The organism is Streptomyces sp. NPDC005931, assembly GCF_042871235.1.
In the GTDB taxonomy this organism is placed as follows: domain Bacteria; phylum Actinomycetota; class Actinomycetes; order Streptomycetales; family Streptomycetaceae; genus Streptomyces.
The window spans coordinates 1-54,456 of sequence record NZ_JBIAIG010000024.1; the positions used below are offsets into that span (position 1 = coordinate 1).

Annotated in this window: 42 protein-coding genes and 1 pseudogene; 19 read left to right on the top strand and 24 right to left on the bottom strand. The window is 73.7% G+C overall.

The annotated features are described in order from the left end of the window. Nucleotides 1–112: 112 nt before the first annotated feature. On the bottom strand, nucleotides 113–625 hold the full coding sequence (msrA, locus tag ACFYOV_RS32130) for a peptide-methionine (S)-S-oxide reductase MsrA (protein WP_389093891.1): 513 nt from the start codon (nucleotides 623–625) through the stop codon (nucleotides 113–115). Nucleotides 626–826: 201 nt separating this feature from the next. On the opposite strand from msrA, the gene ACFYOV_RS32135 reads away from it, so the two are divergent. After that, nucleotides 827–1,945: a DNA alkylation repair protein gene (locus tag ACFYOV_RS32135; protein ID WP_389093894.1), complete on the top strand. Its 1,119-nt coding sequence runs from the start codon at nucleotides 827–829 to the stop codon at nucleotides 1,943–1,945. A gap of 297 nt (nucleotides 1,946–2,242) precedes the next feature. Here the strand turns inward: ACFYOV_RS32135 and ACFYOV_RS32140 are convergent, their stop codons facing one another. Beyond that, nucleotides 2,243–2,701 (bottom strand): ATP-binding protein, encoded by a 459-nt coding sequence (locus ACFYOV_RS32140; protein WP_389093896.1) that lies wholly within the window; start codon nucleotides 2,699–2,701, stop codon nucleotides 2,243–2,245. Between the two features lie 255 nt (nucleotides 2,702–2,956). On the opposite strand from ACFYOV_RS32140, the gene ACFYOV_RS32145 reads away from it, so the two are divergent. Continuing rightward, nucleotides 2,957–3,700: an ANTAR domain-containing protein gene (locus ACFYOV_RS32145; protein WP_389093898.1), complete on the top strand. Its 744-nt coding sequence runs from the start codon at nucleotides 2,957–2,959 to the stop codon at nucleotides 3,698–3,700. Nucleotides 3,701–3,708: 8 nt separating this feature from the next. On the opposite strand, the gene ACFYOV_RS32150 is transcribed toward ACFYOV_RS32145, so the two are convergent. The 5 genes from ACFYOV_RS32150 to ACFYOV_RS32170 form a co-directional block, all read right to left on the bottom strand. Beyond that, the gene (locus ACFYOV_RS32150; protein ID WP_389093900.1) at nucleotides 3,709–6,087 is read right to left on the bottom strand and encodes a S9 family peptidase; all 2,379 of its coding nucleotides are present in this window, start codon (nucleotides 6,085–6,087) and stop codon (nucleotides 3,709–3,711) included. Beyond that, nucleotides 6,060–7,844 (bottom strand): N-acetylglutaminylglutamine amidotransferase, encoded by a 1,785-nt coding sequence (locus tag ACFYOV_RS32155; protein WP_389093902.1) that lies wholly within the window; start codon nucleotides 7,842–7,844, stop codon nucleotides 6,060–6,062. Before ACFYOV_RS32155 ends, ACFYOV_RS32150 begins: the two co-directional genes overlap by 28 nt. A 417-nt stretch (nucleotides 7,845–8,261) precedes the next feature. Further along, the gene (locus ACFYOV_RS32160; protein WP_389093905.1) at nucleotides 8,262–9,443 is read right to left on the bottom strand and encodes a glutamate--cysteine ligase; all 1,182 of its coding nucleotides are present in this window, start codon (nucleotides 9,441–9,443) and stop codon (nucleotides 8,262–8,264) included. A 1,005-nt stretch (nucleotides 9,444–10,448) separates the two neighbouring features. Further along, a complete protein-coding gene (locus ACFYOV_RS32165; RefSeq protein WP_389093907.1) occupies nucleotides 10,449–10,787 on the bottom strand; it encodes an STAS domain-containing protein in 339 nt (112 codons plus the stop codon). Between the two features lie 67 nt (nucleotides 10,788–10,854). Then, nucleotides 10,855–11,724 carry an NAD(P)-dependent oxidoreductase gene (locus ACFYOV_RS32170; RefSeq protein ID WP_389093979.1) on the bottom strand — a complete coding sequence of 290 codons (870 nt, stop codon included), beginning with the start codon at nucleotides 11,722–11,724 and terminating at the stop codon, nucleotides 10,855–10,857. Between the two features lie 252 nt (nucleotides 11,725–11,976). Here ACFYOV_RS32170 and ACFYOV_RS32175 point away from each other — a divergent pair, with 252 nt between their 5' ends. From ACFYOV_RS32175 to ACFYOV_RS32210, 8 genes and pseudogenes are all read left to right on the top strand, one after another. Beyond that, nucleotides 11,977–12,579, top strand: coding sequence for a TetR/AcrR family transcriptional regulator (locus ACFYOV_RS32175; protein ID WP_389093910.1), 603 nt, complete (start codon nucleotides 11,977–11,979; stop codon nucleotides 12,577–12,579). Nucleotides 12,580–12,698: 119 nt separating this feature from the next. Continuing rightward, a complete protein-coding gene (htpG, locus tag ACFYOV_RS32180) occupies nucleotides 12,699–14,594 on the top strand; it encodes a molecular chaperone HtpG (protein ID WP_389093913.1) in 1,896 nt (631 codons plus the stop codon). 91 nt (nucleotides 14,595–14,685) lie between these two features. Then, nucleotides 14,686–15,345, top strand: a pseudogene (locus ACFYOV_RS32185) (hypothetical protein); the annotation flags it as partial. 881 nt (nucleotides 15,346–16,226) lie between these two features. Beyond that, entirely contained in the window at nucleotides 16,227–17,543 is a 1,317-nt protein-coding gene (locus ACFYOV_RS32190) for a cation:proton antiporter (protein ID WP_389093915.1), read from the top strand. A 123-nt stretch (nucleotides 17,544–17,666) separates the two neighbouring features. Next, on the top strand, nucleotides 17,667–18,671 hold the full coding sequence (locus tag ACFYOV_RS32195) for a hypothetical protein (RefSeq protein ID WP_389093918.1): 1,005 nt from the start codon (nucleotides 17,667–17,669) through the stop codon (nucleotides 18,669–18,671). Between the two features lie 240 nt (nucleotides 18,672–18,911). Further along, on the top strand, nucleotides 18,912–20,633 hold the full coding sequence (locus ACFYOV_RS32200) for a SpoIIE family protein phosphatase (RefSeq protein WP_389093920.1): 1,722 nt from the start codon (nucleotides 18,912–18,914) through the stop codon (nucleotides 20,631–20,633). A gap of 336 nt (nucleotides 20,634–20,969) precedes the next feature. Continuing rightward, the gene (locus tag ACFYOV_RS32205) at nucleotides 20,970–22,193 is read left to right on the top strand and encodes a S1 family peptidase (protein WP_389093923.1); all 1,224 of its coding nucleotides are present in this window, start codon (nucleotides 20,970–20,972) and stop codon (nucleotides 22,191–22,193) included. Nucleotides 22,194–22,444: 251 nt separating this feature from the next. Further along, nucleotides 22,445–23,767: a lipase family protein gene (locus tag ACFYOV_RS32210; protein ID WP_389093925.1), complete on the top strand. Its 1,323-nt coding sequence runs from the start codon at nucleotides 22,445–22,447 to the stop codon at nucleotides 23,765–23,767. Nucleotides 23,768–24,061: 294 nt separating this feature from the next. Here ACFYOV_RS32210 and ACFYOV_RS32215 read toward each other — a convergent pair whose 3' ends face one another. Next, complete coding sequence (locus ACFYOV_RS32215) at nucleotides 24,062–24,631, bottom strand: snapalysin family zinc-dependent metalloprotease (RefSeq protein WP_389093928.1); 570 nt, start codon at nucleotides 24,629–24,631, stop codon at nucleotides 24,062–24,064. 230 nt (nucleotides 24,632–24,861) lie between these two features. Here ACFYOV_RS32215 and mgrA point away from each other — a divergent pair, with 230 nt between their 5' ends. Both mgrA and ACFYOV_RS32225 read left to right on the top strand, forming a co-directional pair. Then, nucleotides 24,862–25,905, top strand: coding sequence for an L-glyceraldehyde 3-phosphate reductase (gene mgrA / locus ACFYOV_RS32220; protein WP_389093930.1), 1,044 nt, complete (start codon nucleotides 24,862–24,864; stop codon nucleotides 25,903–25,905). Between the two features lie 116 nt (nucleotides 25,906–26,021). Then, nucleotides 26,022–26,504: an MSMEG_6728 family protein gene (locus ACFYOV_RS32225; protein WP_389093932.1), complete on the top strand. Its 483-nt coding sequence runs from the start codon at nucleotides 26,022–26,024 to the stop codon at nucleotides 26,502–26,504. 93 nt (nucleotides 26,505–26,597) lie between these two features. On the opposite strand, the gene ACFYOV_RS32230 is transcribed toward ACFYOV_RS32225, so the two are convergent. The 8 genes from ACFYOV_RS32230 to ACFYOV_RS32265 form a co-directional block, all read right to left on the bottom strand. Continuing rightward, nucleotides 26,598–27,881 (bottom strand): ABC transporter substrate-binding protein, encoded by a 1,284-nt coding sequence (locus ACFYOV_RS32230; protein ID WP_389093934.1) that lies wholly within the window; start codon nucleotides 27,879–27,881, stop codon nucleotides 26,598–26,600. After that, on the bottom strand, nucleotides 27,878–29,020 hold the full coding sequence (locus tag ACFYOV_RS32235; protein WP_389093937.1) for a branched-chain amino acid ABC transporter permease: 1,143 nt from the start codon (nucleotides 29,018–29,020) through the stop codon (nucleotides 27,878–27,880). Before ACFYOV_RS32235 ends, ACFYOV_RS32230 begins: the two co-directional genes overlap by 4 nt. After that, nucleotides 29,013–29,909: a branched-chain amino acid ABC transporter permease gene (locus tag ACFYOV_RS32240; RefSeq protein WP_389093939.1), complete on the bottom strand. Its 897-nt coding sequence runs from the start codon at nucleotides 29,907–29,909 to the stop codon at nucleotides 29,013–29,015. Before ACFYOV_RS32240 ends, ACFYOV_RS32235 begins: the two co-directional genes overlap by 8 nt. Beyond that, entirely contained in the window at nucleotides 29,906–30,712 is an 807-nt protein-coding gene (locus tag ACFYOV_RS32245) for an ABC transporter ATP-binding protein (protein ID WP_389093940.1), read from the bottom strand. Before ACFYOV_RS32245 ends, ACFYOV_RS32240 begins: the two co-directional genes overlap by 4 nt. After that, the gene (locus ACFYOV_RS32250) at nucleotides 30,709–31,506 is read right to left on the bottom strand and encodes an ABC transporter ATP-binding protein (RefSeq protein WP_389093942.1); all 798 of its coding nucleotides are present in this window, start codon (nucleotides 31,504–31,506) and stop codon (nucleotides 30,709–30,711) included. Before ACFYOV_RS32250 ends, ACFYOV_RS32245 begins: the two co-directional genes overlap by 4 nt. 1,221 nt (nucleotides 31,507–32,727) lie before the next feature. Further along, nucleotides 32,728–33,987, bottom strand: coding sequence for a helix-turn-helix domain-containing protein (locus tag ACFYOV_RS32255; protein ID WP_389093944.1), 1,260 nt, complete (start codon nucleotides 33,985–33,987; stop codon nucleotides 32,728–32,730). A gap of 143 nt (nucleotides 33,988–34,130) precedes the next feature. Then, nucleotides 34,131–37,247: a LuxR C-terminal-related transcriptional regulator gene (locus ACFYOV_RS32260; protein WP_389093946.1), complete on the bottom strand. Its 3,117-nt coding sequence runs from the start codon at nucleotides 37,245–37,247 to the stop codon at nucleotides 34,131–34,133. A gap of 270 nt (nucleotides 37,248–37,517) precedes the next feature. Continuing rightward, nucleotides 37,518–38,465: an alpha/beta hydrolase gene (locus tag ACFYOV_RS32265; RefSeq protein ID WP_389093948.1), complete on the bottom strand. Its 948-nt coding sequence runs from the start codon at nucleotides 38,463–38,465 to the stop codon at nucleotides 37,518–37,520. Nucleotides 38,466–38,757: 292 nt separating this feature from the next. Between ACFYOV_RS32265 and ACFYOV_RS32270 the strand changes: the two genes are divergently transcribed. After that, nucleotides 38,758–39,087, top strand: a complete 330-nt coding sequence (locus ACFYOV_RS32270) for an ANTAR domain-containing protein (protein ID WP_389093950.1) — start codon at nucleotides 38,758–38,760, stop codon at nucleotides 39,085–39,087. Between the two features lie 324 nt (nucleotides 39,088–39,411). Here the strand turns inward: ACFYOV_RS32270 and ACFYOV_RS32275 are convergent, their stop codons facing one another. Further along, on the bottom strand, nucleotides 39,412–39,624 hold the full coding sequence (locus ACFYOV_RS32275) for a hypothetical protein (protein ID WP_389093952.1): 213 nt from the start codon (nucleotides 39,622–39,624) through the stop codon (nucleotides 39,412–39,414). 168 nt (nucleotides 39,625–39,792) lie between these two features. Between ACFYOV_RS32275 and ACFYOV_RS32280 the strand changes: the two genes are divergently transcribed. Continuing rightward, nucleotides 39,793–39,975, top strand: coding sequence for a hypothetical protein (locus ACFYOV_RS32280; RefSeq protein WP_389093954.1), 183 nt, complete (start codon nucleotides 39,793–39,795; stop codon nucleotides 39,973–39,975). A 147-nt stretch (nucleotides 39,976–40,122) separates the two neighbouring features. Here ACFYOV_RS32280 and ACFYOV_RS32285 read toward each other — a convergent pair whose 3' ends face one another. After that, entirely contained in the window at nucleotides 40,123–42,909 is a 2,787-nt protein-coding gene (locus tag ACFYOV_RS32285; RefSeq protein ID WP_389093956.1) for a caspase family protein, read from the bottom strand. A gap of 2 nt (nucleotides 42,910–42,911) precedes the next feature. Then, nucleotides 42,912–43,301 (bottom strand): hypothetical protein, encoded by a 390-nt coding sequence (locus ACFYOV_RS32290; RefSeq protein WP_389093958.1) that lies wholly within the window; start codon nucleotides 43,299–43,301, stop codon nucleotides 42,912–42,914. A gap of 336 nt (nucleotides 43,302–43,637) precedes the next feature. Here ACFYOV_RS32290 and ACFYOV_RS32295 point away from each other — a divergent pair, with 336 nt between their 5' ends. Both ACFYOV_RS32295 and ACFYOV_RS32300 read left to right on the top strand, forming a co-directional pair. After that, nucleotides 43,638–44,549 carry a DUF6424 family protein gene (locus ACFYOV_RS32295; RefSeq protein WP_389093960.1) on the top strand — a complete coding sequence of 304 codons (912 nt, stop codon included), beginning with the start codon at nucleotides 43,638–43,640 and terminating at the stop codon, nucleotides 44,547–44,549. A 12-nt stretch (nucleotides 44,550–44,561) separates the two neighbouring features. After that, a complete protein-coding gene (locus ACFYOV_RS32300; RefSeq protein ID WP_389093962.1) occupies nucleotides 44,562–45,689 on the top strand; it encodes a DUF2235 domain-containing protein in 1,128 nt (375 codons plus the stop codon). 15 nt (nucleotides 45,690–45,704) lie between these two features. On the opposite strand, the gene ACFYOV_RS32305 is transcribed toward ACFYOV_RS32300, so the two are convergent. From ACFYOV_RS32305 to ACFYOV_RS32315, 3 genes are all read right to left on the bottom strand, one after another. Then, a complete protein-coding gene (locus ACFYOV_RS32305) occupies nucleotides 45,705–47,408 on the bottom strand; it encodes a hypothetical protein (RefSeq protein ID WP_389093964.1) in 1,704 nt (567 codons plus the stop codon). A 163-nt stretch (nucleotides 47,409–47,571) separates the two neighbouring features. After that, on the bottom strand, nucleotides 47,572–48,063 hold the full coding sequence (locus ACFYOV_RS32310) for a hypothetical protein (RefSeq protein WP_389093966.1): 492 nt from the start codon (nucleotides 48,061–48,063) through the stop codon (nucleotides 47,572–47,574). Continuing rightward, nucleotides 48,060–50,456: a molybdopterin oxidoreductase family protein gene (locus ACFYOV_RS32315; RefSeq protein ID WP_389093968.1), complete on the bottom strand. Its 2,397-nt coding sequence runs from the start codon at nucleotides 50,454–50,456 to the stop codon at nucleotides 48,060–48,062. Before ACFYOV_RS32315 ends, ACFYOV_RS32310 begins: the two co-directional genes overlap by 4 nt. Nucleotides 50,457–50,687: 231 nt before the next feature. Here ACFYOV_RS32315 and ACFYOV_RS32320 point away from each other — a divergent pair, with 231 nt between their 5' ends. Further along, the gene (locus tag ACFYOV_RS32320) at nucleotides 50,688–51,509 is read left to right on the top strand and encodes an SAM-dependent methyltransferase (RefSeq protein ID WP_389093970.1); all 822 of its coding nucleotides are present in this window, start codon (nucleotides 50,688–50,690) and stop codon (nucleotides 51,507–51,509) included. A gap of 105 nt (nucleotides 51,510–51,614) precedes the next feature. On the opposite strand, the gene ACFYOV_RS32325 is transcribed toward ACFYOV_RS32320, so the two are convergent. Continuing rightward, on the bottom strand, nucleotides 51,615–52,535 hold the full coding sequence (locus tag ACFYOV_RS32325; protein ID WP_389093972.1) for a helix-turn-helix domain-containing protein: 921 nt from the start codon (nucleotides 52,533–52,535) through the stop codon (nucleotides 51,615–51,617). Between the two features lie 168 nt (nucleotides 52,536–52,703). Beyond that, nucleotides 52,704–52,934 carry a DUF397 domain-containing protein gene (locus tag ACFYOV_RS32330; RefSeq protein WP_389093973.1) on the bottom strand — a complete coding sequence of 77 codons (231 nt, stop codon included), beginning with the start codon at nucleotides 52,932–52,934 and terminating at the stop codon, nucleotides 52,704–52,706. Nucleotides 52,935–53,144: 210 nt separating this feature from the next. On the opposite strand from ACFYOV_RS32330, the gene ACFYOV_RS32335 reads away from it, so the two are divergent. Further along, nucleotides 53,145–53,636, top strand: coding sequence for an ATP-binding protein (locus tag ACFYOV_RS32335; RefSeq protein WP_389093975.1), 492 nt, complete (start codon nucleotides 53,145–53,147; stop codon nucleotides 53,634–53,636). Between the two features lie 32 nt (nucleotides 53,637–53,668). Then, on the top strand, nucleotides 53,669–54,235 hold the full coding sequence (locus ACFYOV_RS32340) for a hypothetical protein (protein WP_389093977.1): 567 nt from the start codon (nucleotides 53,669–53,671) through the stop codon (nucleotides 54,233–54,235). Nucleotides 54,236–54,456: the final 221 nt, after the last annotated feature.

Here is a 54,456-nt window from a genome sequence, read left to right on the forward strand (position 1 = left end):
GCCCCCGGGGGGGGGCCGCCGCCCCCGCCCCCGGGGCCCGGGGGGGGCGGCCGGGGGGGGGGGCCCCCCCGGGGGGGGGGCCCCCCCCGCCGTGGTCCGCGGGGGATCGGGCTCAGGACTCCGCGCGCCGGGGAAGTCGCCAGCCGGGGCGGACGAAATGGCAGGTGTAGCCGTCCGGGTAGCGCTGGAGGTAGTCCTGGTGCTCCGGCTCGGCCTCCCAGAACGGCCCGGCCGGCGCCACCTCGGTCACCACGGGTCCCGGCCACAGCCCGGAGGCGTTGACGTCGGCGATGGTGTCCTCGGCGATGCGCTTCTGCTCGTCGTCGTAGTAGAAGATCGCGGAGCGGTAGCTCAGGCCGATGTCGTTGCCCTGGCGGTTCTTCGTGGTCGGGTCGTGGATCTGGAAGAAGTACTCCAGGATCGTGCGGTAGTCCGTGACGGCCGGGTCGTAGGTGATCTCGATCGACTCGGCGTGGGTGCCGTGGTTGCGGTACGTGGCGTTCGGGACGTCGCCGCCGCTGTATCCCACCCGCGTGGTGGCCACGCCCGGGAAGGTGCGGATCAGCTCCTGCATGCCCCAGAAACAGCCGCCCGCCAGCAGCGCCTTCTCCTCGGTCCTCGTCATCAGGTCTCGCCCTTCTCCCGCGTCCGATTGCTGTTCCGGCTTCCACAGCCGCTCGGCAGGGACAACCCCGCCCGGGATCCCATTGTTCCGGCCCGCTCCGCCGGGGGGATCCGTGCGCACGCACGCGGATCCCCGCGTCGGGACGGTGCGCGAACATCACGTACGATTCGATCGTATGTTCGCATCGAGAAAGGCTCCGCCATGCCCTTCGCAGACGAGCTGATCGGCCGCGGCACCGCCGAAGCCCTCGCCGACGCCGTGAGCGCGGTACGGTCCGGGGCCGCGCCGGCCGCACTGCGGGCGGCGGCGGACGGGCTGGGCGGGCTGGCGCTGCGGGCCCGCAGCGACCTGCTGCGCGACGCGCTGCTGACCGACGTGCCCGGCGACTACGCCTCGCTCGCCGCCACCGTACGGGCCGCCCTGCACGGCGACCTGCCGTTCGAGGGCTGGATGATCTGGCCGGTCGGCGGCGCCGTCGCCACGAGGGCCGTGGCCCAGGCCCGCGCGGGGGAGACCACCGAGCCCGTCGACGACGCCCTGCGGCTCCTGGCCGAACTCACCGGCCGGTTCACCTCCGAGTTCGCGCTGCGCGTCCTGCTGGCCCACGACCCGGACCGTGCCCTGGCCGCCGCCCGTGCCTGGACGGCGTCCGATGACCCGGCCGTGCGGCGGCTCGCGTCGGAGGGCACCCGGCCGTATCTGCCCTGGGCCGCGCGGGTGCCGGCCCTCCTGGCCGAGCCGCGCTCGACACTGCCGATCCTCGACGCCCTCTACCGCGACGAGAACGAGGACGTGCGCCGGTCCGTGGCGAACCACCTCAACGACCTCAGCCGGCAGCATCCCGGCCTCGTGGTCGAGACCGCCACCGCCTGGCTGGCCCGGTCGGACCCCCACACGGCCCGGCTGGTGCGCCACGGGTTGCGGACCCTGGTCAAGCAAGGACGTCCGGACGCGCTGGCCCTGCTCGGATTCGCGCCCGTCGAGGTCGACGTCACCGGCCCCACCGTCGTGTCGGCCGGTGTGCCCTTCGGCGGCGAGGTCGTCTTCACCGCGACCGTGGTCAACACCGGACCGGCACCCGCGCGGATCGCCGTGGACTACGTGATCCACCATCACGCGGCCTCGGGGAAGCCGCGGCCCAAGGTCTTCAAGCTCACCACGAGGACGCTCGGCGCGGGCGAGGCGCTCGCACTGCGCCGGGAGCACTCGTTCCGCGCGATCACCACCCGGCGCTACCACCCGGGCCCGCACGCGGTGGAGTTGCAGGTCAACGGCGTCCGATCGGCCCGGGCGGCGTTCGACCTCCTTCCCCCCGAGTGAGCCGGACAGTCCGGGCGTCAGGGCGCGGCCGTACGGACCCGGTGGCGTGCGCCGACAGAGGCCGCCCGGGTGTCGGCGGCGCCCCCAGCCCCGAGAACGCGTTCGACGAGCCGCGCCGGTGGCGCAGCTCCGTGACGAGGGCGTCCCGGTCCCGCCCGCCGCAGCGCCCCGTGCACGGTCACCGCCCCGCCCGGCCCCACGTGCCCGGCCCCACGTGCCCGGTCACCGGACGGTCGCCTCGGCCAGTGCTCCGTCGGCCACAAGCTGCAGCGGAAGAGTCCCGCGGGCCCCTGCGGCTCACCGCGTGGTCGGCGTGTCCTGGAGGGAGATGCGGGCGGTGACGCGCTTCCCGGACGGCTCGCGCCGCACGTCGAAATCCTGGGTGACGACCTTCACGATCTCCAGGCCGTGCTGGCCCACTCGGCCGGGGTCCGGGGCCCGGGGCACCGGCAGGACGGGACTGCGGTCGCTGACGATCACCTCGAAGGCCTCGTCGGACACGCTCAGATCCAGCCGGACCGGGCCGGGTGCGTACTTGCGGGCGTTGGTGACCAGTTCGCTGACGACGAGCTGCGCGATCTCCACAGCCCGGGTCGACACCGACAGGCCGCCCTCGGCCCGGGCTCTGGCCAGGAAGGACGCGGCCAGGTGGCGGGCCTGCGCTATGCAGCCACCGTCACCCTCCAGCGCATAGGCAGCCCGCGGCCACGACGCGCGCGGCGTCGTGTCCCCATCGTCGACAGGCACTGGTTCCATCCGGTCCGCCCTCACTCACCGATCACACTGTGTGACTACCCGCACCACGCCCCCGCACGCCCCTTTTGTCGGGGAGCCGCCGCGTGTACCGCGTGTGGAAAGTGTGACAGCCACCTACGACATCAGCCCTCGCACCGGGGACCAGGGGACCGGTGAGAATCCGGCGGAAGCGGGAAAGCGCGCTCATGTGGGACGGCACAGCGACGCCGGGTTCCAGTACCGGTGGCAGAGCCGGTCCCCGGTCGTGGGAGGTGGGTGACCTTGACGGACAGGCACGACACAGCGGGCCACCGCGTGATCCCCGTGGTGGACTGGCTGCTGGAGACCCCCTCCTTGCGGGCGTTCCTCCAGCACCTGGTCGACGACGCCGTGGGCAGCACACGCGCCGAGGGCTGCGGGGTGACCCTGCAACGCCGCCACCGCCCCCTGACCGTGGTCAGCACCGGCGACACGGCCGACAGGCTGGACGAGAAGCAGTACGGGCTGGACGACGGGCCGTGTCTCCAGGCGCTGCGCACCGGGGAACCCGTGGCCGTCGCCGACATGACCGCGGAGAAACGCTGGGGGGCCTACCCCACCTTCGCGACCGCGCTCGGGATCCGCTCGTCGCTGTCCCTGCCGATCCCGGTGCACGAGCACACCGCTGGTGCCCTGAACTTCTACGCCACCGAGCCGGACGCCTTCACTCGGCGGGAGCGCAGCCGACTCGAGCAGTTCGCGTTGCAGGCCGGCGGGGGCATCGCCCTGGCGCAGCGGCTGAGCGACGCCGAGGACTTCACCCGGGAACTCCAGAGCGCGATCCGCTCCCGCGCGGTCGTGGACCAGGCCGTCGGGGTGATCATGCACCAGCGGCGGTGCAGCGCCGACGAGGCGTTCGACATCCTGCGCAGCACGTCCCAGGAGACCAACACCAAGCTCCGGGACCTGTGCGCCCGGCTGATCGTCGATCTCACCGGTCATCCGCCGGTACCGCCGGCGCCGCTGCGCCCCCGCCCGTAGACGGGCGGTCAGTCCGTCAGGTGGCGTTCCAGCCAGTCGGCGGCGGTGCGCCGGAACAGGCGCCGGCTGTCGGCGCGGCGGAAGTCGTGTCCCTCGTGGCGCAGCAGGAGGAGCTGCGCCTCCAGCCCGCGTTCCCGCGCGGCGCGCACGAACTGCTCCGACTCGCCCGGCGGCACATTGGTGTCGTGTTCGCCGTGCACGGCCAGGACCGGGACGCGCAGGGCGTCGATCCGGCTCATCGGCGACAGGGCGCGCAGGAGGTCCCGGTCGCGTTCGGGATGGCCGTACTTGTGGGCCGCGGACTGGGCGATCCAGGGTTCGGTGCCGGCGAAGAAGGTGGTGAGGTCCGACATGCCGCACACCGCCACCCCGGTGCGGAACAGGTCCGGGTGCCACACCAGGGACGCCATCACGAGGTAGCCGCCGTACGAGTGGCCCATCACGGCCAGCCTCCGGGGATCGGCCAGGCCGGACACGATCGCGTGCGCCGCGCAGTCGGCGACGTCGTTGAGCGCGTCGAAGCGGCCGGTGCCGAGGTCGGCGTCGACGAACGAGCGGCCGTAGCCGGAGGAACCGCGCACGTCGGGCGCGAACACGTCCAGTCCCCTGCCGAGCAGCTCGTGGTAGAGCGGTTCGAGGACCGGGCGTTCCTGCTCCTCGGGGCCGCCGTGCAGGTGCAGGACGCACGGCGCCGGTTCCCCCGGAGAGCGGCCGGGGGCCCGGTAGTACCAGCCGCCGAGCACCAGCCCGTCCCGCGCCACGGGCCGCAGGGCGGTGGGCCGTACGGCCGCCCTTCCGTCCGGCACCGCGTCCTCGTCCCGCGAGGACCACGGCGTACGCAGCGGCATCCCCTGCGGCAACCACCACACACCGGGGTGCCGACGCGACCCGGACAGGGCCACGACCGGTGCGTCGGGGTCGGCGGTGACCGTGACACGGGTGACGACCTCGTGGGGCAACGGTATGGGCCGCGGGGGGCCGGCCGAGGCGGAACCGGCCGCGCCGGGCAGGGTGTTGGGCTCGGGCACCGGGTGCGGGGCCAGGGGGGTGATCTCCAGCTCGCTGACTCCGCGCACGTTCCACGACAGGACCGCCCGCCGGCCGTCACGGCCCAGTGCCAGCAGTTCGAGATCGGTGTCCGGGCGTTCCGCGACGACCGTGGCGCCGAGGTGCTCGCCCTGCCGGCCGAGGCGGACCGCGAGCAGCGCCGCGAACTCGCGGCCGCCGTCGCTGCGCAGCCACAGCGTGCCGGCGTCCGGCGAGAAGCCGCCGATCCACGGGTCGCCGTCGGCGACCGGCACACCGCAGGTCACCGCCCGGTCCCGGGTGCGTACGACCAGCGCCTCGCGGCGTCCGCGCGGCCCCCGGCGCAGGAGGGCGAACCGGCCGTCACGGCTGAGGTCGCAGACCCGCAGGGTGGGGGCACCGCGTTCGGTGGCGAGCAGCACGGGCGCGGACACGCCCTCGGGGTCGACCAGGTAGGCCGACAGGGTCCTGGGTTCCGGCTCCTGCACGGACGCCCGCGTCGTCCCCGGGGCCGGGGCGGTGGAGCGTGAGCGCGGGTCGTCCAGCAGCACGGCGCGGCCGTCCCGGCCCGATATGGCCTCGAGGACCTGCTCGGACGTACCGGGCGACGCGGGCGCCGTCGGCTCGTGCGCGGCCCGCGGGTCCCCGGGCGGGGCGGGGTCGGTCACCGTCACCGCGACGGCCGACCCGTCGTGCTGCCAGCACCCCAGGTGGGCCGAGGTGCCCTCGTCGCCGCCGGCCAGCAGGTGCCGCCCGGTGCCGTCGGGCCGTACGCACAGGACCCGCGTGAGTTCGCCGCCGCCCGGCGCGGTGGTGTACGCGATCCAGCGGCCGTCGGGCGACCAGGAGACCTCGGTCACCGGATGCGGGTCGGCGTCCAGCAGCCGTACCTCGGTGCCGTCCACCCGTCCGGTCCACAGCTGGGGCACCCCGGCCCGGTCGCAGACGAAGGCGACGTACCGGCCGTCGGGGTCGGCCGAGGGATACCAGCAGCCGTGGACGGCCGAGGTCGGCACGTCGTGCGGGCCCGCGGTGTCCGCGAGCGGCACCGCTTCCGGCGCGTACCCCGCACCGTCACCGGTACCCCGCGGAGCGCCGGGTCCGTGGTGGTCGTCCGGCGGCCCGGCCCCGCCGTGGGCCGGCGCCCCCTCCGGCCCGGAGCCCGATCCGGAGCCCGACCCGTCGAGGCGCCAGGCAGCAGGTGCGGCGCCAGGTGCGGCGGGCTTCGCATCCGGCCGGGTGCCGGGCCCGCCGACGGCGTCGGCGGACCCGGTGTCCGGCACCGTGCTCCGGTCCGCGGCGGGGGCCGGGGCCGTGGCCGGTGGCTCTGCGGTCAGCTGATGTCGTGGGTCTGAAGCCATATCTCCAGCAACGCTATCTGCCACAGCGCGTTCGCCCCTCGCCTGGTGCGGTGCGCGTCGGGTGCGGCGAGCAGTTCGGTGACACAGTCCTCGCGGAAGACGCCACGGGCCCGGGCCTCGGGAGCCGTCAGGGCCTCGCGGACCCGCTGGAGGACGGGACCGGCCATGTGCTTGATCGCCGGAACCGGGAAGTAGCCCTTGGGCCGGTCGACGACCTCACGCGGGAGCACCTTGCGGCCGGCGGCCTTGAGCACGCCCTTGCCGCCGTCCGCGAGCTTCAGCTCCGGCGGGCAGGCCGCGGCCAGTTCCACCAGCTCGTGGTCGAGGAACGGCACCCGGGCCTCCAGGCCCCAGTCCATGGTCATGTTGTCCACCCGCTTGACCGGGTCGTCCACCATCATCACGTGCGTGTCCAGCCGCAGGTCCGCGTCCAGCGCCGTCTCGGCGCCCTCGGCCGCCATGTGCTCGCGGACGAACTCCGCGGAGGTGTCCCGGTCGGGGAGCAGATCCGGGCGCAGGATCGCGGCCATGTCCGCGTGCGAGCGGTCGAAGTAGGTGTCGATGTAGGCGTCGCCGGCCCGTGGCCGCGGCACGTTCGCCATCTGCGAATACCAGTGGTAGCCCGCGAACACCTCGTCCGCTCCCTGGCCGCTCTGGACGACCTTGACCTCCTTGGCGACCTGCTCGGACAGCAGGTGGAAGGCCACCACGTCGTGGCTCATCATGGGCTCGCTCATGGCGCGCACCGCCCCGTCCAGCGCGCCGGCGACCCGGTCGGAGGGGACCATGAGCTGGTGGTGGCGGGTGTCGAAGTGCCGGGCGACGAGGTCGGAGTAGTGGAACTCGTCGCCCGCCTCGTCGCCCTCGGACTCGAAGCCGACGCTGAAGGTCGCGAGGTCCTGCTGCCCCTCGTCGGCCAGCAGGGCCACGATCAGGCTGGAGTCCAGGCCACCGGACAGCAGCACGCCGACCGGCACGTCGGCGACCATGCGCCGGCGCACCGCGGTGCGCAGCGCGTCGAGCACGGCGTCCGTCCAGTCCTCGGCGCTCATGTCCGCGTGCTCGGGACGGCGCGTGTAGGAGGGCTGCCAGTAGACGTGCTCGCGGTGGGTGCCGTCGGGTTCGACGATCCGCACCGTGGCCGGGGGCAGCTTGCGGACGCCGTTCAGCACCGTGCGGGGAGCGGCCACGGTCGCGTGCCAGCTGAGGTACTGGTGCAGGGCGACGGGGTCCAGCGAGGTGTCCACGCCGCCGCCCGCCAGCAGCGCGGGCAGTGAGGAGGCGAATCGCAGCCGTTCCGGTGTCTCGGCCAGGTACAGGGGCTTGATGCCGAGCCGGTCGCGGGCCAGCACGACCCGCCCGGTGTCCTGCTCGACGATCACGAAGGCGAACATGCCGCGGAAGCGCTCGACGCAGTCGGCGCCCCACTCCTGGTAGGCCTTGAGCACCACCTCGGTGTCGGACTCCGAGAAGAAGCGGTGGCCGAGTCCGTGCAGTTCGTCGCGCAGCTCACGGTAGTTGTAGACGCAGCCGTTGAACACTCCGGCGATGCGGCCGCGTGGGTCGGCCATGGGCTGTGCGCCGCTGTCCGAGAGGTCGATGATCTTCAGCCTGCGATGTCCGAGGGCCACCGGGCCCTGGGACCACAGCCCGCGTCCGTCGGGGCCGCGCGGCGCGAGCCGGTCGGTCATGCGTTCCACCGCCGCCATGTCCGGTCGTCCGCCGTCGAAACGGATCTCTCCACTGAGGCCGCACATCAGTGTGACCTCCTTCCCCTGGAGCCCTCCCGCCGACCGGGCGGCACCACGCAGCCCTGCGGCCGGTCGCCGCGCGGCGCGGTGCGCCCCCGCGGGGTACCGGCGTTGGTCGGGCATGGGTCGTCGGCGGACGGTGCCGGGGCCGGCACCGGGGTGGTGTGCGTACTGGACATGACGGTGTGACTCTCCTTGAGCGATCTGATCGTTCTTCAAATGCGCACCGTTCGACGTCGCCCCCCGTTGGACGCCGCGCCCCTTGGACGACGGGCCCGTTTCGACGCTGGGCAGGTGCCCTCTGTCAGCGGCGGGGAGGGCTCGGCAGGGCTCGGACGTGGACGCGTGAAGGAGCGGAGGGCCGGGCGGGCCGGGGCCCCTCCCACGGCGGGCGCCCTCGTGGGGCGGGCCCGCCGGGCGTGCTCAGCCCGTGGCGCCCGGTGCGGCCGTGCTGTGGAGGTAGGCGCGTGCGTGACCGGCGCCGACCGGGGCGGAGCGGCGGACGGGCCGTGGGGCGAGGGGCGTGCCGCGGGTCTCGGCGACCATCATGTCGATGCTGGCGAGCAGGTCCTCCCGCTGCGCCGCGCGCCGCAGCCGGTGCGCCGCGCTGCCCGTGGCGAGGGCCTCCTCGAGAAGAGCGCGCACGGTGTCCCAGTCGCCGGAGGCTTCCAGGGCGGGGCGCCGCCGGGTCAGCAGGCCGCGCAGCACCGCGGCAGCGGGGGCCGGGCGGCGGGTCTGCGGATCGACGAGCTGTCCCTCCAGTCCGGAGCGGGCGGCACGCCAGGCCGCGGCGCGCAGCCACTCGTGGTGACCGTCGCACCAGGGCCCGGTGCCGCGCTCCAGGCGGTCACGAGCGTCCCGTACCAGGGCGCGGAAGAGTCCGGCGACGAGCACGACGGTCTCGGCACGCGGGCAGGCGTCGCAGATGCGCAGCTCCAGTGTGCGCTGGTGGGCTGAGGGCCGGACGTCGTGGTAGAGCATGCCGGCGTCGCTGATGACGCCCGAGTCGATCAGTTCGGCCACGGCCGCGTCGTACTCAGCGGCGTTCTTGTAGCAGCCGACCGGGCCGGCGGTGGGCCAGCGCTGCCACAGCATGGTGCGCCAGCTGGCGTATCCGGTGTCCGAGCCCAGCCAGAAGGGGGAGCTGGCCGACAGGGCCAGCAGCGGCGGCAGCCAGGGGGAGACCAGACACATGGCGCGCACGGCCGTGTCGCGGTCCGGAATGTCGACGTGGATCTGCGCGCTGCAGATGAGCTGCTCGTCGGCGACCCGGCGGTAGTCGTCCACCATGCGCCGGTAGCGCGGGTCCGCGGTGATGTCCCTGCTGGTCACGCGGGCCAGCGGCACGGTACCGGCGGCCACGACGGCGAGGCCCTGCGAGGAGGCGGCGGTGTCCAGTCGGCGCCGGGTTCCTGCCAGGTCGGTGTACAGGTCGTCGAGGGTGTCGTGGACGCCGCTGTTGCTCTCCACCACCGACTGCTGGAGTTCACGTGTGAACCCGGATCTGCCGAGCCGCTCCAGCAGCGCGTCGGCCCGTGGCACGAGCCGTCCGCTCTCCACGTCCAGCACGTGGAACTCTTCCTCTGCCCCGATGCGCACCGTCACGGCCTTCTTCCCCTTGCCCGTAGTCGAACGCCGCCTCCCCGCCGCCGACAGTGCGAACCTTCCGGTCGGCGGTGGAGGATCGGCACGTTCCGAGTGCCCGTTCGAGCCGTTCGCACGCCACTCGATCGCATCCGGCGCCCCAGTCGTCCCGGAGGCGCCGACGGGGATGGCGTGAGGGTGAACGGGCGGCGGACGGTGAGGGCTTTTCGGTGATGACGGCGGCGGACGGTAAGGACGTTTCGGTGACGGTGGATGCCCGTCCACCGGGGCCTCACCGCTCCCCCGATCAGTCGGTACTCCCGCTGCCAGCGGGATGCTCGAGGCCGAGGGCGGCGGGAAACACGCCGCGCGCCGGACACAGCACGCCACAGGCCGGCACAGTTCACGCCGGCCAGGTTGACGCCGTGCGGACGGAGCGGGGGCGGGTGCACGCCAGGAGACTGGTGACAGGCGGTGGAGAGCGGTGCACGCGGAAGAGAGCGATGTAAGCGGCGGGGGCGGTGCACGCGGAAGAGAGCGATGTAAGCGGCGAGGGCGGTGCACACGGGGAGAGAGCGGTGCGCGCAAACGAGAGCCGTGCGCACGAAGGAGAGCACCCGCCCGCGACGCGAGCGGCGTGCGCGTACGGGGGCGGTGCACGCCAACAAGAGCGGCGCCCGCCAGCAAGAGCGGTGCACGCAGACGAGAGCGGCGCCCGCCAGGAAGAGCGGTGCTCCCAGAGATCGGTGGCGCGCCGGCTTGAGCGCAGCACTTGTTCCCGAGCGTGCCAGCCGGCCAGGAAGACGCACGCCAGGGCGAGCGGCGCGCACACGAGAGCGGCGATCTGCCCGGGCAGCCGCTCCCGGTCGACTTTCATCAACCGCGAGAGCAGCGCTCACACAGGTGACCACCGCTCTCCACTCCTTCCCCCGGGGAGCCGGCGGCCCCGCGCGTCCCTGTGAGGCACGGGGCAGCACGAGGAGGACGAGGAGTCCGGCGTCCGGCGCAGCCCTCGGAACCCGTGGCTCAGTTGCCGGGGAGCGACGTCACGTCGTCGCGCACCTCGATGATCTGGTCCAGGCCGGTCATGCGCAGCAGCCGTGCCATGCTGTCCGGCACGGCGACCAGCAGAAACTCGTCTCCCGCGGAGACGACGTGGTTGCGGGCGCCGATCAGCGCGGTGATCCCGGTGGAGTCGCAGAACCGCAGCTCGCCGAGGTCCAGCGCGACGAATCCCCCGCCCGGCGGGGACGCCTCGTGCGTGGCGGTGCGCAACTGCTGCGCGGTGGTGTAGTCGAGGTCGCCGGAGACCTTGAGTACGAGGCCGGCGGGAGCGGCCTGGGGAGTGATCGTCAGGGACTTCATGGTCGGGATTCCGGGTCGGGGCCGAGGACGCGTCCGGTCGCTCGGGCGTCGTGTCCGCGATGCGTGGTCATCCGCCCATGCTCGCATGCCGGGATACGCCGTCGGTGCGGGCCTCCAACGCGCGCAGCACGGCCACCATGTCCTCGCCGCCGTACCCCTGCCCCACCGTCTCCTCGAAGAGGGCGTGGCAGGCGTCGAGCAGGGGGGAGGCCAGGCCGGCGGCGCGGGCGGCACGCGCGATCAGCCGGTTGTTCTTCAGCACGTCGGTGGCGGTGGCCTGCACGGCGAAGTCGCGGGCGAGCAGCTTCGGCGCCTTCATGCGGGACACGGCACTGGCCATCGGACCCGCGTCCAGGACGTCGAGGAAGCGACGCCGGTCGAGGCCGTGCCGTTCGGCGAAGTGGAACGCCTCGGCCAGCCCGGTGACCTGCGTGATCAGGAACAGGTTCACCGCGAGCTTCGTCACCAGGGCGTTCGGCACCGCACCGCAGTCGAACGTCGCCGCGCACAGAGGGGCCAGCAGGGGGCGCACGGCCGCCACGGCGGGGGCGTCCCCGGCCGTCATGGCCACCAGCCGCCCCTCCTCCGCCGGGACCCGGGACCCGGAGACGGGCACCTCGGCGTACGCCCCGCCGGTGGCCCGGACGTCCGCCTCCAGGGCTGCCGAGTACTCCGGCGAGGTCGTGCCCATGTGGACGACGGTGTGCCCGGCCACGCGTGCCGCGAAGTCCGGGGTGCCGCGCCCCAGCACGGCGTCGACCGCGGCGTCGTCGGCCAGCATGAGCAGCACGGTGCCGGCCCGGTCGAAGACCTCCGCGGCGCTCGCGGCCACCTCGGCCCCGGCTTCGCGCAGGGGCTCGCACCGGGCGGGAGTGCGGTTCCACACGACGAGCGGCGTCCCGGCCCGGGCGAGGTTGAGCGCCATGGGGCGGCCCATGACCCCGATACCGAGGAAGCCCACGGGTCCTGCGAAACCCACAGGTCCAACGAGTGCCGTCGACACACTGCACCACCGTTTCCGGGCCCGACCGCGCGCGGGCCGCTGCGCGGCGCGCCACACCGGCGAATCGCCCGGACCGTCGGCGCGGCGGCTCCCACTATGACAGCGGTCATAGTAGCCCCTCCTGTGACGGTGGTCATAGGGTGGAGGCCGCAGAGAAGGAGTCCGAGGAACGGCGGGAGGCCCGGCATGGCGGAGGCGAAGTCGGAGCACGGGCCGCGGGAGCGGATGGTCTTCAGCGCCGCGCAGCTCATCCGGCGCGACGGGGTCGCCTCCACGGGCATGCGCGAGGTCGCCGCCCATGCCCGGGCCCCGCGCGGCTCGCTCCAGCACTACTTTCCCGGCGGCAAGGAACAGCTGGTCAACGAGGCGGTGGGGTGGGCGGGCCGGTACGCGGCCGGGCGCGTCGCCCGCTTCCTCACCGCTCTGCCCGAGCCGTCACCGAGCGGACTGTTCGCGCAGATGGTGCGGCAATGGACCGACGAGTACGAGCGGACCGGCTTCGAGGGCGGCTGCCCCGTCGCCGCCGCCACGGTCGACTGCGCGGAATCCAGCGCGTCGACGCGGGAGGCCGCGTCCGCCGCCTTCGCCGCCTGGACCGGCGCGGTGGCGCGGGCCCTGGCGGACTTGGGCGTGCCCGCGCGGCGCGCGACACCGCTCGCCACGCTCATGATCAGTTCCCTGGAGGGGGCCCTGCTCCTGGCCCGCGCCGAACGGGACCCACGTGCCCTCACGACCGTCTCCGGCGAACTCGGCCCCCTCCTCGACGCGGCGGTCGCCGGGGCCGGCTGACGCCGCGTCGGCCGCGTGTCGGGCCGGTGCCGTTCCGTGCGGACGGTGGTCGTGCGGTGTTCTAGAGTGACTGCGCCAGTTTTCCGGCGACCCATGGACCAGTGAGGTAATCGCGAACCATGCCGACCGAAACGTTTGAGTTCCAGGTCGAGGCCCGTCAGTTGCTCCAGCTGATGATCCACTCGGTGTACTCGAACAAGGACGTCTTCCTGCGCGAGCTCGTCTCCAACGCCTCCGACGCGCTGGACAAGCTGCGTCTGGCCGCGCTGCGGGACGAGACGCCGGACGCCGACGTCTCCGATCTGCACATCGAGCTGGACATCGACAAGGACGCCCGCACGCTCACGGTGCGGGACAACGGCATCGGGATGTCGTACGACGAGGTCGGGCAGCTGATCGGCACGATCGCCAACTCGGGCACCGCAGAGTTCCTGCGGGAGCTGCGCGAGGCACAGGAGTCGGGGGCCGAGGGGCTGATCGGGCAGTTCGGCGTCGGCTTCTACTCCGCTTTCATGGTGGCCGACGAGGTCACCCTGCTGACCCGGCGCGCGGGCGAGGGACGCGGCACGCGCTGGACGTCGCGCGGCGAGGGCACGTACACGCTGGAGCCGGTCGACGAGGCGCCGCAGGGCACCTCGGTCACGCTGCACCTGAAGCCGGCCGACCCCGACAACCAACTGCACGACTACACCTCGGTGTGGAAGATCAAGGAGATCGTCAAGCGCTACTCGGACTTCATCACCTGGCCCATCAGGCTCGCCGGAGAAACGGACGAGGGTGACGGGGAGGCCGCGCAGGAGACGCTGAACTCGATGAAGGCCCTGTGGGCACGCTCGCGCGACGAGGTGTCCGAGGACGAGTACCACGAGCTGTACCAGCACATCGGCCACGACTGGCGGGCCCCGCTGGAGACCATCCAACTGCAGGCCGAGGGCACCTTCGAGTACCAGGCACTGTTGTTCGTCCCGGCGCACGCCCCGCACGACCTGTTCACCCAGAACTTCAAGCGCGGTGTGCAGCTGTATGTGAAGCGCGTGTTCATCATGGACGACTGCGAGGCGCTGCTGCCTCCGTATCTGCGCTTCGTCAAGGGCGTGGTCGACGCACAGGACCTCTCGCTCAACGTGTCCCGCGAGATCCTCCAGCAGGACCGGCACATCCGGATGATGCAGCGGCGTCTGACGAAGAAGGTGCTGTCCTCGGTCAAGGGCATGATGGCGAACGACGCCGACCGCTACGCCACGTTCTGGCGGGAGTTCGGCGCCGTCGTGAAGGAAGGGCTGGTCACCGACCCCGACAACCGGGACGCCATCCTCGCGATCTCGTCCTTCGCCACCACGCACGGCGAGGACGAGACGGTGACACTGAAGCAGTACGTGGAGCGGATGCGCGAGGGCCAGGAGGACATCTACTTCATCACCGGCGAGTCGCGGCAGAGCATCGACAACTCCCCGCACATGGAGGCGTTCCGGGAGGGAGGCATCGAAGTGCTGTTGCTCACCGACCCCGTCGACGAGGTGTGGGTCGACGCGGTGGGCGAGTACGAGGGCAAGCGGCTGCGGTCCGTCGCCAAGGGCGAGATCGACCTCGGCCCGCAGGAGGCGGAACGGGCCGGGGGCGAGAAGGAGAAGCAGACCGAGGAGTACGCGGGTCTGCTGGCCTGGATGCGCGAGCAACTGGACGCGGACGTCAAGGAGGTGCGTCTGTCGTCGCGCCTGACGGTGTCCCCCGCGTGCCTCGTCGCGGACACCGCCGACCTCACCCCGGCGCTGGAGAACATGTACCGGGCCATGGGCCAGGAGGTGCCGCGCACCAGGCGGATCCTCGAACTCAACCCGGACCACGTGCTGGTGAAGGGACTGAACCAGGCGTACCGGGAGCGCCCGGACCACGCGGGTCTCACCGAGACCGCCGAACTGCTGCACACACTGGCCGTGTTGGCGGAGGGCGGCCGGCCGAAGGACCCGGCACGTTTCGTCAAGCTGATGGCGGACCGTCTGGAGCGCACTCTGTGAACCGGTCCGCCCCGGCCCGCGGGCGCGGCGCCCCCGTTCCCTCGCCGGGGCGCCGGGCCATCCGTCGGGCTGGGGCCGTGGGGCGGTCCTCATGCGGCTGAGACTCACCGAGTATCGGCCGCGGGCCGGCCCCCGCGTGCACCGTGTGGTGCAGCCGAGGCCGGTACTGCGGCACACCTCGCTGCGCGACCCCGGTGGCTACGGACTGCTCCTGGGCGACCACGACGGGCTGAACCGGCTCGCCGGGCTGTTCTCCTTCGCCGCGTACTCCCGGTACACCGTCGTGCACATCCCACTGCGCGACGGTGTACCGCCCGACGAGGGGTGCGGCGAGCCGGTCGACCTGGTGCTGGCGCATCCCGAGTCGGGGCTGCGGCCGTCCCAGTGGCCCGGGCTGCGGCGCGGACTGGTGCACGGAGTCCCGTTGACCGTCCGCACCGACGAGGCACGCACCGGCCGGGACGCCCGGCTCTGGGCCGAACGGCCGTACCGGCGTGAGCAGGTGCGCCAGGCCACTCATGCGCGTACCCGTTTCCTCATCGGCGGGCGCACCGCCTTCGCCTCCGCCGCCATGGAGTTCGCGTACGCGGCCGGCTGGGGGCCACGGCAGCAGCGGGTGGCCAAGGGGCAGTCGGCGTACATGACGACCCTGGGGGCCGAGCTGCTGCGCGAGCACGGCGCCCCGCGTCCGCCGGAGATCGTGATCTGCTTCAAGCCGTATCCGCCGTACGCCCATTTCAGGCGGACGGGGACACCGACGCGTGCCGGGGCGGACGGGCGGCGGCGCGCGCAGGCGGCGGCCTCGCCGGGTCGGTCCCCACGGCTTGAGGGGCGAGATCACCGTCAGGAAGACGTGGGCGGACACCGGGACGGCCGGGCCGGACACGACTCGCCCGCGTCGGGCGGGAATACCCGGCGGCCACGGCGGTGACCGTCGCGTCCGCTCCCGGCCGCTGGGCGAACGCCGTCGCGGTGGTCGTGGCGAGGGTGAGCCAGAACCTGGTGTACACCCACCGGTGCCTCGGTGCCTCGCCGGCCCCCACGGTGTGCCTAGGGCCGGCACCAGGCCGCTGAGCGGCGTGAGCACGGCGAGCGGGGGCGGAAGCCGGTCGGCGGAGGGCCTCACGGCGCGGACGGATGCCTTCACGGTGGCCGGGGCCGCGGTGGTGCTCGCGGTGACCCCCGGGGAGAGCAGACCGAGGGTGAGCCCGAGCCGGCTCGCGGCGGTGACGACGTGGAGGGCGACGAGGGTCCGGCGTGCGGGCCGACTGAGTGTCTTCACGCGCCCCACGGTGCCGGGACGGAGCCGCCCCGGTCGTCCGACGGCGGGGACAGCTGCGCGTACCGACGTCGGTGTGGGCCGGTGGCGGCGCGGCCGGACGGCCCGGGGCACGCGCCGGGTGCGGTGAGGCGGGGCCCACGCAGGACCCGGCCGCGTTGCCCGGGGTGCCGGGTGTGATGCCCCGCCCCCGGCGTCGCGGCGCGGCGTCTCCGCAGCGCGGCGTCCTCCCGGATCCGCCCCTCCCGGCGGCGTCGGGGTGGGCCGTCCGTTCGGGCGGGGTCGCGCCCCCGGGGTGATATTTCGCCCGGGGGGACTGCGTGTCCCCGGCCGAGTCCGGGCACACGTCCCCGGTGACCTCCCCGGATTTCCTCTTCGCCCTGCTCGGCTTCGGTGCCCTCGGTGCGGCGGTCCTGCCCCGGCTGGTGGCCGGACGACCGCTGTCGGTGCCGCTGGTGTTCCTCCTCTGCGGCATCGGTCTTCAGCTGCTGCCGGTGCCCCTCCCCGACATCGACCCGGTGGGCGACCGGGCGTGGGTGGAGCACCTCACCGAGGTGTGCGTGATCGTCTCCCTCATGGGTGCCGGACTCGCGCTGAACCGCCCGTTCGGCCGGCGGCTCTGGCGGGCCACCTGGCGGCAGCTGGGCGTCACCATGCCGCTGAGCATGGCGGTGGTCGGCGTCCTCGCCTGGAGCGTGCTCGGCTGGCCCCCCGCCGCCGCGCTGCTGCTGGCCGCCGTGCTCGCGCCCACCGATCCGGTGCTCGCCTCGGAGGTGCGCGTCGGGGCGCCCACCGATTCAGAGCACGACGAGGACGAGGTGCGCTTCACGCTGACCAGCGAGGCGGGCCTGAACGACGGCCTCGCCTTCCCGTTCGTCATGGGGGCGGTCGCACTCGCCGGCGCGGTGGCCGCCGACGGGGTGACGGGCGGCGGGATCGCGCGCTGGGCGCTGGTGGACGTGGCGTACAAGTGCGTCGCCGGGGTGCTCGCGGGGCTCGCCGTGGGCAGGCTGCTGGGGTGGTTGTTCTTCCGTGCCGGGTGGCGGGCGATGCGGCTGTCGGAGCACCGCGAGGGCTTCGTCGCCGTGGGCGCCACCTTCCTCGCCTACGGGGTGACCGAGCTGCTGCACGGCTACGGATTCCTCGCGGTGTTCGTCACCGCCTGCCGCATCCGGGCGGCGGAGCGCGCCCACGGCTACCACATGGTGCTGCACGACTTCGTGGAGCAGGTGGAGCGCCTGCTGACGGCCGGGCTGCTGTTCCTGCTCGGCGTGTTCGTCGCCCAGGGTGGCCTGGCCCCGCTGTCCTGGCGGGGCGCACTGGTCGGGCTGCTGCTGCTGGTCGTGGTCCGGCCGCTGACCGGCTGGGGCGCCCAGCTGGGAACGCCGGCCGGTCCCCGGGAGCGCATGGTGATCGCGTTCTTCGGGATCCGGGGCATCGGCTCACTGTTCTACCTCGCGTACGCCCTCGGGGAGGGCACCTTCGACGTGCCGGGCGGGGAGCTGTGGGCCGTGGTGACCTTCACGGTGCTCGCCTCGGTGGTCCTGCACGGGGTGAGCGCGTCGCCCGTCATCTCCCGCCTCGACCGGCTGCGGCTGCTCAAGGCGCGGGCGGGCCGGCGCAGCGGGCCGGAGCCGGGCGAGGACGAGGTGGCGGGCAAACGCCTGTGACCGGCGCCCGTGGGACGGCGCGGCGAGGGGCCGGTGCGGTGAGCGGGCCCGGGAGCGCGTTTCCGGCGCCGGGCTGGCGCACCCGACGTGCGGCGGGGCCCCGTTCGGTGGAGCCTGGGGATCATGGAGCGCACAGGGGTGCGCGGCGGCGCGGACCGGCGCGGCGGCGGTGACAGGGCAGGCGGTGGCGGCGAGCCCGGCGTGGAAGCGGCGCTCGACGAGCTGTACACGACGCCGCCGTCCGCCTTCGTGCCCCGCCGCGAGGAGCTGGCCGCCGCCGCCCGGACCGACGGCCGCAAGGAGGACGCGCGCCGTATCCACGCCGCGCGCCGCCCCACGCTCGCGGCGTGGGCGGCGAATCTGCTCCGGCACGGTGAACCCGAGGAGACCGAACGGTTCCTGGAGCTGGGCCGGGCGCTGCGCGAGGCCTACGCCACCCTCGATCCCGGCGGTCTCAAGGAGCTCAACACGCAGCGCAGACGCATCGTCTCCGAACTGTCCCGGGAGGCAGGGCGGCTGGCTCGTGACGCCGGACACCGTTTGTCGGACGCGGTGCTGCAGGACGTGGAGACGACATTGCGCGCCGTGCTGGCCGACACCGGCGCCGCCGACGAGTGGGCCACAGGCCGGCTGACGAACGCGCTCACCCCGCCCTCTGCCTTCCCCTCGGGCACCTCGGGCGCGCCCACGCCTCAGCGGCCCTCCGCCCGTTCGGCCACTGCCGCCGCCCCGTCCGGGAAGGCACCCTCCTCCCGGGCCCGTCGGACGGACGAACTCGCCGAGCGGCGCGAAGAGGCCGCCCGGCGCAAGCAGCGCGAGGAACGGCTCGCGCGGGCCAGGGCCGAGGCCGAGGCCGCCGCACGGCGGCTGCGGGAACGGCGCGCGGAGCGCGAGGAGGCCGCGTCCCTCCTGGAGCGGGCCGGGGAGGAGCACCATGCGGCCGAGCAGCGGGTCTCGGCCGCGGAGCGCGAGCTCCGGGAGGCCCGCGAGGAACTGGAGCGGGCCGAGCACGGCCGGCGCGAGGCCGGCGAACGCAGCCGGACGGCCGAGGGCGCGCTCGCCCGGGCCGAGCGGGAGGCGCGGGAGGCGGCCCGGCGTGCCGAGCGCCTCGCCGCGGGCGGGAAGTGAACGGTACCGCCGCGCCCCGGGGCCACTGCCGCCCGGCCCACCCACGCTTGTCCGTGGAAGCCGCGCTCCCCCCATGAGGTCCCACGCGCCCCGCCCGCTCCCCCAGGAACTGCGTCCCGCGATGTTCGAGTGCCGATCCGCAGGACACTAGGAGTGGAGGACCTCGCGTGACGGAGTGGGACGAGGGGCTTCTCCGGAGAGCGACCGATTTCCCCTCCGGCCGGTACGAGGAGGCATCCAGTGACGGGTCCGGAAGCCGCGGACATCGCCGCGGAGCGCCGGTCACGGGCCGTGACGGAGACACTGGCCGCCGTGCTGGGCGCGATCGGCACCGGCGCCTATGTCGTCGACGAAGAGGGACGCATCCTGGGAGCCAACGCGCACGCCGAGCGGTTGCTGGCCCGGCCCGCGGAGGAACTGCTCGGCCGGGACGCCCACGACCTGCTGCACCGCAGCCGCTACGGCGGGCCGCTGCCCAGGACCCAGTGCATGATGCGGCAGGCGTTCCACTCACGCCGGACGCTGCAGTCCGAGGAGGAGTGGTTCGAGCGGGGCGACGGCCGGCTGGTGCCTGTCTCCTGGCTGATCACCCCCTGTCTCACGGACGGTGAGAACGAGGCGACCCTGGTGCTCTTCCACACCGTCGACGAGCCGGAAGCTCCCGGCTCCGGCAAGGACCGGTTCATCGGCACGCTGCCGGAGCTGGAACGGCTCGCCCTGCTGGCCGAGACGACCACCCAGCTGACCTCGACCCTCGATGTGGACCAGGCGCTGCGCAGACTCGTCGGCCTGGTCGTGCCGCAGCTGGCGGACTGGGCGATCGTCGACCTGATCAGCGAGCACGACGAGGTGTGGCGCCATTCCGTGGTCCACGCGGAGAACGGCGTCCTCGTGCACCGCGAGGATCTGCAGGGTCCGATGCCACCGGTGCCCGAGGCCTCGTCGATGCCCCTGTCACGGGCCCTGCGGGGCGTCTCCTCGACACTCGCCGGGCCCGGCACCTACCGGACTCCTCCGGATTCCGGTCTCACGGTCGAACAGCAGCGCCTGTTCGACGAGACCGGCATCCACTCTGCGGCGATCGCGCCGATCCGCGGACTGCGCGAGGTGCTGGGCGCCCTGACGCTGGGCCGCGCGGAACAGCGGGAGCCGTTCAAGGTCAACGATCTCGCACTACTGGAGGACATCACTCGCCGGGCCGGGCTGGCCCTGGACAACGCCCGTCTCTACCAGCGGCAGCGCAAGGTCGCCGAGACCATGCAGCGTCATCTCCTCCCCCAGCTGCCACGGGTGCCCGGTCTGGAGATGACCGCCCGGTACCTTCCCGCGCCCGACGCCTCCCAGGTGGGGGGCGACTGGTACGACGCGTTCACCCTGCCGGACGGGGCGACCGCGCTCGCCATCGGCGATGTCGTCGGGCACGACCTCGACGCGGCGGCCGGCATGGCGCAGATCCGCAACATGCTGCGCGCCTATGCCTGGTCGCATCAGGAGCCGCCGAGCAGGATCGTGGAACGGCTCGACGATGCCGTCGTGCACATCACCGAGGTCAGCATGGCCACCATGCTGTTCGCACGGATGACCGTCGGTGACGACGGGCGGTGGGAACTCTCGTGGACCAACGCCGGACATCCGCCGCCGCTCCTGGTCACCCATGACGGCCGGGCGCAGTACCTCACCGACGGGCACGGCATCCTCCTCGGCACCGGGTCCGAACGTCCGCGCCCCGACGCGACGGCGAAGCTGCCGCCGCAATCCGTCCTGTTGCTGTACACCGACGGCCTGATCGAGGCGCCCGGCCGTTCCCTCGACGAGGGGCTCGACCGGTTGCGGCGGCACGCGGCCTCTTTGGCGCACCGGCCCTTGAAGACCTTCACCGACCTGCTCCTGGAGCGGACGCGCCCGCCCGGCAACGACGACGACATCGCCCTCATCACGCTGCGCATCCCCGCCCGGCCCTGACCCGGTGCCGTGCTGCGCGTCGGCGTCGGCGTCGGCGTCGGCGTCGGCGTCGGCGTCGGCGGAGAGCCTGCCGAGCCGGGTGGGCGGGTGCCTCCCGGCACCGGCCATGACTCGGACGGTGCCGGCTGATCCACCTCGCGGGCCCCCTCGGATCGCCGCGGTACGCACGGCCCCGCGGGAGGCACTTGTTCCCCGCCAAGGTGGCGCGCCACCGGATCAGGAACCGCATTGGCATGGACCTGACCGGAAGATCCCGCTAAGCTCGGCGTGGTGAGAGCGCTCTCAGCACGCGGTTGTTCCATCCCCACCTCGCTGGAACGACGAAGGGCACCTTCCATGAGACGCACCAGACTCGCGCACCTCGGCGTGGCCGCAGCCCTCGTGATCGGCGGCTGGGCCGCGGCGGGCTCCCTGCCGGCCTCGGCGAACGAGGCTCCCGGCGCAACCGGTTCCGCCGGCTCGGCCACCGCCCCCTCCTCTCCCTCCATCCACTCCCCCGGCTCCGCAGCCGACTCCGCGGCGGCGTCGGCCGGCCTGATCCGGGCGATGCAGCGGGACTTCGGCCTCTCGCGCGACGAGGCCGTGGCACGCCTCGCCGCCGAACGCCGCGCCGCCGCCCTCGCGCCCGAGGCACGTGCGGCCGCCGGATCCGCGTACGGCGGGTCCTGGTTCGACACGCGCAGCGGGAAGCTGACCGTCGCCGTCACGGCGGACGCCACCCGCGCCACCGTCGGCGCCCTTCGCTCCTCCGGGGTCACCGTGCGTACCGTGGAGCACAGCGCGCGGCGGCTCGACGCGGCAAAAACACGCATCGACCACCTGAAGGCCCCGGCGGGCGTGGCCAGTTGGGCCGTCGACCCGGCCGCCAACACGGTGGTGGTCAACGTGGTCCGGGACCGGCGGGCCGACAACGATGTCCGCGCGTTCCTCGGCCGGGCGCGCGAGGCCGGCCCCGTCACCGTGCGCACCGTGCGGGCCGCACCGAGGACCTTCGCGGCCGGAACGGTGGGCGGTGACCCCTACTACACGGGCAACGTCCGCTGCTCCATAGGCTTCTCGGTGCACGGGGGGTTCGTCACCGCCGGGCACTGCGGCGGGACCGGCGCCGCCGTCCGGGGCTGGGACGGCTCGCACATCGGCACCTTCCAGGGCTCCTCGTTCCCGGGCAACGACTACGCGTGGGTCAACGTCGGCAGCGGCTGGTGGACGGTTCCGGTGGTGCTGGGCTGGGGCACGGTCCCGGACCGGCTCGTGCGCGGCTCGGCGGAGGCTCCGGTCGGTGCCTCGGTCTGCCGGTCCGGTTCCACGACGCGCTGGCACTGCGGCACCGTGCTGGCCAGGAACGAGACCGTCGACTACAGCCAGGGGGCGGTGCACCAGATGACGAAGACGAGCGTCTGCGCCGAACCGGGCGACTCGGGCGGCGCGTTCATCAGCGGCGACCAGGCGCAGGGCGTCACCTCGGGCGGCTGGGGCAACTGCTCCGGCGGCGGCGAGACCTGGTTCCAGCCGGTCAACGAGATCCTCAACCGCTACGGGCTGACCCTGCACACGGCCTGACACCCGACCCGGATCCGACCGAGGGGCACACCCCCGGCGCGGACCCCGCCGACCACACCGGCGGGGCCCGCGCGCGTGCGTCGCGCCGAACACGTGCGCGGACGTACGACGAGCCAGCCGTCCGACGGTGCACAGCCGCCTGTTGACAACCCGTCAATGTTACCGGGCCGTAATCCGCCGAGGAGTTACCGGCGGTAAGTGAGCGCTGCTAGTTTTCGGTTCACCTTCTGGAGCAGAGCGAGGAGTGAGCCGTGAGCCGTATCAGCAGCGTGCTGACCAGTGTTGTCGCCACGACCGCCTGTGTCTGTGCGGCTGTGCCCCCCGCCGCGGCGAGCGAGCCGGTGGTGTCCCGCGGCGTCACCATCCCGGCCTTCTACACCCCGCCCGCCGGCCTTCCCGCCGCGAACGGCGCCCTCGTCCGGCACGAGCCGCTTCCGCTGGGGCTGAGCCTGCCGGGGCTCGACGGCCGTCCGCTGCCCGGCACGGCGACCCGGCTGATGTACACCTCCACCGACTCGACCGGGCGGCGCGTGGCGGTGACCGGTGCCTACATCGAACCGACCGCGGCCTGGAAGCGCGGTGGCCCTCGCCCCCTGGTCGTCGTCGGCTCGGGGACCATGGGCCAGGGCGACCAGTGCGCGCCCTCGCTCGCCCTTCAGCACCCGCTGACCCTCAACGGACGTACCGTTTCGATCGGTTATGACAACCTGGCGGTCTACCGCCTGCTCGCCACCGGCGCGGCCGTCGTCGTCACCGACTACGTCGGGCTCGGCGCGACCGACCGGCTGCACACCTACGTCAACCGCCTCGACCAGGGCCGCGCCATGCTGGACGCCGCCCGCGCGGCGCTCCGGGTGCCCGGCGCGTCCGTCACGTCCGCGTCCCGCGTCGGCCTGTACGGCTACAGCCAGGGCGGTGGCGCCAGCGCCGCCGCGGCCGAGCTCCAGCGCGGCTACGCGCCCGAGGTGAATCTCGTCGGCACGTACAGCGGTGCACCTCCCGCCGACCTCACGGCGGTCATGAAGGGCATCGACGGCAGCGCCCTGGCGGGCGCCCTGGGCTGGTCGATCAACGGTTTCGCGCAGGCTGAGCCCGATCTGCGCGACGCGGTGGAGGCGCACATCAACGCCACCGGGCGGGCCGCGCTCGAGGACATCTCGACCACGTGCGTGGGCGACGCGATCTTCGGCTACGGCTTCACCAAGAGCACGAAGTGGACCACGAGCGGCACGTCCATCGCCGAGGTACTCGCCAACGAACCCCGCGCCCAGGCGGTGCTGGACAGGCAGCGTCTCGGCGCGCTGAAGCCCACCGGCCCGGTCCGGCTGGCCACCGGCGTCCAGGACGACATCGTCCCGCACTCCCAGTCCCGGCGGCTGGCGGTGGACTGGTGCCGCAAGGGCGCCGACGTCACCTACAAGGCCGTCGTCCTGCCGAACCTCGGGGACAAGATCCTCACCAATCACCTCGCGCCGCTCATCACCGACCAGGGCGACGCGGTGTCCTGGCTGAGCGACCGGCTGGCGGGCGAACCGGCGAGGTCCAACTGCGCGAGCATGCCCCTCCAGCCCTGAGCCGACGGCAGGGGGTGGGCGGCGGATCCGCGAAGACCAGGGGTACACAACCAACCCCGCCTCCGTGACATCGGAGGCGGGGTTCGTGATCGAGCGCCGGGCAGGCCTTGCACCTGCATCTCCCCGCAGGAAGCGGGACGTCTTTCCTTGGACCACCAACGCACTGTCGGCTCCGGGAGTTCCGGCGCCGTGACGTGAGAGGAGCATAGCGCACCGGCCCCGCCGGTCACACCGGTCACGGGGGCACCGCTTCGGCGGTGCCCCCGTGACCGGACATGGCCGCGGACGCGGCCGTCAGTCCTTGATCACGAAGGCACCCGGCGAGGCCCCGCCCGCTCCGGCGAGCACTCCACCGAAGTTCTCCTCCACCTCCGTCTTCTCCGCCGCGTTCGGGTACGGGTTGGTGCACGCGACGCCGGCACTGGAGCCGGACATCAGGCTGGAGCAGGGGCCGGGCTTGCGGTCCGGCAGGCCGAGGATGTGGCCGAGCTCGTGGGAGGAGATGCGCACGGTGTTGTAACCCTGGTCCACCGCCTGGCGGCCGATGTAGACGGTGCCGCTGCCCAGGCCGGTGGGCAGGGCGCGGGGCCAGCCGTTGTCCGCGAGGATCCGGATGTGGGCGCGCTGCCCGGACGCGACCGGGCGCAGTTCCACGGAGTCGACGCTCGCGTTCCAGATCGCGGCGCCCCGGTCGACCGCGGCCTTGAACTCCGCGGCGCCACTCGCGTCGTAGGTGAACACCCGGGCGGCGGCCGCGGACCGCTGGGTGTCGGCGGACGGTGCGGCCACCGCCTGGCCGCCCAGCAGGGGAAAGGACATCACCAGAACCGCGGCCAGGCCGCCGGTCAGGTTACGGACGTGCATGGTCGACCTCCTGTGGGGAAGGGTAGTCGTGCTCATGACACCACCTGCCTCCCTGCCCGTCCGGCGCGGCCGCCAATCCGTCATTCCGGCGGCCACCGATGGAGAAGCGGGGGTGCTGCATCGCAGGGAAGGGATCGGTTGGACTTCCTGATCACTCGGGGGCACTGTGGGCAGGGGTCCCCCACAATCGCACGGGGGCGCCCGAGATCGCACAATCCGGAGGTCGTCCGATGCACCACACCGCCCGTCCCGAGCGCTACGACGGCACCATGCGCTACCGGCGTACCGGGCGCTCGGGGCTCGACCTTCCCCTGCTCTCCCTCGGCTACTGGCACAACTTCGGCGACGACCGGCCCTTCGAGAGGCAGCGCGAGATCGCCCTGCGCGCCTTCGACCTCGGCATCACCCACCACGACCTGGCCAACAACTACGGCCCGCCCTACGGCGCCGCGGAGATCAACTTCGGCCGGATGATGCAGCGGGACCTCGCGCCGTACCGGGACGAGCTGGTGATCTCCACCAAGGCCGGGTGGGACATGTGGCCCGGTCCCTACGGCCAGGGCGGCGGCTCCCGCAAGTACGTGCTGGCCTCGCTGGACCAGTCGCTGCGCCGCATGGGCCTGGACCACGTGGACATCTTCTACTCGCACCGGCTCGACGCGACCACGCCCCTCGAGGAGACCATGGGCGCGCTGGACACCTCGGTGCGCCAGGGCAAGGCGCTCTACGTCGGCATCTCCTCCTACGACGCCGAGCGCACCCGTGAGGCGGCGGCGATCCTGCGGGACCTGGGCACTCCGCTGCTGATCCACCAGCCGTCGTACAACATGCTCAACCGCTGGATCGAGACCGAGGGCCTGCTGGACGTGGCCCAGGAGGAGGGCTTCGGGATCATCGGTTTCACGGCACTCGCCCAGGGGCTGCTCACCGGGCGCTATCTCGACGGCGTTCCCGAGGACTCGCGGGCGGCGGCGGGCACCTCGTTCGACGCCGGGTGGCTGACGGACGACATGCTGGGGCGGCTGCGGGCCCTCGACGGCATCGCGGCGCGCCGGGGCCAGACCCTCGCGCAGATGGCGCTGGCCTGGGCGCTGCGGGACCCGCGCGTCACCTCGCTCGTCATCGGCGCCTCCCGGGTGGAACAGTTGGAACAGAACGTGGCCGCGCTGGAGAACCCCGGCTTCAGCGCCGAGGAACTGGCCGAGATCGACACGTACGCGACCGACGGCGGCGTCGACCTGTGGCGCGAGGCACGGCTCGGAAACCTGGGTTAGCCCCGCGGGTGTGCCCCGCCGCGCACGGGGAACTGCGGTGCGGTGGGCCGCCTCGGGCCCCACCGGCCGCGGTGCCCCCGCGGGCGGCGACGATGCCCCCACAGTTCGGACGTCCCATGCAGACCTTCCTGCCCTACCCCGACTTCGGCGAGACGGCGCTGGTGCTCGACCGGCGGCGGCTCGGCAAGCAGCGGGTCGAGGCGATCCAGGTGCTGCGCGGTCTCGTCGTCCCCGGCTACGGATGGCGCAGGCACCCCGCGGTGCGCATGTGGACCGGTTACGAGGAGGCCCTGGTGCGCTACGGGCTCGAGGTATGCCGGGTCTGGCGGGAGCGCGGCCACCAGGACAGCTGCGCCGCCACGCTGGTCGCCGACCTCGCCGCCGTCCGGCCCGGCGCGCCGGTGCGGAGCCAGCGGGAGCTGGCGGAGGCCGGCGAGCTGCCGCCCTGGCTGGGGGACGAGTCCCTGCACCGCAGCCACCGCTCGTCTTTGCTGCGCAAGGACCCCGCCGTCTACGCGGAGCACTTCCCCGGCGAACCGGACGACCTGCCGTACGTCTGGCCCGCCTCCGACCGCGACCCCGAGGCGGTCGCCGACTGATCCGCGCGCCTGCCCGGGTGACGCCGGGACACGCGTACGCCCCGGCGTCCCCGTCCTGGGGTCCGCCGGGGCGTCCGGGAGAATGGGTCCCGCCTACTTCGAGGACAGGTACTCCGTGGCACCCGGGATCTCCTGGGCGTCACGCACGTTCACCACGTTGCCGACCGCCTTGGTGTCGGGACGCAGCAGGTACGCCTTGACGCTGGCGGGCCGGTCGACGTCGGAGAAGTCCTGCGGGGTGCCGAGGCCGGTGTCGGCGTTCTTCTGCGCGCGGTGCGCCTTGACGACGTCCTCACGGGTGAGACCGCCCGCCTCGCACGCCTTCTTCAGGTTCGCGCCCATCAGCTGCGCGGCGTTGTACCCGGACAGCACGCCGGAGTCGACCGGCGAGCCCGGGTACTTCTTCTTGTACGCCGCCACCATGGTCTTGACGCCCGGGATGTCGGAGCTGACCGCCGGCGCGGGGCTCACCATGTGCAGCATGCCCGCGAGCGCCGGTGCGGCGGGGGTCTTCATCAGCTGGGGCGCGAAGCCGGGGGCGTTGCTGACGACCGGGACGCGCAGACCGCGGGAGGCGGCCACGCCGACCAGGGAGGCCGTCTGGGCGGGTCCGGCGCTGATCAGGATCGCCTTCACGCCCTTCTTGCGGAGCGTCGAGACCTGGGCGGACAGATCCGTGTCCGTGGCCTTGATCTTCTGGGCGGCCACCTTCACGCCGGCCTTCTTCGCCGCCCAGGTGGAGCCCTCCAGCGCGTTGGCGCCGTAGTCGCCCTCGAAGTAGACGTGGCCGATGGTGTCGCCCTTCTTGACCTTCTTCGTCTTGGTGAGGAAGTCGACCGCCGCGATCATGTCGAGGTCGTAGGTGGTGCCGAGGACCTGGACGGAGTCCTTGCCGAGCAGGGAGGCCGCCCATGCCATCGGGAAGGTCAGCAGCTTGTCCCGCTCGATGTCGTCGATCAGCGCGGCGACGACGGGGGAGCCGACGACCTGGGGCAGGGCGACGACGTCCGCGGAGATGTCGGCGTAGGCGGTGACCGCCTTCTGCACGTCGTAGCCGTGGTCCTTGACGACGATCTCGATCTTGCGGTCGCAGATGCCGCCCTTGGCGTTGACCTCGTCGGCCCACATCTGCTGGGCCTGCACGATGCTCTTGCCGAGCGTGGCGTAGGGACCGGTCAGGTCGGTGAGAGCGCCGAGCTTGATGGTCTTGGCGCCGACGCCGGGTCCGGTGCGCAGGCCGTCGGCGGAGTCGCCGCCGTTGCCGCTGTCCGCCTTGGAGCTGCATCCGGTGGCCGCGAGCAGCAGGGCGAGGGCGCCGGCGAGGACGGTGCCGGTGGTGCGGCGCCGGGTGCGGGACCTGGGGTGCGTGGTGTTCACGGGGTGTGCTCCTTGGTTCGTGCGGCTGCGGCCTGGGGCCGGGGTGAGGGAACGGGGTCAGGAGAGGGGGCGGTCTTCGGGCGGCGGCGCATGCGGTCCTTCAGTCGGCGGGCCAGGCCGTGCAGGCCGTCCGGCGCGTAGAGCAGGACCAGGACGATCGCGGCGCCGTAGAGGTAGCGGGCGGCCTCGGTGGGGCCCACGGTGCCGTCCGTGGAACCGGGGGCGGCCACCAGCGGGAGCTGGTCGGCGTAGCGGGTCATCAGCAGCGGGAGCGCGGTGACGAAGACGGCGCCCGCGGTGGCGCCGGCCACCGAGCCGAGACCGCCGATGACGATCATGGCGAGGAAGTCGACCGAGAGGGCGAGGGAGAAGTAGTCCGGGACGACGCGGCGGAAGGCGAGGGCGAGGAGCACCCCGGCCAGACCGGCGTACATGGACGACACCACGAAGGCCGCCGAGCGGTGCCGGGCGACGTCGACGCCCATCACCGCGGCCGCGGTCTCGCTGTCGCGCAGGGCGGCCAGCGCCCGGCCGGGGCGTCCGCGCAGCAGTCCGCGGGCGGTGAACCAGGTGAGCGCGAACAGCGCCAGGCCCAGATACCACAGCCGTTCCTCGGCGCCGAACGGCACGCCCATCACGACCAGCTCCGTGTCGCCGGTGCCGAAGGTGAACCCGCCGAGGGTCAGCGGGGGCACGGAGCGGCCGTTGAAGCCCCCGGTGACGGAGTCCGCGGTCAGCAGCACGTGGTGGCCGAGGAAGACCAGGGCGAGGGTGGCGATGCCCAGGTAGACGCCCTTCACCCGGCCGGCGACGGGACTGAACAGCCCCCCCGCGGCTCCGGCGAGCAGCACCGCGAGCAGCGCGGCGAGGGCCGGGGGCAGTCCCGGTCCGGGCTCGCCCGCGAGATAGGTGTAGCCGTAGGCGCCGACCGCGAGGAAGAACGCGTGGCCGAGGGAGAGTTGTCCCGCGGTGCCGCTGAGCAGGGCGAGACCGACGGCGCCGATGGCGGCGGCCATGGAGAACAGACCGATGCGCAGCCAGAAGGCGTCCAGGTAGAACGGCGGCAGGCACAGGGCCACGGCGAGCAGCAGGATCCATGCCCTGCGGCGCGTCAGGCCGTTGAGGAGGCGGTCAGACACGGGCGGATCCCTTCGCGCCGAACAGCCCGTTGGGCCGTACCAGGAGCACCAGCAGCATCACCGCGTACGGGGCGACGTCGCCGAAGCCCTCGCCGAGGACGTGCAGTTCGGACTCGTAGCCGACGACGAGCGCCTCGGTCAGGCCGATGATGAGGCTGCCCGCGAGGGCGCCGACCGGGGAGGCCAGTCCGCCGAGGATCGCGGCGGGGAAGGCGTTCAGGGCGATCTGCCCGGTGCCGCGCTCCAATCCGGGGGCGGGGAACGCGGCGAGGAACACCGCGGCCAGGGCGGCGAGCGCGCCCGCCAGGCACCAGGCGACGGCACGCACCCGGTTGAGGCGTACGCCCATGAGCGCGGCGGCCTCCAGGTCCTCCGCCGCCGCCCGCAGGGACAGTCCCCAGGAGGTGAACCGGAACAGGGCGAAGACCCCGCCGATGACCACGGCGGACACGGCGATCGCCGCGAGCCTGCTGTCGGCGACGGTCACCGGGCCCAGCTCGGTCACCGAGTCGCCCCAGGGGTCACCGAGCGACAGCAGGTCGCCGCCGATGCGCCGGGCCAGGTCGGTGAACAGGACGATGTCGATGCCGATGGTGACGATGGTCTGCACATGCGCGGAGTGCGCGTCCTGACCGCCGCGTTGCAGCAGGAAGCGGTCCAGCGCCCCGGCGAGGGCGGCCGTGGTGAGGATCGCGAGCGCCAGTGCCCCGGCGAAGCCGAGGTCGTCATGCAGGACGGCGATGAGGTAGCCGCCCAGCAGGAGCAGGGAGCCGTGGGCGAAGTTGAGGACGCCCGAGGCCTTGAAGATGACGACGAAACCGAGGGCGACCAGCGCGTACACCGCGCCGAGTGCCAGTCCGCCGAGGACGTTGTCCAGGAACCCGGTCATGCCGCGTCCTCCCCTTGTGCGTCGGTGCCGAGGTAGGCGCGCAGCACCTCCGGGTCCTGGCGGACCTCGTCGGGGGTGCCGTGGGCGATGGCCTTGCCGAAGTCGAGCACGGTGACGTCATCGGCGAGACGCATCACCAGGCCCATGTCGTGCTCCACGAGGACGATGGACAGGCCGAGTTCGGCGCGCAGTTCGCCCACCACCTCGGCGGTGCGGGCGCGTTCGGAGGCGTTCATGCCGGCCACGGGTTCGTCGAGCAGCAGCACGCGCGGCTCCAGACACAGGGCGCGGGCGAGCTCCACGCGCTTGCGGTCGCCGTACGACAGCAGCGCCACGGGGCTGTCGAAGTGGTCGCCGAGACCGGTGAGCTCGGCGATCTCGCGGGCGCGGGCGAGGTGCTCGCGCTGTTCCCGCACGGCCCGCGGCAGCCGCAGCGCGCTCGACGCGAAACCGGAACGGGACAGGGCGTGGCGGCCGAGCATCAGGTTGTCGGCGACCGTGCCGTGGGTGGTGACGATGTTCTGGAAGGTCCGGGCGACGCCGAGCGCGGCGATGCGGTGCGGGGCGAGCCGGGTGAGCTCGGTGTCGTCGCCGAGGGTCACCGTGCCGGACGCCGGGCGGCACAGGCCGGACAGCACATTGAAACAGGTGGACTTCCCGGCGCCGTTGGGTCCTATGATCGCGTGCACCGAGCCGGGCTCGACGGTGAAGGAGACTCCGTCGAGCGCGGTGAGACCGGCGAAGCGCACAGTGACGTCCCGTACCTCGAGCACGGGCGGCGCGGCGGTGGTGCGGTCGTTCATGCCGCCCCCTGGTCCTCGGCCGGCCCGGTCTCGGGAGACTCGCCCAGGTAGAGGCGGCGCACCGCGTCGGTGCGGGCGAGTTCGCCGGCGGGGCCGGACAGCCGTGTCTCGCCGACCTCCAGGACGTGGGCGTGGTCGGCGAGGGACAGAGCCATGCCCGCGTTCTGCTCGACCAGGAGCACGGCGGTGCCCTGGGCGTTGATCTCCCGGATCACCTCGGCGATACGTCCGACCATCTGCGGTGCCAGTCCGAGGGACGGCTCGTCCAGGAGCAGCAGCTTCGGGGCGGCCATCAGGGCCCGGCCGATCGCCAGCATCTGCTGTTCTCCCCCGGACAGCAGGCCGGCGTGCTGGTGGGTGCGTTCGGCGAGCCTGGGGAACAGGGAGAACACGCGGTCGCGGGCCTCCTGGCTCCGGGCCCGCCCGCGCCGGCCGAGTCCCAGGCCGCCGCTGCGCAGGTTCTCGTCGACCGTGAGACCGGCGAAGACCCGCCGTCCCTCGGGTACCTGGACGACTCCGGCGCGCACCGCCGTGACGGGGTCCCTGCCGTCGAGCACCGTGTCGCCGTAGCGGATGCGGCCGGCGGTGATCGCACCGCGGTGCAGGCGCAGCGTGCCGGACACGGCCCGCAGCAGGGTCGTCTTGCCTGCGCCGTTGGCGCCGAGCAGGGTCACGACGGCGCCGGGAGGGACGGTCAGGGACACGGAGCGGAGGGCGGACAGCGCTCGCCCGTACGTCACGTCGATGTTCTCGACGTGCAGCGCGGGCAGGTCGTCCGGTGGTGCTTCGGGCATCGCGGCTCCTCGGGGCCGTACCGCGGCACGGCACGGCAACGGCTTCGGGGGATGGGAGGCTCACGACAGCACGGGCCCGGGCGGGGGTACAGGGGCGGGCCCGGGGTCGCTGCGGTGTACCAACGGGGGTGGGCGGGGGTTGTGCGGGTGCCCAGGCGGAGACGCGACCAGGGGCGGAAGGTCGGCGGGGAGCGGGGAGAGGCCGGGATCGGGAAGCCTGGGGTCCTCGGGGGCCGGCGGCCGGGTGTCGGGGGCCGGGGGTCGGGGCCGGATGCGAGGCCACCCCGGTCCCCGGCCACCGGACGCCGGACCAGGGGTCCGGAAATCCCGGGGAGCTCGGGGACAGGGGCGAGTGGGCTCGCGGCGGCTCGCCGAACGGCGACCGGGATCGACGGGACGGGCCGTGGACGGGTGGTGCGGCAACCCGGTGACCGGGGTGGGGCGGGCCCACTGGGCGGAGCGGCGACATGCTGCTCCGCGGGCAGCAGCCGACCGGGGCGGTGCGGAGGCGCCTCGGGGCACCCGGCACCACGCTGGTCCATGGGCATCGTCACCCGCGAGCCAGAAGGGAGCCACCCGGAGGCAGGAGCGTGGGGACACGGCAGGGCACGGCAGGCCGACGGCACGGGAAGGCAATGACCCGGCACGGCAGGCCGACGGCACGGGAAGGCAATGACCCGGCACGGCAGGCCGACGGCACGGGAAGCGACGGGGCGTTCGAGGTACGCACCCGCTCGCCGGCACCGGTCGGCGCGGCGGACGCGATCGGCAGCCCGCCGAGCCGGGGCGCAGGAGGCGGGAGCGGTGGCGCGGGCGGGGGTCGCGCTCGGGTCACTCCGAGGGCGCGGTCCTGCTGGGTGTCGGGTGGGGACGGGAGGGCGGCAGCGTGCGCGGGGCCCGTGGCCCCGATGCGGCTCGGACGCGCGCCGTGCCCGGTGGGCGCGGACGCGGTGCGTCAGTCGGGCATCCGCGGAGGTGGCGGACGCCGAGGAGGGAGCCGCGGCGTTCGGCCTTGCGGGGCGCCGCATCGGCCCCGCCCGCCCGGGTGCCCGCGTGCCCGGGGACCGGGGCGGCTCGCCGGCGCCGTGTTCCTGCGGGCACGGTGCCGGAAGGACCCGCGCCCCACGCCTCCGGGGCCGTTGTGCGGGGGCACAACGGCGTCGGCGGCAACTTCGGGCGTGCGGCCCGGAAGGCGCCGAACGGGGTGCCGGGAGACCAAGGTCAGGAGGGCGGCAGGCGGCGTGCGGTCAGGGCGAGGCTCACCTCCACCAGGTCGGCGGGGCGGGAGAGGGAGCGGCCGGTCAACTGCTCGTAGCGGCGCAGGCGGTTGAGGACGGTGTTGCGGTGGCAATACAGCCGCCGGCCCGCCCGCTGCGCGGACCCGTCACAGGCCAGCCAGGTCGCCAGGGTGTCGAGCAGCACCTCCTGGTCGGCAGGTTCGAGGTGGGCGAGCGGGCCGAAGACCCGGTCGGCGAGCGCGCTGCCGAGGTCCGGCGAGGAGACGACCAGCGCGGCGGGAAGGTGGTCGGTCAGCAGGACGGTGCCGCCGGCCTCCGGGCACAGGGACAGCGCGGTGTCCGCCTGCCGCCGGGCCTCTCCGACCGCGGCCAGCCCCTCCACGACACCGCTGACGCCCACCCGTGCCCCGGGTTCCGGCTCGTCCGGCACCACCGGCTCGGTGCCGTGGTCGACGAGGACGATGCCGTGGTCCGCGTCCACGCCGGAGTGCCAGTGCACCCGCACACCGGGAAGCAGCGCAGCCCGGGCACCGGGACAACCGGCTTTCCCCCCGCCGGCCACCGCCACGACCACGTACCGCCCGTGCTCGGGCAGGTGCAGCGCCTGCGCGGCCTCGGGCAGGTCGGCGATGCGCCCGGTGCCGTCCAGCAGGGCCGCGGCCAGCAGCCGCACGCGGTTCTCGCGCCGCCAGGCCAGCTGCCGCTCGGTCTGCCGGTAGGCGTCGGCCACGAGGGTGCAGTGCTCGTCGACGAAGTTCCACACGTCCGACACCACGTGCACCAGCAGCCGTACGTCCTCGGGGGCCGTACGGAAGGTCTCGTCCACCAGGCCCTGCCACACGAGGGAGCCGCCCAGCCGGAAGGCGTGCAGCAGCGCGTCCAGGGGGAGGCCCTGTTCGGCGCGGGTCGCCCCGATCTTCCAGGAGCAGCGGCGGGCCGGCTCCCGGGCGCCGCGCGGGTCGAGCAGGGAGGAGACGCTGTGCCGCAGCGAGCGGTGGACCTCCTGCCAGATCCCGGTGGGGTCCTCCGCGATCGCCGCGCGGTAGGCGGGCTCCTGCTCCTGGAGCACAGCGATCAGGGCGTCGGTGAGCTGAGGCAGGTCGTCGAGGAGCACCCGGGCGGCCCGGTGCAGCACGCGCAGGGCGTCGGCGTCGATGAGCGACCGCACCCGCCGGGGCCTGGACCGCGCAGCGGGCGTGGGCTCAGGGCGCAGCAGGGTGGGTGTCCGTACGGCTTGTCGCATCGCGCATCTCCCCCAGGGTCGGCTTCCCGGGCGGCGCCCGCGCGGGGGTCCCCGCGCCGGCGCCCGGCCGGCCACGGAGCCCGCACGCCGGCCACCACCTGATTCGTCCTGCCCCGAAGGATGGCATACCGTCCGGTCGGTCCCTAGGGTTGTGCACCGGTCTTTTCCGCTTGCTCGACGAGACGGGCCAGCTCGACGCGGGAGCGGACGCCGAGCGCGGCGAAGATGTTCCGCAGGTGGTAGTCGACCGTGCGAGTGCTGACGGAGAGCCGCAGGGCCACCTCCCGATTGGTGGCGCCCTCGGCCACACACCGTGCGATCCGCTGTTGCTGCGGGGTGAGCCGGGCCAGCTCCCCCGCGCGGTTCCGGGAGGACTCGCCCGCCCCCGCGGCGGGCGGTGCCACTCCGTTGGCCCGCAGTTCCGCGGCCGCCTGCCCGGCCCACAGGTGCGCGCCGCAGCGCTCGAAGCCCAGGAGGGCCTGCCCGAGCCGCACCCGCGCCTCGCGCAGCCGGCGCCGGCGCCGCAGCCACTTGCCGTAGAGCAGCTCGGTGCGGGCCCGCTCGAAGTCGCCGGCGGCCTCGTCGTGCCGGTCCAGGGCGCGCAGGTAGAGCTCGTCGGCGTCGTCGGGCGCGGCGAGCAGGGCGCGGCAGCGCAGCAGCTGGGCGGGGGCCTGCGGGTCGGCTCCGCAGGCGGCCCAGAGGGCGAAGCCCTCGACGACGGTACGGGCGTGCTCGCTCTGCCCGGCGAGCACGGCGGCCTCCACGAAGCAGGGCACGGCGAGCATCCACACCGCGAAGTGGCCCCGCCGGGGCCCCGGCCGTACGAGGGGATTCAGCCGGTCGGCGGCCTCACGGGGCCGGCCGGTGCCCAGGTCGGCGCGGGCCGCCGCCCACTGGGCGAGTGTGGCGGCCTGGGCGAGGCCGTGCCGCCGTGCCGTCGACAGGGCGGCGCTCACATGCGCGGCGACGAGGTCCGACCGCCCCTCGATCGACGCCGCGAGGGCGAGCACGGCGTGGTGGTGGGCGGCCGTGTTGCGCTGCCCGGCGCGCTGGGCGGCACGCAGGCCCTCCTCCGCGTGGGTACGGGCGAGCTGGTGGCGTCCGGCGCGCAGTTCGGCGTAGGCCAGGTACTCCAGCGCCCTCGGCTCGAGCGCCGCGGACCCGAGCGTGCGCGCGGCGGCGAGCGCCCGCGCGCCGGCCCGGCGGGCGGCGGTGACGTCCCCGAGCAGCAGCGCGGCGGCGGCGGACCGCAGCAGCCGGTCGGGTTCCCCGGCGGGCCGTCCCCGCTCCACGACACGTCGCAGAGGGGCGGCGGCGAGGTCGAAACGCCCTTGGAGGACGGCGCGCAGGCCGTCGCGGTGGTCGGCGACGAGGGAGCCCTGGGCGTGGTGGGGGCCGACGACGGGAGCGGGGGCAGCGGCGCCGCGCGTGCCGGCGGCTGGGGTCCTGCCGGTCTCACCGGCGGCCGGCTCGGGGTGGTCGGGATCGTCGCGGGTCAGGGCACGCAGGCAGGCCGGCATGTCCCCCGCGGCCCAGGCCGCGTCGGCCGCGCCCAGGCCGGCCACGGCCGCCGACTCCGGGCGCGGGACCGCCAGCAGGCATGCGGCCAGCAGGAAGGACTCCCGCGCGTCGTCCACCGGACCGTCGGTCAGGAGCACCGAGCCCCGCAGGAGTTCGGCACGGCCGAGGACCGACGCGGGGACGGACTCACCGCGGACCCGGTCGAGCAGGCGAAGGGCTTCCGGGGGGTTGCCCGTGAGCAGGGCGTGTTCCGCGGCGAGCGTGTAGCGGTGGGCGCGCAGGGCGTCTTCCGGCGTCAGTTCGGCGGCGCGGACCAGGGCCGTGCGGCGCCGGCCGGGCGGCAGGTCCCACGCGGTGCCGGCTGCGGCGTCGGCCAGTTCGGCGGCGAGTGCGGGGGCGGGGCCCGTGACCGTCCAGGAGCGGTGCAGCAGCGCGGCCGGGCCGTGCGGCTCCGGCAGTGCGTCGGCCAGCGCGCGGTGCACGGCACGCCGCCGCCCGGCCGACGCACCGGCGTACACGGTCCTGCCGAGCAGCAGGCTCCGGAAACGGACCCGCCCGTCGGCCACCACGAGCACGTCGGGCCACGACTCCGGATCCGCCGCGACGGCCCGGCCAGCGGCGCTCCCGGCCTCCCGCCCCACGCCCGCCGCGGCCCACGCACCGATGGCCGGCAGCCCCTCGTTCATCCGGCCCGGCTCGTGAGCGACCGCCCGCCCGCCCGCACACCCGGACGCACGGGGCACGTCCCCTGCCGCCGACCCGACGCCGGCCCGCGCCCCCGCCCCGGTCACCCGGCCCGTGCCCTCCACGACCGCCCACTCCCCCGCGCCCCGGGCTCCCCGCGCCGCGCCGCCGGTGCCGTCGGTGCCGCCCGCGCCGTCGCCCCGGAGGCCGCGTACGGCCCGCAGCACCGCCCCTTCGTCGGCGCCCTCCTCGCCGGCGGCCCGTTCCGCCGCCGCCACCGTCAGCAGGAGGTCGGTGCGGTCGGGGTCGAGGTGGCTCAGGTGGCCGCCGGTCGTGGCGGTCAGGGTCTCGGCGTCGGCCAGGGGGCGGGGCAGGGGGCGGTGACCGCGGAGCTGGGGTGGGGTGAGGCGGTGGGTCAGGGCGAGGACGAGGGCCGGGTTGCCGTCCGCCACGGCCACGAGTTCGTCGCGGACGGCCGGGTCGACGGCGCCGTCGGTCACCTCGTCCAGCAGGGCCGCGGCGTCCGCCGGCGCCAGGGGCGGCAGGCGCAGCACGGGCAGGCCCGCCCACTCCCCGCCGACCGGCCGGTGTCCGGGCACGGTGAGGAGCAGCCCCGCCCGGCCGGACGTCGTGCGCAGCCGTGCCGCCGCGTACCCCAGCGCGGCGCGTGACCCGGGGTCCCACAGGTGCGCGTCGTCCACGCACACCAGGAGCGGCGTCCCGGCCGCCGCCGCGCGCAGGGTGGCGAGGAGGGCCTCCCCCGCCCCGTCGCGGGGGACGTGAACCGGGCGCCCGGCGGCGCGGAGCAGGGTGTGCAGCCCGCTGAACGGCTGACGGGACCGCGCCGGATCGGCCTTGACGTGCCAGACCGGTCCGGCGCGGAACGAGCGGACGGCGAGCTCGAGGAAGGCCGTACGCCCGCCACCGGGTTCACCGGTCACGACACGTACGCCGCCGTCGGTGCGCAGCCCGTCCAGCAGCGCGGTCACCGCGTCGCGCAGCGGGCCCGGGCGATACCGCGGGGCACCGGTTCTCGGGATCGTCTGTCCGGTCATGCCCGTGACGTTACGTACGCGTAACGCACGGAGGAAGGCCGGCGGCCGTAGCGCCGGGGAGGTTCAATTCCCCTGCCACCTGCCGTTTTTGGAGACCGGTCCGCGCAGCGGAGTGTGCCGCGGCCCAACCCGGGCGGTACTCGGCGGTGCCCGTGCACAACGCCGGTGGTGCACGACGCCGGTGGCGCACGACGCCGGTGGCGCACGACGCCGGTGGCGGCGCGCGGGGTCCGCGCGGGCCGCCACCGGGCCGGCCGTGCCGGCCGAACGTCAGGATGTGTGCGGGCAGTTGCCCCGGGACTCCTCGATCGTCAGGCTCGGCCGGGGCAGTGGGCACAGGAACTGCTCGTAGCGGGTGTCGTTGTCGATGAACCGCTTCAGCCACGAGACGCTGTACTTCGCGATCGTCGTGTTGGACGAGTTGGGCGTGAAGTGGGTGGCGTTGTTCAGTTCCAGGTAGGCACGGTCCAGGCCGGACGGCAGTCCCGTGTAAAGGGGTTCGGCATGGCTGGAGACCGGGGCGACCGTGTCGCCGTCCGCGCCGAAGACCAGGGTGGGCGTCCTGACCTCGGGCCAGGTCTTGTCGAGGTTCCAGGGCGTCAGCGGGATCGCGGCCTGGAGCGAGGGCCGGTCCTTGGCCGCCTCGAGGGAGCCGCCACCGCCCATCGAGTGGCCCATGACGCCGAGCCGGCTGCTGTCGATCCGGCCGCGGACCGCGCTGCGCTGGGTGAGGTAGTCCAGCGCGGCGAGCAGCTGGTCACCGCGGGAGGCGGGCTGGTCGAGAGTGGAGTTGGTGTCGATGGTGAAGACGACGAAGCCCTGGGAGGCCAGGCGCGGGCCCAGCCAGGCGATGGACGACTCGTACGCGGTGAAGCCCGGTGAGATCGCGACCGCGCCGAAGGTGCCGTCGGCGGTACTGGTCGGGTAGTGGATGGTGCCTCCGCCGAAGCCGGTGACGGCGAGTGAGGAGACCGAGACCTCCGAGACGGCGTACGGGCCGCGCAGCGCCTCGATGCTGGAGTCGGTCGGCGCCGGGCCGCGCTCGTAGGGATTGTCCGCCGCCTGGGCGCCGGGGCCGGTGAGGGTGGTCAGTCCGACGACCGCGGTGACGGCGGCGGCGAGTCCGGCGAGCCGGCCGCTCCTGCGCCGCCCGGAGCGGGCCGGTCCGCGGTCCCCGGTCGGTCCGGTGGTGGGGGTGGTGTGGGGGTGCTGCTGCACGCGCGTGGTCCTCTCTGTCGCGGCGGGCGGCCCGACCGGCCGGAGCACGGGAGGTGCGGCATGGGATGAGACCGTGCGCCGGCCGGGGGCGCCGCCGATGGGCTGGCGGTGCCACTGTCGGAGAGGGAAGGGCCTGTACGGACCGGCAATGTCACCGGTCTCGTACGACGCACGGCGCGGGCACGGCCGAAAACGGAACCCCGAACTCAGCGTGTGGGGCCGCGGTGCTTAGCCCAGGCGGCACAGGGAAGATGCACCGTACAGCGATGACCCCCTCTACCGCGGAGGCAACGTGGACACCCGTGCCCAGCGGCTTTCTGGTGCGGTCCAGGAGCCGGAAACCCCCCACAGCAGGATCAGGAAGCTGGAGACGAAGGTGACGCAGCTCGAACACGCCGTGGAGTCGCACGCGGTGATCGACCAGGCGATCGGCGTCGTCGTGGCCGTGGGGCGGGTGACTCCCGCCGAGGCCTGGGACGTGCTGCGCGAGACGTCCATGTGCACCAACATCAAGCTGCGCAACGTGGCGGACCTGGTGGTCTCGTACGGACAGACCGGCGAGCTCGCCTGGGACATCCGCGAGGAGCTGGCACGGCGCCTGGCCGACCGGCTCACCGACTGAGGCCGCGCGCACGGGCGCAGCATGTCGTGCCGGAGCGGGGGTAGACGAGCATGCGCGGCGGAAGCACGCGCCCGGTGTGCGGAAGCACGCGCACCGTGTGCCGGAGGTGCCCAGGTGCGGGAGATCCTCACGGCCCCGGGACGGAGCGGGTGCGCCCTGTCGGGTGGGCCCGTCGGCCGAAGGGGCCGGAGGACGAGGGCCGGAGCCCCCGGGCGACCGCGCGGGCTCCGGCCACCCGCACATCGGCGGCCCCCGGCCATACCGGCGACCCGGCCCGACGTCCGGACGGCCGCGCCTGCTACGTCCGCCGGCCCCGGCGCGCCCTCACGCGGCGTCGTAGACGTGGGCCCGGCCGCCGACCCACTTCACCCAGGCCGGGTCGTCCAGCAGTCGTTCGCCCTCCGGGAGCCCCGCGCGGCGCAGGAACTCGACCACGTCGCGGTCGGAGGTGGCGAGCCCGACGATCTCGCCGCGCACCGTCACCCGCCGCCCGCCCGTCCCGAGCGGCGGATGTACGACGATGGGCGCCTTCTTCACCCCTCCAGCATCCGGCCCGCGCGGCGGACCCGCATCCCGGCCACCGCCGTGCCGGACGCCGCACCGGCGGGCCCACCGGTCACCCGCATGGACGCGACGGCGAGCGGGGTCGGCTCGGGCCGTGCTCAGATGGAAGCGGCCTCCATGCCTAGCCGGAGGGAGCTGGGAATGCACGAGATGTGGTGCGGTGCAGACACTTCGGGGGAGCCGGTGTGGCATGTACTGACCGCCGACAAGGCGTCCACGCTGTGCGGGGTGGAGAAGCGGGAGGACGCCCGTCGGCAGCATGCGACGGACCGCCACTGCTTCCCCTGCATGAAGACGTTCCAGACGGTGGTGGAGTCCCGGTGAGGACCCGGGAAAACGGGTACGCGGACGGAGCACGGAGCCGCTCCCGAGGAAGCGGCTGCGTGAGGTGTCGTGGTTCGGAACAGAGCCACGACACCGTGCACATGGTGCGCCCGGGCCGCGCGTCGGGTCGGCGGCTCCCCCGCTGAGTCAGTACCGGCCCCCGACGAGGAGGGCGACGAGCACCAGGACCGCCAGGACGAGCACCGGGACCGCGAGCCATTTCGCCGGTCCCGCCATGAGCCTGGTGGTGGCGGTGGGCCCCGCCGGGTAGCGGTCGGGCCGGGCACCGAGGTCGTGGCGTGCCAGCCCGACAAGGGCGAGGGCGGCCGCGGCAGCGAGCAGGCAGAGCACGAGCGGCGTGAGCACACCGCCGGCTTCGGCGTACTTGCCGAGGGTGATGTCGTTGTTCCCGATCTTTCCCCGTACGACGTCCTCCACCTTCATGCCGACCACGACGATCATGCCGCCGGCGAGGAGGGCGAGGACCAGCCCGGCCGCCGCCAGCGAGGGGGCGCGGACGGAGGTCGCCGCGCCGGCCCGGTGTCCGGCTCCGGAGGAGCCCGTCGCGGGGGTCCGCGGTGCCGGGGGCGGCGTGCCGGCCGGCCGGGGCGGCACCTCGTCGGGGCGGCGCGGGGCACGGGGTGGCGGGGGCGGGGGCTTCCGCGATGGGGGCCCGCTCGTCACCGGCGGCAGGGGCCGCGTCGACTCGGGCGGGGTCGGCGTACGGCGTGGCGACGGAGGAGGAACCTCGGGTGTCGGGGACGGCGAGCCTCGCGGCGGTGCCGGTGCCTCGCCGGCGGGGGCTGCGTCCGGCCCGGACGCCGTGGAGGATCCCGTTCCCCCGGCCGGGGACGAGGGTCGCCTCCCGTGCGGAGGCGGCGACGCGGCCGGTGACGTCGCTGTTCCCTGCCTCGAGGAGCGCGACGCGGTCGGGGAGACCCGGGTCCTGGGCGGCGGGGCACCCGGCGGTCCGGCCGGCACCGCCGTCGTGTCGGACGAAGCACCCTCACGAGCGGCCCGCGAGCCGGAGGCCGACGCACGCGGCGACGGGGAGGCGACCGGGGTCCCTCCCGCCCCCCGGCCCGGTGACGACGCGTCCGGCCCACCGGCGGAGGTGTCCGCACGTCCGCCCGCCGCGGTCGGCGACACCGGCGGGACCCCCGCGTCAGCAGCGGGCGACGGCGAGGGGGACGCACTCGGCGGCGACGATGCCACCGGCTCCCCTCCCGGCCTGTCGGGTGACGGCGTGCCGGGCCCACCCGACGAGGCGTCCGCACGCCCACCGGACGCGGCCGGCGACGTGGGCGGGGACGTGCCCGGCGACGACGTGTCCGGCCGTCCCGGCGAGGAGGCCGCCGGCTCGGCGGCACCCGTCGGCGGGCCCGACGACTCACCCGCGGGAGTGCGTGGCGACGCCGGGGACGCCGCCGGGGCTCCTGCCGAGGAAGCCGGGGAGGGCGCAGCCGGGGTTCCTGCCGGGGAGGCCGACGACGACACGCCCGGTGCACCGGCCGCCGAGCCCGGGGCCGCGGGCGCCATCGCGGCCGGTGACACCGGCTCCTCCCCCGAGCCCCCGGCCGAACCCGAACCCGGCTCCGCTCCGGTCCCGGCGCCGGACCCGGCATCCGCCCCCGGCCCTGCCGGGGCCCCGCTCCCGGGCTCGGCCGCGGGTCCCGCTCCCGCCGGCAGCACCTCCGCCTCCACGTGCAGTACCGCCTCCCCCACGACCCCCTTCAGCACGATGTCACCGCTCGCCGGACCCGGTGACGAGGTGTCGACCCAGACGTCCAGGCCGGCCTCGGACTCCCGGGCCCGCAGTCGTTCGCCCTTGACGTGGGGCGCACAGCTGCGGGCGAGGGGCGGGCCGAGGAGGCACACCGTCCGGTGGGGCGAGGGGGCGTGGTGCGGTACGGGCTCGAAGTCCAGGCGGACGGGGTGGGGATTGATGCCGACCTCGCTCAGGGCCCGGGACGCCTCCTCGGCGACCGCGCGGATGTCCCTGGCCGCCATCACCGCCAGCGCCTCGCGCGCCCCCACGGCGATGGACAGGTCGGGGTTCTCCATCCGGGCGCGCAGCTCCGCGATGGCGCCGCGTCGGGTGTAGATGTCGGGGCTGCCCATGGCGGCCCGGACGTCGTCGGGCACCGGGGAAGGAACGATGCGGCGGCGGTGGCTGCGCGCCAGGTACATGTCCCCCTGCATGTCGACGGTTCTGCTGGGGGTCTGGTTCGGGTTCTGCCGGCGTACGTGGTCGAAGACGTATTCGTACAGCTCGTCCAGGGAAATCCTGCCGTCCTCGTCGAGATCGGCCTCACCGGTCGCCAGGCCCTTGACCACGGCGTGGGTGAACACCGACGGCCGGGGGGCAGACCCCTCGGCGAGAGAAGTCCCCTCGAAGGCGTACTCCATGGAGTTGGACGCCGTGATCACCGCCCAGCCGCGGCCGCCGCCGAGCTTGTCGCCGACGAAGGAGTCGAGGACGTGCACGTCCCCCGCGGCGCGCACGGAGGCCGGTCCCTGGGAGAAGGCGCCGCCGTAACAGCAGTCGAGGAGCAGGACGATGCTGCGGGCGCGGGTCGTGGCCATGCAGCGTCGTACGAAGTCGGCGGCGACGGCGGTCGACGCCAGGCGCCGGGGCAGGGTGTTGTGCGCGGCGAAGTACAGCTCGCCGGCCTCGCTCTTGAGCCCGTGGCAGGAGAAGTGCAGCACGAGGGTGTCGCCGGGCCGGCGGTCGGAGAAGAAGTCGTCGATGCGCATGGAGATGACGTGCGCGGGTTCGTTGCGCATCACCTGCACGTCGAAGTCACCGATGTGCGGGTCGCCCAGGACCTCGGCGAGGGCGACGGCGTCCTGCGCGGGTGCCCTGAGTTTCTTCAGGCCCGGGTCCTGGTAGCTGTCGTTGGCGACGATCAGCGCGTGCCGGGACTCGCCCATGGTCAGGCCCCCGCCTCGGCGTGCCGCCGGACGAACAGGTCGAAGGCCTCGGAGACCTGTTCCTCGGAGGCTTCGGAGATCTCGAGGACGTCGTCGTCCAGGGTGAGGCGCAGCGAGGGCCGCGTGCCGTGGCAGCGGCCCCACCAGTCACGGATCACGGCGACCACCTGGCCCAGACCCGTGGCGGCGCCGCCCAGGGTCACCATGAGGGCGCCGACGGCGGCGACGTCGACGGCCCGTGCACCGGGCGGGGCGTCCTGCTGCGCCGGGACGGCCCGCACGTCGTCCACGTCGAGCTCGAGCAATTCCTCGCGCAGCCGAAAGGTCCGCTGTGCGACTTGTTCGACGTCGGATCCCTCCTCGGAAAGGAGGATCTGCAATTCGTTGTCCACCGGGGCAGCCCCTTTTTGTTCCGTGCTTGAACGGGGCGGCGCGGAGTCGGACCGTCGGTGGCTCCGCGTCTCTTTGTTCCCTATTTTCTTACGCTCCCCGGGCGGCGGCAAATCCGATTCTTTCCTTTCCCTGCGCATTTCACGCTTCAACCACATGGGTCGGGCCCATACCGTCCCCGCACCTCCGTGGTGGTCCACGAACCGGCAGGTCGGCGCGGTGCGGGCGGCCGTCGCCCGGGTGGCCCCCCGCCTCGTGAAGGAGCAGGATGGACAGCAGTGGCACTGGCCGATGCCAGCGGACCCGAGAGCCGCGCGGGCAGTGCGAAGAGGTCGGCCATGACCGTCGCCGTTTCCCCGACGAGGTCCCGCACTCCGGCCGGTCTGCGGCTGGGTGGCATTCGTTCGGGCAACCATCCCTGGAAGATCCGACTCGTCTCGCACGCCGAACGCCGGGAGACGCCGCAATTTCGGGCGGCGAAGAAAGCGGCGAAAAAAATCCTCGCCGAGATGAGCGAGGACCGGCTGCCCTACGGGCCCGGTCCCACCGCGTCCGAGCACTGGGAGATGCATCACGGAGGCAGCCTCTGGGTCAGGGGAACCGGCGGCTGGCGGCTCTACCGCGCACGGGTCGGCGTGGAGTGGAGCATGCAGTTCTGCGCCGCCCCGGAGCGGATCGACCGGTTGCGCCAGGACGCGGCCGAACTCGTGGCCGCCTTTCCCCTCACCCTGCCCGCGCTGGTCGCGCTCGGGTACGAGGAGGCCGAGGACCTGCTGCGCACACCGATCACGGACGCCGACGGGGTCGAGTCGTGGACCGACTCCCTGTTCAACGCCTGCGTTCCGCTGACCCGGGGCAACCACCAGGGGATCCTGCCGAAGGTCCCCGGTGAGCACCACTACCCGTGGCCGATCAAGGGAGCCGACTACTTCCGCTTCGACGACTTCCGGCTGTGGGTGACCCTGCCGGACGGAACGCACGGCGCCGTCACCCCGGTGGACCGCCGAGGTTCGGGCGACGGCCACGTACGCCTGATGCACGTCCCCGAGGGGAGCGCCGCGGCGGACTCCGTGGCACGGGCGCAGGACCTCGGGGTGATGGCGGTGCTGCCACCCAACAGCTCCGCCGCGCTCCAGGCGTTCGCGCAGCAGATCGAACCCGGGCAGCGCACCGCGTCCGGTCCGCTCGCCCCCCGCGCCGCACGCCGCAGCCGTACCCGGCGGCGCACCCACCGGACCCCCTCCGCCTAGGGAGCGGACGTCATGCCGCGCAGGATCGTGATCTGTCTGGACGGTACGGGCAACCAGGTGGGCGCCCGCCACCCCACCAACGTGGTCAAGCTGTACGAGATGCTGACGGCGGACGACCCCGCGCGGCAGTTGCTCTACTACGACCCCGGGGTCGGCACGATGTCGTCCGCCCATGCGCGCGGCCCGGCGGGGCGTTGGGTCTCCCGCGTGTCCGGTCTCGCGTTCGGGACCGGACTGAAGGCCAACCTCACCGAGGCGTACGGCTACCTGATGCGCCACTGGGAGCCGGGAGACCTGGTGTACGTCTTCGGCTTCAGCCGCGGCGCCTACACCGCCCGGGCGCTCGTCGGGATGCTGAACAAGCCGGGGCTCATGCGGCCCGGCTCGGAGAACCTGCTCCCCTACGCGGTGTCCAAGTACGCCTTCAACCAGGACATCAACGAAAGTCACCGGCAGCTGGCGCGGTTCTCGCACGCCTTCTGCCGACCGACCGGCGAGGAGCGGCTGTGGGCCGAGGTCAAGCGCAACGCACCACGTCAGGTGTCGCGTTACGCCCTGCCGATCGCCTATCTGGGGGTCTGGGACACCGTGAAGGCGGCGGGCGTCCTGCGGATGGGCACCCTGCGCTGGCCCTACACCCACCAGTTGCCCAACGCCGCGCGCATCCGGCACGCCGTGTCCCTGGACGAGAAGCGGCGCCCGTACCGCGAGTTCCTGATCAGCCACCGACCGGAGCCGTTGCGGGACACGGCCCAGGAGGCGTGGTTCGCGGGTGTGCACTCGGACGTGGGCGGCACGTTCGAGCACCGCGAGGGCGATCCCCTGCTGTCGACGATCGCGCTGAAGTGGGTCACCGACGGGGTGCTGGCGGACCTGGACTTCCGGCCCGGCGCCTATGAACAGGCGTGCGCGGTGAGCGAGGAGTTCGCCACCGCCCGCGTACACGACAACGGCAGGCTGTGGTTCCTGGCGGGCCGCCGGGGCCGCCCGGTACCCGACGGCGCGCTGCTGCACGCGAGCCTCCGGGTCCGGCGCGAGCGAGACCCCTCGTACCGTCCCGATCTGCCCGGGCCGCAGGACGGCACCGGCCGATGGACCGACCTCGACTGGACCAAACCCGGGACCGTGGCGGATCGTTGAGACCGGTTCACTGCGTCAGTGGCAGTGGTGGCCGTCGGCGGCGGACGCCGGGGCGTGGCCGGGGCCGCCGGGATCCGTCCCCGTCCGGCAGAAGCAGGACGCCTCGACGGGTACGTCCGCCAGCGCGGCCGCCGTCCTCAGCTGCTGGGCCACGATCGCGGCCTCACCGGTCCTGCCCATGCGGGTCAGGCACTCGTGCAGACCGTGCAGCGCCCAGACGTTGCCAGGGTGTTGCAGCGCGCGGGGCAGGGTGTCGTCGAGGCCGAGGTCGGCGCGGTAGACCGCCTCGGCCTCCGCGACGCGGCCCTGTTCCAGCAGCAGCGCGCCATGGGCGTGCCGGGTCGGCTGCATCCATCCCCAGGGTTCGTCGTAGGGGAGGTTGTCGTCCAGTGCCACGGACCGCTCCAGCGCGGCGAAGGCGGCGTCGAAGTCGCCCTTGCGATAGGCGAGTTCGCCGTCCAGCATGGCCGAGGCGACGGTCAGGACGTCCCGGCAGGTGTTGTTGAACAGCGTCCGCGACTCGGGGACCCGGTCCACGGCCTCGCGGAACCTCGTCCGCTCGGCCTGGGCCCGGTCCACGGCGCCGGTCGCCGAGAGGGCGACGCCACGGGCGTAATGCAGCATGGCGGTGGTGACGCAGTGGAGGTCCGGGTCGGCGGGGAACGGCAGGTCCAGGATGTCGTCCCAGCGGCCGAAGCGGATCAGCACGTGCACGCGCATGGCGAGGAACCCCTCGAGCCAGTCGGCCATCGGCGGGCTCTGCACGCGCAGCAGTTCCTCCGGGATGGCGGCCTCCAGTCGCGCGGCGGCGTCGAGGGCGGTGCGGGACTGGCCGAGGAACATCGCGCCGTAGATCTTGAAGTGGTGGTTGTGGGCCCGGTAGAGGGTGTAGAAGTTCATGGCCCCGGCGCGCTCGAGGTACTTGTCGTCGGCGGCGATCGCCGCCGTATTGTCGGACACCACCCTGCGGTAGTCGCCGCACAGCACCTCCAGGTGCGAGGGCATGTGCAGCAGATGCCCGGCGTCGGGGACGGCACCGCGCAGCCGGTCGGCGACGGACAGGGCCGCTTCCGGCGTGGGGGACATCTCCATCAGGTGGATGTACAGGTGCAGTACTCCGGGGTGGTGGGCGCCGGCATCGGTGGCGAGCGCGGCGTCGAGGACGGCCTTGGCCTCCAGGGTGCGGGCGCCCTCGGCGGGCCGGCCGGTCCCGAGGTCCCACAGCTGCCAGGGGGTGAGATTCATCAGGGCGTCGGCGCAGAGCGCGGCGACGTCGGGGTCGTCGCGCGCCTCGTCGTACACCGCGCGCATCCGGTCTGCGTAGGGCTCGTTCCACACCGAGCAGTCCTCGACCGCCCGCGCCCGGGGGTAGCGGGCCCGCAGCGCTGAGACGAGGGCCTGTTCGACGGGGGTGGCGTGCGCGGCGAGCTGGTGAGCCCGTTCCACCGCGGTGTGCGTGCGCGCGACGGTACCGGCCAGTTCCTCGGCGTCGAAGGCGTCCCAGGGCTTGTTGTAGTTCGGGCCGAGGGCGTAGGCGATGCCCCAGTGGGCCATGGCACACTCCGGGTCGGCTGCGGCGGCGCGCTCGAAGCAGGCGACCGCCTCCTCGTGGTGGAAGGCGTAGGTCCACACGAGCCCCCGGTCGAACCAGAGTTGCGCTTCGCGGGATGAGGTCGTCACGGGCCGGCCGTGGGTGCCGAGGTCGTAGTAGTCGTCCATGGCGTCTCCCGGAACAGGGTCGGAGGCGGCGACGGCCGCACCGTCGGCCTCCCGCGGCGGGTGTCCGGCCGCGGGGGACGAAACCGACGATAGCGGGGCACACGCCGCCGCGCGTGAAGCCGGCCGCTTCTCTCCTCCCCGACCGGCCCGCCCGCCGGTCTGCTCACACGCTGGTCAGGAGCTGTGGGGACAGCACCTTGATCATGGTGGTGGTCCAGCGCATCTGCCGAAGGGTCTGCGGATGGCAGGCGGAGGCCAGCCCCAGCAGCCTCGCGTCCCGGGTGGCCTGTGCCGCCTGCGCGAGCATGTCCCAGTACAGGGAGTTGCGGGCGGCGGCCAGATGCAGGTCGCGCAGGTCGTGCAGGAGCAGCAGTCCCGCCTCGGGGCGCCGGCCGAGCGCCTCGGACGCCTTCTCGCGCAGCGCGCCGAGCATCCCGGGCAAGGGACGGGCGCGGGGGCCGGACAGGTCGAGCCCGTGGTCGTGGCCCACCTCGGCGATGCGCGTGGCGTGCTCTCGGGACCAGCCGGCCACGTCGGTGGCGACGTGGTGGAACTCGTGGTCGGTGCGGTGGCGGGCAGCGGCGGTCAGCAGATCCTGTTCCAGGTCCCGTTCGCCGTCGTGCAGCGCGTGCAGGGTGGTGGCGATGCCCGTCATGTCCCGCTCCCCGTCGTGGCGTCCGTCTCCGCGGTCCCGGGGTGCGCCGCGCGGCGGGCGACCAGGGTGACGCGGGCCGCCGCGGTCTTGAACAGGGGTTGCTTGGAGACCGGGTCCCAGTCGGTGATCGTGGTCTCGTTGGCGGCGCGCCCGGGGGTGTCGTCGGGGGGCCGGTGGCCGGCGGGTGTGTCCCAGTAACCGTAGTGGAACGGCACGAACACCACGCCGTCACGGACGGCGGTGGTGCGCAGTCGGGCCCTGATCGCTCCGCGCGCGGTGTCGACCCGGATCAGGTCGCCGTCGGACAGGCCCTGCCTGGCCGCCTCGGCGGGGGAGATCTCCGCCCAGACGTCGGGGGCGGCGGCGTCGAGCTCGGGGGCGCGGCCGGTCTTGGTGCGGGTGTGGAAGTGGTAGACGGTGCGGCCGGTGATCAGCTGGAGGGGGTACTCGGCGGAGCTGTCCTCGTGCGGCGGCAGGTATCCGACCGCCTTGATGACGGCCTTGCCGTCCGGGTTGAGGGAGCGGTACTCGACCGGGTCGACGGTGGCGCCGGTCACCAGGTCCTTGCCGTAGCTCTCGCACCGGTCGGGGTGGGCGAAGGTGATGCCGTCGGTGTAGAGGCGGGCGGTGCCGTCGGGGGTGTCGGCGGTGCAGGGCCACTGGACGCCGCTGCCGCCGCGCAGTCGGTCGTAGCTCAGGCCGGTGTAGTCGCAGGGGCGTCCGGCACTGCACCGCTGCCACGCGGCGAACGCCGTCTCCGGGTCGTGCCAGCCGATCAGCGGGGCGCCGTCCTTGTCGCGGAAGTCCATCCGGGCGGCGAAGTCGAGGAAGATGCCGAGGTCGGACCGTGCCTCGCCGGGCGGTTCGACGGCCTTCTCCGACAGGTGCACGGTGCGGTCGGTGTTGGTGAAGGTGCCGGTCTTCTCGCCCCAGGTCGCGGCGGGCAGCACCACGTCGGCGAGTTGGGCGGTCTCGGTGAGGAACAGGTCCTGCACGACGACGAACAGGCGTTCCTGGGCGAGGATGGCGCGGATGCGGGAGAGTTCGGGCAGGGACACGGCCGGGTTGGTGCCGGTGATCCACAGCATCCGGATCGAACCCTGCTCGGCGTAGCGGAGGATCTGCATCGCGTGGGTGGGCGGGCCGTAGTGCGGGATGCGCTCCGGCTCCACGTTCCACACCTCGGCGAGTTCGGCCACGTGGTGGTCGTTCTGCCAGTTGCGGAAGCCGGGCAGGTCCCCGTTCGCGCCGCATTCGCGGGTGTTCTCGGCGCTGGGCTGGCCGTTCATCTGGAGTACGCCGCAGCCGGGACGGCCCAGCATGCCCCGGATCAGGTGCAGGTTGTTGACCTGGACGGCGGCCGCGGTGGCCTGGTGGGACTGGTAGACGCCCTGGAGCACCGTGGACAGCAGCCGTCGCGCGCCGCCGAGGATCTCCGCCGCCCGCTCGATCTGCGCGGCGGGGACGTCGCAGATCTCCGCGGCCCAGCGCGGGGTGCACGGCTCGACGCGGGCGGCCAGTTCGTCGAAGCCGACGGTGTGCGCCTCGATGTGGCCACGGTCGATCCGGCCGGTGCGGACGAGCTCGTGCAGCAGGGCGTTGAGCAGCGCCACGTTGGTGCCGGGGCGCGGTGCCAGGTGCACGTCGGCGCGGCGGGCGACGGGGGTGAAGCGCGGGTCCACACAGATCAGGCGGGGCGGGTCGGATCCCTCCAGGCGGTCCAGGATGCGCATCCACAGCACCGTCTGGGTCTCCGCCACGTTGTGCCCGAACAGGGCGATGGTGTCGGCGTGGTCGACGTCCTCGTACGAGCCGGGCTGTCCGTCGCAGCCGAAGCTCTCCTTCAGCGCCTCGGCGGCCGTCGCCGTGCACAGGCGGGTGTTGCCGTCGAGGTGATGGGTGCCGATGCCGGCGCGGGCGAGGACGGTGAGGGTGTAGTACTCCTCGAGGAAGAGCTGCCCGGTGGTGTAGAAGCCGACGGATCCGGGGCCGCTCTCGTCGAGCAGCGCCCCGGTGCGGGAGGTGATCCGGTCCATGGCGGTGTCCCAGTCCGACTGCACCAGGCGGCCGTTCTCGCGCACGAGGGGCCGGGTCAGCCGGTCCGGTGAGTGGTTGGCCTGCCAGCCGTAGAGGTCCTTGGGGCCGAGCCGGCCGCGGTTGACCCGGTCGCACTCGCGGCCCCGTACGCCCACGATGCGGCCCTGCCGCACCGCGATGTCCATCGCGTCCCCGTTGGAGTGCAGCAGGGATGCGGACTGCACCCACCGCTCCACGTCCTCCTCGGTGACCCCCTCCGCCAGCCGTGTGTCCGTCCGGGCGGGCCAGCGGGTGCCGGAGGCGTACGGGGTGCGCTCACCCCAGGGGTCCTCGATCCGGTCCGCCGAGCTGTTCACGATGCCACCTCCCGCACGGGGAACGACTCCGCCCGGCGAGTACCCCGTCCCCGTGGCCCCATCCGTCACGTTGAGCGATCGCGCACACACGGACGGATACCCCTGGTAACCGGCGGTGGTGTCGGTTGGCGGCGGGTTCGCCAACGGGCTGGCACGGCTCTCGTGGTGCTCCCTAGGATGTACTCCCGGTCCAGCCGGTCGAGTTGGCGCGGTCACATTGCAGGGGGAACGATGCACACCGGTAAGCAACTGTCCACCGAGATCGACGCAACCGTGCCGACGGCCGCCCGTATGTACGACTACTACCTGGGCGGCAAGGACAACTACGCGGCCGACCGCGCCGCGACCGAGGAACTCGACAAGGTGGTGCCGAGCACCCGTCGTCTGGCACTGAACAACCGGCGCTTCCTCCAGCGCGTGGTGCGCACCCTCACGCAGGAGTTCGGCATCCGCCAGTACCTCGACCACGGCTCCGGCCTGCCCACCCAGGAGAACGTCCACCAGGTCGCCCAGCGCATCGACCCGACCACCCACGTGGTCTACGTCGACAACGACCCGATGGTGCTGGTCCACGGCCGCGCCCTGCTGGAGCAGGACGACCGCACGGTGGTCATCCAGGCCGACCTGCGCGACACCGACGGGATCTTCGAACACCCCGAGACGCAGCGCCTGATCGACTTCTCCGAGCCGGTGTGCGTGCTGTTCAACTCGGTGTTCCACTGCATCCCGGACAGCGACACCGATGGTCCGCTCGCCGTGGCGCGCCGGGTCCGCGAACGGCTCGCGCCGGGCAGCTTCATGGTGATGTGCCAGTTGGTCAGCGACGATGCCGGGGTGCGTGACTTCGTCACCGACTTCATGGACAAGGCGACGCAGGGGCACTGGGGCCGGGTGCGCGAGGAGAAGGACGTCACGTCCTACTTCGAGGGCCTGGAGATCCTGGAGCCGGGCCTGGTGGAGGTGTCCACCTGGCGTCCCGACAACGAGGTCGTGCCGCGTCAGCTCTCCGACGAGTGGATCGAGTTCGGCGGCGTGGGCCGGATCCCGCTGTAGGTGTCACCGCCGGTCACGGCAACGCCCCCTCCCGGGACCATCGGGGTCCCGCGCGGGGCGTCCGGCGGTGGCCGCGGCGAACGGGCACGCCGTGAGCCGCCGGGTTCAGGGCTCCGGGTAGCGCTCGTCCATGGTCCTGCGCAGCAGTTCCAGGGAGTCGCGGGGCTTGAGGGCCTCGTCGGCGAGGCGGTCGAGAGCGATCCGGTACTCCTCGGTCTCGTCGCGGTCCTCGAGGAAGTTGGCGCTCCTGATGTGCTCCAGGTAGACCACGTCGGGCAGGTCGAGGCCGCCGAAGCGCAGATACGTCACCGGGATGGCGGGTGCGGAGGCGTTGGTGACGCCGAGCGGCACGATCTGCACCGTGACGTTGGGCCGCTCGGCCATCCGCACCAGGTGCGCGAGCTGTTCGCGCATCACCCCGGCGCTGCCCAGGACGCGCAGCAGGATCGACTCGTCGAGAATCGCCCACAGCTGCGGCGCCCCCTGCCGGGTCAGCAGTTCGGCGCGGCGCATGCGCAGTTCGACGCGGCGCTGCACCTCGCCGGCGGGGGCGCTGGGCAGGCCGCGTTCCACGACGGCGCGGGTGTAGGCGGCCGTCTGGAGCAGACCGGGCACGTACTGGATCTCAAAGGTGCGGATGGTGGCGGCCGCCTCCTGCAGTCCGACCAGCCGGTCGAACCACTCGGGCATCAGCCGCTTGTCGTACCGCTGCCACCAGCCCGGCTCCCCGGCCCGCTGGAGCAGTTTGAGCAGCACCGAGGCTTCGTAGTCGTCGGTGCGGTAGAGCTGCAGCAGGGCGCGCACATCGTTCTCGGACGGCGGGCGGCGGCCCTTGCCGGACTCGATGCGGGACAGCTTCGCCGCACTGAAACCGACGGCGCGCGCCGCCTGGTCCTGCGCGAGCCCGGCGTCCTCGCGGAAGCCTGCCAGCTGCACACCGACGAGCATCTTCAGCAACGTCGGAGCCGGCTCGGGCCTGTCCAGATAGGGTTCCAGACGGGAGATGCGATGCGACGCGGCGGACATCCTGACTCCCAGCAGACCGGCACAAGGGTGAGTAACACTATCGCACCTGCCCGGTACGCCTCGCACCCGCGCCCGAAAAAGCCGTGCCCACGTGGCGAGTTGGGCTCCGCTTCGGCGGCGGAGGGCACCCGGGGGTGCGGGCCCGGGGGCGAACCCCCGGGCGGGACGTCATACCAGGTGGTCGAACTCGCCGTCCTTCGCTCCGGCCAGGAACGCCGCGAGTTCGGCCGCCGTGTAGACCAGCGCGGGACCGTCGGGATCACGGGAGTTGCGCACCGCGACGGCTCCGTCGACCAGCGGGGCCACCTCCACACAGTTGCCCTCGGCGTTGCTGTGCCGGCTCTTTACCCAGCGGACGTCCAACGCGCTCGCCCGCACTCCGTTCCGCACTCCTGGCACCGCAGTCTCCTTGCTGTTCACATGTCCCGCCGCGCACCGGGCCCGGCCGTTCGCCCGGGGTGGCACGAGCCCTGTCGGTCGCACTCGCCCACCCCGAGTTTCCGCGCAATTTCCCGTGCAATTGCACGCGAGCGCTGTCAGCGTGGATAATAGCTGCGGCGTCAACCCCCTTGTTGGCGCCGGTACCTGACGTCGCATCGGGGAGATGCCGTGTCATCACCTGCGCATTCCGTGCTCCGGCCGCCGACCGCGCCCACGGCACGGGCGGGTGGCCCCGGCACGGCCGGTGTCGCCCCCCTCTCGGCGGCGCTGGTCATCGAGTGCAGCCGGGAGGGCCTGGCCAGGGCCCGGTCCTTCACGCGCGAGACGCTGCGCGCCTGGTCGCTCGACCACTGCTGCGACGACACGATCCTCGTCGTCACCGAACTCGCCGCCAACGCCGCCCTGCACGCGGCACCGCGGTGTGCGGGTGCGCCGCCCGTCCGGCTCGGCCTCGTGCTGGCCCCGGCCCACTTGCTGCTCACCGTCTCCGACCCCGACGACCGTCCGCCCGTGTACGCACCCGGCACCGGCTCCTGCCTCCAGGAGCACGGCCGGGGGCTGCACATCGTCGACGCCCTGTCCGAGGCGTGGGGCTGGGCCCCCGCTCCCCCGGTGGGCAAGACGGTGTGGGCCCGGTTGTCGACCCGCCCGTCCACCTGACACACGACCGCCGCGGAAAGGCACCCATCGCCATGCGCAGCGCTTCGACGGAACAGCCGAACAGCGAGCGCCCCGTGCGCCACGCGCCCCCGACCGGGCGCCCGGCATCCGCCACCCATCCGGCGAGGTACACACCCCTCGCGGGACTGTCCCGCGTGCCCTGGGCCGACATCCAGGACTCCACCGGATCGGCCGCGGCCATCCCCCTGCTGCTCAACAGCATCGCCTGGGGGGACGCCGACTCCGCCCGGTCCGCCCTGGAGGACCTGCGCAAACGGATCTGCCAGTACGGCTTCGTGGTGGAGCAGGCGACCGCCACGACGGTCCCCTTCCTGTGGGAGCTGGCCCAGCTGCCGCACGTGACCTGCCGGGCCCGGATCATCCAGCTGCTGAAGAACATCGCCGACGCCCGGCAGTGGGAGTCCACCGCCGCGGCGTACCCGAAGCTGCTCAGTCGACGCGAGAACCCGGTGGTCTGGGAGCGCGCGGCCCGCCAGGCAGTACGCGCCCGGCGCGGCGAGCTGAACCGGCTGATGGCCGAGCAGGACACGGAGATCGCCCTGGCCACCACGGAACTGGCCCGGGCGCTGTCGGAGTGAGGTTTCCGGGGCGAGCTCCGGATTGAACCGCTCACGAGAGGCGTGCGGTGTCTCGGGGGAGACGTCGCGCGCGGGGGGCGGGGGGAGGGGGGAGGGTCGGGCGCGGGGCCCCCGGGGGGGGCGCCCCCGCCCCCCCCGCGGGGGGGGGGGGGGGGCCCCCCCCCCCCCCCCCCCGGGGCCCCGGGGGGGCCCCGGGGGGTGGGCCCCGGCCCCCGGGGGCC

Excerpts from the sequence above, each read along its gene's own strand:
- ACFYOV_RS32240 (WP_389093939.1), bottom strand. The coding sequence starts at position 29,909 with ATGACCGGGTTCCTGGACAACGTCCTCGGCGGACTGGCACTCGGCGCG.
- ACFYOV_RS32310 (WP_389093966.1), bottom strand. The coding sequence starts at position 48,063 with ATGACGGGCATCGCCACCACCCTGCACGCGCTGCACGACGGCGAACGG.
- ACFYOV_RS32255 (WP_389093944.1), bottom strand. The coding sequence starts at position 33,987 with ATGCGACAAGCCGTACGGACACCCACCCTGCTGCGCCCTGAGCCCACG.
- ACFYOV_RS32155 (WP_389093902.1), bottom strand. The coding sequence starts at position 7,844 with ATGTGCGGCCTCAGTGGAGAGATCCGTTTCGACGGCGGACGACCGGAC.
- ACFYOV_RS32250 (WP_389093942.1), bottom strand. The coding sequence starts at position 31,506 with ATGCCCGAAGCACCACCGGACGACCTGCCCGCGCTGCACGTCGAGAAC.
- ACFYOV_RS32260 (WP_389093946.1), bottom strand. The coding sequence starts at position 37,247 with ATGACCGGACAGACGATCCCGAGAACCGGTGCCCCGCGGTATCGCCCG.
- ACFYOV_RS32305 (WP_389093964.1), bottom strand. The coding sequence starts at position 47,408 with ATGGACGACTACTACGACCTCGGCACCCACGGCCGGCCCGTGACGACC.
- ACFYOV_RS32205 (WP_389093923.1), top strand. The coding sequence starts at position 20,970 with ATGAGACGCACCAGACTCGCGCACCTCGGCGTGGCCGCAGCCCTCGTG.
- ACFYOV_RS32300 (WP_389093962.1), top strand. The coding sequence starts at position 44,562 with ATGCCGCGCAGGATCGTGATCTGTCTGGACGGTACGGGCAACCAGGTG.
- ACFYOV_RS32325 (WP_389093972.1), bottom strand. The coding sequence starts at position 52,535 with ATGTCCGCCGCGTCGCATCGCATCTCCCGTCTGGAACCCTATCTGGAC.
- msrA (WP_389093891.1), bottom strand. The coding sequence starts at position 625 with ATGACGAGGACCGAGGAGAAGGCGCTGCTGGCGGGCGGCTGTTTCTGG.
- ACFYOV_RS32285 (WP_389093956.1), bottom strand. The coding sequence starts at position 42,909 with ATGGGCGAGTCCCGGCACGCGCTGATCGTCGCCAACGACAGCTACCAG.
- ACFYOV_RS32150 (WP_389093900.1), bottom strand. The coding sequence starts at position 6,087 with ATGGCTTCAGACCCACGACATCAGCTGACCGCAGAGCCACCGGCCACG.
- ACFYOV_RS32215 (WP_389093928.1), bottom strand. The coding sequence starts at position 24,631 with ATGCACGTCCGTAACCTGACCGGCGGCCTGGCCGCGGTTCTGGTGATG.
- ACFYOV_RS32340 (WP_389093977.1), top strand. The coding sequence starts at position 53,669 with ATGCGCAGCGCTTCGACGGAACAGCCGAACAGCGAGCGCCCCGTGCGC.
- ACFYOV_RS32165 (WP_389093907.1), bottom strand. The coding sequence starts at position 10,787 with ATGAAGTCCCTGACGATCACTCCCCAGGCCGCTCCCGCCGGCCTCGTA.
- ACFYOV_RS32140 (WP_389093896.1), bottom strand. The coding sequence starts at position 2,701 with ATGGAACCAGTGCCTGTCGACGATGGGGACACGACGCCGCGCGCGTCG.
- ACFYOV_RS32135 (WP_389093894.1), top strand. The coding sequence starts at position 827 with ATGCCCTTCGCAGACGAGCTGATCGGCCGCGGCACCGCCGAAGCCCTC.
- ACFYOV_RS32295 (WP_389093960.1), top strand. The coding sequence starts at position 43,638 with ATGACCGTCGCCGTTTCCCCGACGAGGTCCCGCACTCCGGCCGGTCTG.
- mgrA (WP_389093930.1), top strand. The coding sequence starts at position 24,862 with ATGCACCACACCGCCCGTCCCGAGCGCTACGACGGCACCATGCGCTAC.
- ACFYOV_RS32170 (WP_389093979.1), bottom strand. The coding sequence starts at position 11,724 with ATGGGCCGCCCCATGGCGCTCAACCTCGCCCGGGCCGGGACGCCGCTC.
- ACFYOV_RS32175 (WP_389093910.1), top strand. The coding sequence starts at position 11,977 with ATGGCGGAGGCGAAGTCGGAGCACGGGCCGCGGGAGCGGATGGTCTTC.
- htpG (WP_389093913.1), top strand. The coding sequence starts at position 12,699 with ATGCCGACCGAAACGTTTGAGTTCCAGGTCGAGGCCCGTCAGTTGCTC.
- ACFYOV_RS32225 (WP_389093932.1), top strand. The coding sequence starts at position 26,022 with ATGCAGACCTTCCTGCCCTACCCCGACTTCGGCGAGACGGCGCTGGTG.
- ACFYOV_RS32195 (WP_389093918.1), top strand. The coding sequence starts at position 17,667 with ATGGAGCGCACAGGGGTGCGCGGCGGCGCGGACCGGCGCGGCGGCGGT.
- ACFYOV_RS32280 (WP_389093954.1), top strand. The coding sequence starts at position 39,793 with ATGCACGAGATGTGGTGCGGTGCAGACACTTCGGGGGAGCCGGTGTGG.
- ACFYOV_RS32245 (WP_389093940.1), bottom strand. The coding sequence starts at position 30,712 with ATGAACGACCGCACCACCGCCGCGCCGCCCGTGCTCGAGGTACGGGAC.
- ACFYOV_RS32320 (WP_389093970.1), top strand. The coding sequence starts at position 50,688 with ATGCACACCGGTAAGCAACTGTCCACCGAGATCGACGCAACCGTGCCG.